General features: G+C 35.4%; 31 protein-coding genes. 17 read left to right on the top strand and 14 right to left on the bottom strand.

Features of this window, described 5'->3' with window-relative positions; translation table 11 throughout:
- Positions 1–517: 517 nt before the first annotated feature.
- A complete protein-coding gene (locus tag F6K54_RS08270) occupies positions 518–2155 on the bottom strand; it encodes a DUF655 domain-containing protein (RefSeq protein WP_293076380.1) in 1638 nt (545 codons plus the stop codon).
- A gap of 324 nt (positions 2156–2479) precedes the next feature.
- On the opposite strand from F6K54_RS08270, the gene F6K54_RS08265 reads away from it, so the two are divergent.
- The 5 genes from F6K54_RS08265 (at position 2480) to F6K54_RS08245 (ending at position 8094) form a co-directional block, all read left to right on the top strand.
- The gene (locus F6K54_RS08265; protein WP_293076378.1) at positions 2480–3802 is read left to right on the top strand and encodes a transposase; all 1323 of its coding nucleotides are present in this window, start codon (positions 2480–2482) and stop codon (positions 3800–3802) included.
- 61 nt (positions 3803–3863) lie between these two features.
- Positions 3864–3998, top strand: a complete 135-nt coding sequence (locus tag F6K54_RS08260) for a hypothetical protein (RefSeq protein WP_293076376.1) — start codon at positions 3864–3866, stop codon at positions 3996–3998.
- A complete protein-coding gene (locus F6K54_RS08255) occupies positions 3968–4288 on the top strand; it encodes a hypothetical protein (RefSeq protein WP_293076374.1) in 321 nt (106 codons plus the stop codon). Before F6K54_RS08260 ends, F6K54_RS08255 begins: the two co-directional genes overlap by 31 nt.
- Positions 4289–5179: 891 nt before the next feature.
- Entirely contained in the window at positions 5180–6364 is a 1185-nt protein-coding gene (locus tag F6K54_RS08250) for a cysteine desulfurase family protein (RefSeq protein WP_293076383.1), read from the top strand.
- A gap of 884 nt (positions 6365–7248) precedes the next feature.
- Entirely contained in the window at positions 7249–8094 is an 846-nt protein-coding gene (locus F6K54_RS08245) for a prohibitin family protein (protein ID WP_293076372.1), read from the top strand.
- A 620-nt stretch (positions 8095–8714) separates the two neighbouring features.
- On the opposite strand, the gene F6K54_RS08240 is transcribed toward F6K54_RS08245, so the two are convergent.
- Positions 8715–10619 (bottom strand): serine/threonine-protein kinase, encoded by a 1905-nt coding sequence (locus F6K54_RS08240; protein ID WP_293076370.1) that lies wholly within the window; start codon positions 10617–10619, stop codon positions 8715–8717.
- 242 nt (positions 10620–10861) lie between these two features.
- The gene (locus F6K54_RS08235; RefSeq protein WP_293076368.1) at positions 10862–11320 is read right to left on the bottom strand and encodes a GatB/YqeY domain-containing protein; all 459 of its coding nucleotides are present in this window, start codon (positions 11318–11320) and stop codon (positions 10862–10864) included.
- A 679-nt stretch (positions 11321–11999) separates the two neighbouring features.
- On the opposite strand from F6K54_RS08235, the gene F6K54_RS08230 reads away from it, so the two are divergent.
- Positions 12000–12992: a ribose-phosphate pyrophosphokinase gene (locus F6K54_RS08230; protein ID WP_293076366.1), complete on the top strand. Its 993-nt coding sequence runs from the start codon at positions 12000–12002 to the stop codon at positions 12990–12992.
- Positions 12993–14509: 1517 nt separating this feature from the next.
- Positions 14510–16327, top strand: coding sequence for a DUF262 domain-containing HNH endonuclease family protein (locus F6K54_RS08225; RefSeq protein WP_293076364.1), 1818 nt, complete (start codon positions 14510–14512; stop codon positions 16325–16327).
- An 862-nt stretch (positions 16328–17189) separates the two neighbouring features.
- On the opposite strand, the gene F6K54_RS08220 is transcribed toward F6K54_RS08225, so the two are convergent.
- The 4 genes from F6K54_RS08220 to F6K54_RS08205 all read right to left on the bottom strand — a co-directional run bounded on the left by F6K54_RS08220 (position 17190) and on the right by F6K54_RS08205 (position 21678).
- On the bottom strand, positions 17190–17744 hold the full coding sequence (locus F6K54_RS08220; RefSeq protein WP_293076362.1) for a methyltransferase domain-containing protein: 555 nt from the start codon (positions 17742–17744) through the stop codon (positions 17190–17192).
- A gap of 127 nt (positions 17745–17871) precedes the next feature.
- The gene (locus F6K54_RS08215) at positions 17872–18477 is read right to left on the bottom strand and encodes a hypothetical protein (protein ID WP_293076360.1); all 606 of its coding nucleotides are present in this window, start codon (positions 18475–18477) and stop codon (positions 17872–17874) included.
- 682 nt (positions 18478–19159) lie between these two features.
- Entirely contained in the window at positions 19160–20221 is a 1062-nt protein-coding gene (locus F6K54_RS08210) for an anthranilate phosphoribosyltransferase family protein (RefSeq protein WP_293076358.1), read from the bottom strand.
- A gap of 461 nt (positions 20222–20682) precedes the next feature.
- Positions 20683–21678 carry a LysR family transcriptional regulator gene (locus F6K54_RS08205; protein ID WP_293076381.1) on the bottom strand — a complete coding sequence of 332 codons (996 nt, stop codon included), beginning with the start codon at positions 21676–21678 and terminating at the stop codon, positions 20683–20685.
- 930 nt (positions 21679–22608) lie between these two features.
- Here F6K54_RS08205 and F6K54_RS08200 point away from each other — a divergent pair.
- The 7 genes from F6K54_RS08200 to F6K54_RS08170 all read left to right on the top strand — a co-directional run bounded on the left by F6K54_RS08200 (position 22609) and on the right by F6K54_RS08170 (position 30342).
- Positions 22609–24468 (top strand): alpha/beta hydrolase, encoded by a 1860-nt coding sequence (locus F6K54_RS08200; RefSeq protein WP_293076356.1) that lies wholly within the window; start codon positions 22609–22611, stop codon positions 24466–24468.
- Between the two features lie 327 nt (positions 24469–24795).
- Positions 24796–25326, top strand: a complete 531-nt coding sequence (locus F6K54_RS08195) for a hypothetical protein (RefSeq protein ID WP_293076354.1) — start codon at positions 24796–24798, stop codon at positions 25324–25326.
- Between the two features lie 135 nt (positions 25327–25461).
- Positions 25462–26172 (top strand): class I SAM-dependent methyltransferase, encoded by a 711-nt coding sequence (locus F6K54_RS08190; protein ID WP_293076352.1) that lies wholly within the window; start codon positions 25462–25464, stop codon positions 26170–26172.
- A 32-nt stretch (positions 26173–26204) separates the two neighbouring features.
- Complete coding sequence (locus F6K54_RS08185) at positions 26205–27152, top strand: hypothetical protein (RefSeq protein ID WP_293076350.1); 948 nt, start codon at positions 26205–26207, stop codon at positions 27150–27152.
- Between the two features lie 293 nt (positions 27153–27445).
- The gene (locus tag F6K54_RS08180; RefSeq protein WP_293076348.1) at positions 27446–28159 is read left to right on the top strand and encodes a class I SAM-dependent methyltransferase; all 714 of its coding nucleotides are present in this window, start codon (positions 27446–27448) and stop codon (positions 28157–28159) included.
- A 265-nt stretch (positions 28160–28424) separates the two neighbouring features.
- Entirely contained in the window at positions 28425–28958 is a 534-nt protein-coding gene (locus F6K54_RS08175) for a hypothetical protein (RefSeq protein ID WP_293076346.1), read from the top strand.
- Between the two features lie 19 nt (positions 28959–28977).
- Entirely contained in the window at positions 28978–30342 is a 1365-nt protein-coding gene (locus tag F6K54_RS08170) for an aspartate aminotransferase family protein (protein WP_293076344.1), read from the top strand.
- Positions 30343–30630: 288 nt separating this feature from the next.
- Here F6K54_RS08170 and F6K54_RS08165 read toward each other — a convergent pair whose 3' ends face one another.
- From F6K54_RS08165 to F6K54_RS08150, 4 genes are all read right to left on the bottom strand, one after another.
- A complete protein-coding gene (locus F6K54_RS08165) occupies positions 30631–31710 on the bottom strand; it encodes a hypothetical protein (RefSeq protein WP_293076342.1) in 1080 nt (359 codons plus the stop codon).
- A gap of 100 nt (positions 31711–31810) precedes the next feature.
- Positions 31811–34084 (bottom strand): CHAT domain-containing protein, encoded by a 2274-nt coding sequence (locus tag F6K54_RS08160; RefSeq protein ID WP_293076340.1) that lies wholly within the window; start codon positions 34082–34084, stop codon positions 31811–31813.
- 374 nt (positions 34085–34458) lie between these two features.
- The gene (locus F6K54_RS08155; protein ID WP_293076338.1) at positions 34459–35499 is read right to left on the bottom strand and encodes a DUF1822 family protein; all 1041 of its coding nucleotides are present in this window, start codon (positions 35497–35499) and stop codon (positions 34459–34461) included.
- Positions 35500–35501: 2 nt separating this feature from the next.
- Positions 35502–36185, bottom strand: coding sequence for a hypothetical protein (locus F6K54_RS08150; RefSeq protein WP_293076337.1), 684 nt, complete (start codon positions 36183–36185; stop codon positions 35502–35504).
- 328 nt (positions 36186–36513) lie between these two features.
- Here F6K54_RS08150 and F6K54_RS08145 point away from each other — a divergent pair, with 328 nt between their 5' ends.
- The gene (locus F6K54_RS08145; protein WP_293076335.1) at positions 36514–36741 is read left to right on the top strand and encodes a hypothetical protein; all 228 of its coding nucleotides are present in this window, start codon (positions 36514–36516) and stop codon (positions 36739–36741) included.
- 222 nt (positions 36742–36963) lie between these two features.
- Here F6K54_RS08145 and F6K54_RS08140 read toward each other — a convergent pair whose 3' ends face one another.
- The gene (locus tag F6K54_RS08140) at positions 36964–38388 is read right to left on the bottom strand and encodes a YdiU family protein (protein ID WP_293076333.1); all 1425 of its coding nucleotides are present in this window, start codon (positions 38386–38388) and stop codon (positions 36964–36966) included.
- Positions 38389–39132: 744 nt separating this feature from the next.
- Between F6K54_RS08140 and F6K54_RS08135 the strand changes: the two genes are divergently transcribed.
- Entirely contained in the window at positions 39133–39270 is a 138-nt protein-coding gene (locus F6K54_RS08135; RefSeq protein ID WP_293076331.1) for a hypothetical protein, read from the top strand.
- Between the two features lie 250 nt (positions 39271–39520).
- On the opposite strand, the gene F6K54_RS08130 is transcribed toward F6K54_RS08135, so the two are convergent.
- Positions 39521–40132: a cupin gene (locus F6K54_RS08130; RefSeq protein ID WP_293076329.1), complete on the bottom strand. Its 612-nt coding sequence runs from the start codon at positions 40130–40132 to the stop codon at positions 39521–39523.
- Positions 40133–41814: 1682 nt separating this feature from the next.
- Positions 41815–43497: an NAD(P)H-quinone oxidoreductase subunit 4 gene (locus F6K54_RS08125; RefSeq protein ID WP_293076327.1), complete on the bottom strand. Its 1683-nt coding sequence runs from the start codon at positions 43495–43497 to the stop codon at positions 41815–41817.
- Positions 43498–43929: 432 nt separating this feature from the next.
- Between F6K54_RS08125 and F6K54_RS08120 the strand changes: the two genes are divergently transcribed.
- Positions 43930–44631 carry a hypothetical protein gene (locus F6K54_RS08120; protein ID WP_293076325.1) on the top strand — a complete coding sequence of 234 codons (702 nt, stop codon included), beginning with the start codon at positions 43930–43932 and terminating at the stop codon, positions 44629–44631.
- The last annotated feature ends 339 nt before the right edge of the window (positions 44632–44970 follow it).

Genomic DNA, 44970 nt, shown 5'->3' with positions numbered 1-44970 from the left:
TAGAATGGTTAAGTTAGGAGGAGTCAGGAGTCAGGAGTCAGGAGTCAGGAGGAGAAAGAATTACAAAGATGAGCATAGTTATGACGATTGAAGAATTTTTTTATGTCCAATTAAACGGATTTGATATTAAAAGTCAAAAGTTAAAAGTTAAAAGTCAAAAGTTAAAAGTCAGATTTTATAGCTCAAAACTTTGATGCTTCAGTAATTTCAGCAAATTATTCGACATCTAAAGTTTGAAACTATTTGTAACATTCTTTTTTCAAATTGGTATAAGAGCAAGTAGTCAGGAGGCCAGATGCTGTGAAACTTTTCTAGTTTTACACCTCATTGGCCAAAATCTATGTAGGGTTTGCTGAAAAAAACAAAGTGTGGGGGGGTTAGGAGTGTGGAAGTGTGGGAAGTGTGGGAAGACAGGGAAAGCAGGAGGAATAATTATTCTTTTATTTACCAGTGCTTTGAGATTAGACCAGTCAGCCATAATTATTAATTATTAATTATTAATTATTAATTGTTGAACTTACCAGGTAACTCGATCGCTTAACTGCTCTAATATTTTAGGTCCAATTCCTGGCACCTGGTCTAGGTCGTCTAAAGATGTAAAAGGTTTATTTTGTCTAGCTTGAATAATCCGCTCTGCTAATTTTGGTCCAATACCAGGTAATGTTTCCAATTCTTTAGCAGTAGCTGTATTGAGATTAATTTTAGTGTTAGTATCTATTGTCGGATTTTGAGTTTCTGTTAATAGATCGCCACATTCTTCTTGTTGTTTCTCTACTTTTTTAATCAACCAGGATGGTACACCCAGAGTAGCTGTTTGATAAAGTCTTTGAAATTCACGGTCAAAATGAGCTGCTACTGTAGAATTTTCAATTATCAATACAGTTTCATCATTGTTTTTATTAGCTGTTTCAGTCCAATTGTGAGAACCAGTTATGACAATGGAATTATCAATAATTCCGAATTTGTGATGCAGGCGATCGCCAGGGGGTAAATTTGGTACTCCTACTGTAAAAATTGGTTTTTCCCAAATCCGATTATTTGCTTCATATTTGCATTTATTAGCCAGAGCAATACCCATCATATCTAACCCTTCACTATAATAACGATAAGCAAAACTCGGATCGATTAAACCTTGAATTAATACTCCTTTTTGAGATTGATTTTCTAGGGTATTAACTAATTGTTGTGATGAAAATACAAAGAGGGATAAATCAATAGATTTTTGTGCTAATTCTAATGTTTGATTAATTAAACCATTGGTACTTTGCTGCCAAGATTTAGTACTAGAAATAGGAGAAAACTTTACTGCCACTTTCGTATCTCCAATAAATATTTGTCTGACAGGTCTAAATGTTTTTTTTATACCAAATGTACTATCTTGTTTTCCACCAGGTCCATCTCCCCACATTAGGTTAAATTCTTCTGTGAATAGTTCAGCTAATTCAGAACTTTCTATTTTTAAAAGATTATTAGCATTTCCTCTACTCATAGATTCTAAAAAATCTCCATGAATACCGCTATTAGTAAAGTTAGCTGAAGTAACAATAGTAGTTTGACCATCCACAACTACAAATTTGTGGTGCATAAGGCCATTACCCTTAGAACCATCGGCAGTATCATCAATCAAGGGAACCCCTGCATTAGTTAACATGACAAGAGCATCACTGCTATTAATTTCATCTTGACTAAGATGACCATCCATGTTATTATCAGCTATCTGAAAAAATTCTTTGTAGCGTTCCTGTTCCCGTTCAGACAGTTGAGTTACTTCAAATTCAGTTAGGCTCCCCCAAGAACGATTGTAGGTGTTTTCAATAATTACTCGTACCTCTATACCTGCTTGATAACGTTCGACCAAAGCTTGAGCAATGGCAGGTAAACGTAACTCTTGAACCGCCACATCTACACTAGAAGTAGCATTAGTAATAGTATCAATGATTATTTGTTCAAGATTATCTCCTAACCTTGTTTGCTGGCGAGTGGACTCAGTATAGGTTGAAGCTTGGGACTGATTAAAATAAACTTCAATTAAGGGGTCTTGTGGTAACTGGGGAAGTTGAGCAACTAACTGCGAATTTATATTCTGACAAGCAGTGAGAATCAGGCCCAGTAGTAAAATATAACCAAAGCGCAGTTTAGTAGAAAAAAATAACACTTCAAGAAAGTTGTAGACTTATAGATGAAAAAGCTGACCACTGAAGAAGGTCGTAGGTTGTAGGTGAAAAAGCTTACGTGCCACCTAAAATGTAATACCTAATCCTGATTCAAGCAGTGGCCTTAATCTTAAATATTTCTATTTTAATTTTAGCTAAACCGTCGAGAAGCCTCACACCATAATTTTAAAGAGGAGCGTGAGATGAATCGGCGGCCAATTGAATAGATTCGATGCCCATTAAATGGGTAAATATCCCAGCAGAAGCTTTCTCTCTGGTTAAAAAACTTGTATATTATATTGCTATAACCCCGGAAATTTTCCACCATGCGCACTGCCTACCAATATAAATTAAGGCCCAATAAAGAACAGTTGGCCACCATAGAAATGTGGTTGGAATTGTTGCGTCGGCAGTACAACTATAGGTTAGGCGAGCGGTTCTCGTGGTGGGACGAAAATCGCTGTCCGGTTAATGCCTGCCCCTTGGTGATGCCAATTCCAAGACTCAGAGATAATCCAGATTATTACTCTCAAAAAAAAGATTTGGTCAATACAAAAGACAAGTTTCCTGACTACAAACTGATTCATTCTCAAGTATTACAGGATTGCATAAAACGAGTAAAACTTGCCTTTGATAGATGGTTGAAAGCAGACAAAAAAGGAACTAGATTAGGGAAACCAAGGTTTAAAGGAAAAGGACGTTATCGTAGTTTTACTTATCCTCAAATCAAACAAAACTGTATTGAAGAAAATAAGATTAATTTACCTAAAATTGGTAAAATAAAGTTGATTCAACATAGACCATTGCCGTCAGGTTTTCAAATCAAAACCGTTACTATTAGCCGTAAAGCTGATGGCTATTATGTCACGCTATCCTTAGAAGATAAATCGGTTCCCTATTTCCCTGATGTCGAACCGACAACAGAAAATACTCTAGGAATCGATATGGGACTGAAGGAATTCTTCGTAACAAGTGAAGGAGAGTCGGTTCCCATTCCTCAATATTATCGTTCATCTCAGAAGCGATTAAAGACTCTACAAAAACGCTTATCCCGTAAAAAGAAAGGTAGCAAAAGATGGTTAAAAGCTATTCTAGCTGTAGCTAAAAAACATAAAAAAGTAGCTGACAAGCGTAAAGATTTTCATTTTAAAACAGCCAATAAATTGTTATCAAAAGCTGAAGTTATCGCCCATGAAAACTTAAATATTAAAGGGCTAGCAAAGACCCGTTTGAGTAAATCAATTAATGATGCTGGATGGGGCCAATTTCTAACTATTTTGACTGTCAAAGCCGGAAATGCTGGACAGAAAACCATAGCAGTGAATCCTCAAAATACCAGCCAAGATTGCTCGAATTGCGGTAAAAAAGTTCCGAAAGAATTAAACATACGAACTCATTCTTGCCCACACTGCGGTATTTTAATAGACCGCGACTTGAATGCAGCAATAAATATAAAAAATAGGGCGACGGGGCATCCCGTCCTTAAAGCACGCGCTTGTCCGATGCAGTGGCAGGACTACGAAACGAGAAGCCCACACTATAGCGAAAGCTTAGTTTGGGAGTATGTCACAACAGGTTTATTTGAATATTGTGTAATAATGGCCGATAATGTAAAATTTAGAGTGGACTATAACCCGACTGAAGTTTAATAAATAGTTTGTGGATTTTTCAATCAGGTCTGGAAAAAACATTGAACAAAGCTCAGAGAACTTGGTAAAAACTAACTTTGCTGTTTTATGCCGAAAAGAAAAAGGACTTTTCCGTGTGGCCATAAAGGATATGGGAGAAAATGCCATCGCTGTGAACAACAGGAGATGGCAAAGCAAAGAGTTGATGAAGAAATAGCGGAAAAGCGAGAAAAAAAGTTAGAGTGGGAAGCTTCTTTCGATGGCGATTTGATAGACTTGAGAGGTTTACCTGATTATGTAGTTGTCAAAGCTAGGGCAATTATTTCTGCATTAAATGATAATCAAAGCTATCGAGAATTTGGAGGTAAACGGCTCCGCCATAATCGTTTCATAGTAAGTATACCTGTTACCCGCAACTATAGAATGATTTGTCAAGATTATGGGAGTTTTGTTATACCACAGAAAGTTATGTCACATGAAGATTATAATGTTTGTAAACCTAAGTAGCTATTCAATCAATTAATAATTAATAATTAATAATTAATAATTAATAATTAATAATTAATAATTAATAATTACTTCTCCTTGAAAAGAAGAGGATTGACGAGACAGGAAAATTTTTTCTTCTCTTGGTATCATGTATATGGCTTCGAGACCTCGCCATCCCTCGACCGCTTTTTTCTCCTTGCTCATGAGAGGCTTTAAACCTTAATTATTCGGTAACTTTTTAGAATTTAACTATTATAAAGTATAGAAATATCTGAGTTACAATAGCCACATTAAAAATAATTCAGGCACATAGCATTCCTATGAGAATTGTGTAGAAAATATCTGGGAATTTACGAAAGATGGACGGGAGTTTGAAAGCCACATCTTTTTAAAGCGTGGATGAAAAACGAACTGGCGATTTTAATTACCTTAAAAATTTGTCATTTTATCTTTTTTAATTTTATCATATTAAAGGAAGTGTTCAACAATTAATTATTAATTATTAATAATTAATTAGGGCTTGCTGATTAAATCTAAAAGCATTGACATATAAAGGCTTTAGCATTTTGGAGGCCTTTAAAAAGTGCAAATTTTTCAGCTCTTTATGCTCAAAAAGTTAGTATTTTAGGCAAGACTATGGCAGAAAAATCATTCTGACAATTGTTACTCCTACCTCCTCTACATTCCCATTTATCCAGTATAGCTGTCTTCCCCTCCCCTCCTGGGAGGGGCTAGGGGTGGGTTGGGAGGGGTTAGGGGTGGGTTGTCTCCTACCCTCACCCATAAGACTTTTTCAGCAGACCCTAATTATTAATTATTGAACTACTTTTTCACTCCTTTATGTCAAAACTTCTGTGACAATATTTTGACTATATTGTATGAAGTTAATGATATAAACGGATAGACATGATGCAAATTTATCTAGACTATAGTGCCACAACACCAACAAGGCCAGAAGCGATCGCTGCTATGCAACAGGCTTTTACCCAACAGTGGGGTAATCCATCTAGCTTACATACATGGGGCCAGAGGTCGGCAACATTAGTCGAGAGGGCAAGAATAAAAGTGGCTAATCTGATCCATACAGTGCCAGAGTCAATTATTTTTACTTCTGGAGGGACTGAAGCTGATAATATGGCAATCATGGGCGTGGCGCATTGCTATGAAAAACCCCAACATATCATTATTTCTAGTGTGGAACATTCTGCGATTTCACAACCAGCAAGAATGTTAGAAAATTGGGGTTGGCAAGTGACAAGATTATCTGTCGATCGCCAAGGAAGAGTAGATCCTCAACAACTACAAGCAGCATTACAACCAAATACAGTTTTAGTATCAATAATTTATGGTCAAAGTGAAGTAGGCACTCTCCAACCTATCGAGGAACTAGGTAATATTTGTCGTTCTCATGGGGTTTTGTTTCATACTGATGCAGTTCAGGTAGTAGGGCGTTTACCAATAAATGTACAAAAACTACCAGTAGATTTATTATCTTTATCGAGTCATAAAATTTATGGTCCTCAAGGTGCGGGTGCGCTCTATATTAGAGAGGGTGTAGAGCTAGTACCAATATTGACTGGTGGTGGCCAGGAATTGAAGTTACGTTCTGGTACTCAGGCCGTAGCAGCGATCGCTGGTTTTGGAGTAGCAGCAGAATTAGCGGATGAGGAAATGACGACAGAAAGATTAAGGTTAATAAGATTGCGCGATCGCTTATTTGAACAGATGGCACAAACTTCTTATGTAATTTCTACTGGGGATCGATGGCACAGACTGCCTCATCATGTTAGTTTCTGCATTGTTCCCCCAGAAGTTGAAAGAGGGGAAATGGAAGATAAAATTACAGGTAAAACTTTGGTGCGACAGTTAAACCTGGCTGGAATTGGTATTAGTGCTGGTTCAGCTTGTCATAGTGGAAAGGTAACTCCAAGTCCAATATTACTCGCAATGGGTTATACAGAAGAAGCTTCTACTAGAGGTATTCGTCTAACATTAGGACGAGAAACAACGGAAGCAGATATTGATTGGACAGCAATGGTACTAAAACAAATTTTGGCAAGATTGATGCCTAGAAAACTTGCTATTGTGAATTAAAAATAAATATAGCATTTCAGGAGTCAGGAGTCAGGAGTCAGGAGTCAGAAGGAAAGAAGGAAAGAAGAAATACAAGGAGAAGAAAGTTTTTTATCGCTAATTAAACGGACATGATATGAAGTATAAATGACAAATAGTTTTGTCTTACTCTCTCTATGTAGGCAAAGAATTAGGATATGTATATTGTGATCGCTTTCTTAAAAGTAAAAGTAGTACAAATTTAAACAAGATTAATTATTCCTAATATGATTTGTTCAATGGGAGTATTTAGGGCTTGCTGATTAAATCTAAAAGCATTGACATATAAAGACAAGTGCCTTTTTTGGGTCAAAAAAAGTGCGCCTGTTTCAGCTCTTCACGCTCAAAAAGTTAGTATTTTAGGCGTATAGTTGGGCAGAACAATCTTGGGACAAAACTTAGCTCCTACCTCCTCTAACTTCCCATTTCTCCTGTCCCCCTCCTGGGAGGGGGAGGGGCGAGGGGTGGGTTGTCTCCTGTCTCCTACCCCTACTAAAAGACTTTTGAGCGCAAACCCTATTTAGTTTTTCATAACTTTTGTTATTTTTAAACTTAGTATTAATGTTAAAAAAATACTATTACTTAAGAGCAAGCACATTAGTCAAAAAAAGTAGTAATTATCTTTTTCTTTTTGGGTTTAATACTCCACCACCTACAGGCTGTTTACAATTCGTTAGGTTTAGAGTCCCGATTCACTTTTTTCTCTTTCCTTTTTCCTCCTTTCTTCTTCCTTTTTCCTTCTTCCTTCTTCTTGATTAAACAAGTCTAAAAATATTATATAATTTGAATGGTAATTTTCAATTTGAACTAAGATTAACAAAGAAAATATACCAATAAATCATAATCTCAGAATTCGGAGAAAAAAATTGAAAAATCAACAACAAAGTTTACAAACAGTAATATTAGCAACCGTGTCATCATTAGTATTGCTAATTGGCTTCAATTCCTTTGTCATTATTAATCCTGGTCAAGCTGGTGTGATTAGTATTTTAGGTAAAGCTAGAGATGGCGCTCTCTTAGAAGGCATTCACTTTAAACCTCCCTTGATTTCTCAAGTTGATATCTATGATGTGACTGTGCAAAAATTTGAAGTTCCAGCCCAAAGTTCTACAAAAGATTTACAACAATTATCAGCAAGTTTTGCAATTAACTTTCGCTTAGACCCTATGTTAGTAGTAAAAATTAGAAGAGAACAAGGAACTTTACAAAATTTAGTTGCCAAAGTAATTGCACCACAAACTCAAGAATCTTTTAAAATTGCTGCAGCGAGAAGAACTGTTGAAGAAGCTATTACTCAAAGGGAAGAATTGAAAGCAGACTTTGATAATGCTTTAGGTTCTCGTTTAGATAAATATGGCATTCTTGTGTTAGATACTAGCGTAATTGATTTAACATTTTCTCCTGAATTTGCTAAAGCAGTTGAAGAGAAGCAAATTGCTGAACAAAAAGCACAACGAGCAGTATATATTGCTGAAGAAGCAGAACAAGAAGCTCAGGCATATATTAACCGTGCAAAGGGTAAAGCAGAAGCTCAAAAATTATTAGCGGAAACACTAAAAGCACAAGGTGGTGAGTTGGTTTTACAAAAAGAAGCTATTGAAGCTTGGAAAGAAGGTGGTTCTCAAATGCCTAAAGTTTTAATTCTGGGAAATGAAAATTCTCAAAGACCTCCTTTTATTTTCAATCTTGATAATTTGGATGAAAATCAATAAATCATCTTGAAGAAGGAAGAGGGAAGAAGGAAGAGGGAAGAAGGCAGAAGGCAGAAGGCCGGAGGCAGAAGGGAAAGTTGCATGGGTATAGTCTTCGACAGGTCACATAGTAATGTCTATGAAGGAAAAATGAATACCTGGCACGGGAGCAAGATGCTCCCACTGCCGTACCTTGTAACAAAAATAATGACAATGCACGATCATTAGAATGCACTACCACCCAAAAACTTGGCGTTGGTGAAGCGCGTGTATGATATTAATCTTAATTATTGAGGAGTCAACCCACCCCTAATATCATGTTCGGTTGAATACTTATAATATCTGTGGATCGAAGGCAGGAGGAAGGAGGCAGCTATGCTGGAGGGAAAGAGCAAGGTTAGAAGGCAGAAGGTTTTTTATAACTGATTATCCGTTAGCGCAGCTCCCCTGGAAGGGGAACATGATATAACCCCTCCCAGGAGGGGAAGTCAGGAGTCAGGAGTCAACCCACCCCTAACCCCTCCCAGGAGGGGAAGAAAGAAGAATAAAGAGGAATATAAGGAGAAAATTTTTTGTTCGCGCTCTTATCCAGACATGATACCATACCTCTTTTCACCAACGCCAAAAACTTTAAATGACAACTATTCAATTAAAATTTGAGAATCGGATGAAGTTTCTTCTGCTGGAGTTGGTGAGGGTGTTATCTCTGTTTCTGGAATCACAATTTGCTTTTTAGGCTTTTTAGAAGGTTTATCAAGTTCTTCAAGTGGGGTTGAAATGGGGAATGATTTTTTTATCTGCTTTTTGGAGGGTTTATTGAGCTGTAGACTAGAAGGTGACTCGGTTGCTTCCGGTTCTTGTGTGGGTGTAGGTGACTCAGTTGCTTCCGGTTCAGAGGTAGGAATAACTTTAGGTATGGGGTCAACTAAATTAATATCTAACTTATAGTCAGTACCAGGTAAACCGGGTAAGGGAGTGAGAGTTATTTTGTAGTCGCCATCATTGGGTAGAGTTCCTTTCCAAATAGATACTTGATCGGAAATTCCATCTACTGGTTCACCATCTACTGCTACTAAACTCATTAAAACTCCTTCTCCTGTAACTAATAAATTCAAATTTTGCCTTTGACTCCCAGAAATTATATAGTCAATACTTTCATTCCCTTTCAAGCGACCTTCAATAGATATAGGTTCCCCTGGGAATACATTCAGACGTTCTTCTGAAGTAATTGATGGAGATGGAATAATGACAGGAGTAGGAGTCTCCGGAATAGGAGTAGAAGTAGGTAGTGGTCTGACTGGTACTTCTGGTTTTGCAGATGGTGCAGGAACAACAGGTGATGGTGATGGCAAAGTAGGTGATGGTGTTGATGTAGTTGTTGGAGATGGGGATGAAGTGGGTATTGGTGATGATGAAGGAGGGGGAAGGGTTGGTACTGGTATAGGATTTATTTTCGTTGGTTGCTGAAGTTGAGGTTCTTGTTGTCTACGCTTGAGGAAAAAATTAACTGCACTCCACGATACTATGCCAGATAAAACTACTAATACTGCTACTAATGCAGGTACAACCCACTTCTGATTATCAAAAAAGCTATCATTGTGATTGGGGTTAAGGTTTTGATTTGGAGTTGCTCCTACTGTTGGTTGTTGGGAAGGGGAAGGATTATTTTGTTCTTGGTTGATGGTAGGTAATTGTTGAGATTTGATATGGGGTAATCTTTCCAAAGCTTGCTCTACTTCAGTGACAGACTGGTAGCGATCGCCTGGTTGATGACTTAACATTCTATTGATCATCTCAGCTAACCCTGGACTAACTGCTACCCACCGTTGCCAATTCCAAGTTAATGTGGTTTGGTCAATTAATTGTTGGGGTTCTTTTCCTGTCAATAGTACAACTACTGTAACTGCCAAAGCATGTAGATCGCTATTTGCTGTTGCTCTTCCCAGTTGAATTTGTTCCCAGGGAGCGTAGCCAAATTTTCCTACATTTGTCAAGGGTGCTACTAAGTGGGAAGATTGAATTTTTGTTGCGAGTTCTTTTACTACTCCGAAATCTATTAATACTGGCATTTGATCGCTTTCTCGCCTAATGATATTGTCGGGAGATATGTCTCGGTGAATGATACCAAAACTGTGAATATGAGCTAAGACGGGTAAAATTTGTTGTAAAAAAGTTAGCACTTCTGCTTCTGAGAACAAACTATTTGTTATTTGACGTTCTTGCAATATGCTGCGATAGGTTTTGCCTTCGATATAATCTTGTAATAGGAATAAACGTTGATTTTCTTCAAAAGTTGCTCGAAATTTGGGAATTTGGGGATGTTGAATTTGATAGAGAATAGCTGCTTCGCGAGAAAATAGTTCTTGAGATTTAGTTACTGGATGGGCATTTGTCTGTAGGGGAATAAATTCTTTGAGAGCGCAACGCTCGTTAAAGCGACCTGTATCTTCTGCTAGGTAGGTACGTCCAAACCCACCTTGACCTAGAATATTAATCAAGCGATAGCGGTTTTGTAAAATAGTTCCTATAGGAATTGGTGGTTGCATAATAATAAATTTATAGAATTGTCTGTAGTCACCTACATCTACAAATTACTTTATTCTTAACAAGAAGGCAGAAGTATGAAGGCAAAGGGCAGAAGGCAATCTGTATGGTACTTCTGGCGACGGTCGGGAGCAAGGGTTTAAATCCCCCACAGCAACTCCGTTCAGTGCCTCCTTTTCAGGAGGGGTCTGAATCCCTTTCTGAGAAGTTCCTTCTGCCTTCTGCCTTCTGCCTTCTGCCTTCTTCAAGAATTAAGCCTAGCCTTAACTGCTTCCTGCACTTTCTTTCCATCGGCCTTACCTTTCAACTGTTGCATGGCCGGACCCATTACCTTACCCATATCTTTCGGAGAATTCGCCCCTACCTGAGCAATAATTTCATCAACAACCCGAACAATATCCTCATCAGACAATTGTTTTGGCAGATATTCTTCAAGAATGGCCAACTCTGCAGCCTCTCCGTCTGCTAGTTCCTGACGACCCGCTTTAGTATATTGCTCTATGGAATCCCGGCGTTGTTTAGCCAATCTGGTTAATATATCCATTTCTTGAGTCTCTGTCAGAGAATCCTTTCCTGCTGCCCTAGCATTGGCTTCCTCTTCTAGAATTACTTTTTTAATACTACGAACTGTTTCCAGACGAACCTTATCTTTGGCCTTCATCGCCGCTTTAATATCCTCTGTAATTCTGTCCTTTAAACTCATCTAAAAATCCTCGATAGTTTGGAAATCCCTCAGCTTTAGCTAGGGGAGGAAAAACGACGCGGTAGCTGAAGCCACCAGTCCCCCTTTCGGGGTGGGGGAATAACCCCCCGAAAACTCCCATTTCTGGGGTAAAGTTAGCCTCGCCAATGTTATCGGTCGGTACTTTCCACGACACACTGTCTTACCCCTCGTCAAACTGTTTAATGCCGTGGTTCTAGAGCCGGGAACTGGCAAGCATTTCCGGGTAGGAATTTTAACTCTTGCCGATAACGTAGTCCTCGTGGGACTTAGGCTGGTCAGCTACCTAAAGCCAGAGGCATGATGCCCCGTCTCTTTAGAGCGGGGTGCTGACAATCTCACTCCGGATACCAATGTCATTTTACAAGCTATATTAATACTCTGTTAAGCTTTTTAGTCAAACACATATTGCTTTTGACTTTGGATATTTGACTTTTGACTTCAGGAGTTACTATTTATCAGAAAAGTAGAATTTACTTAAGATCTTTTACGTTTTCTAAAGACTTCCGTAGTTTTCTTACTAAATATTCAAAATTTGTCTGACTTAATTTAGCAAATATTACTGATATATTACGATCTTTCTATCAATAAAAACACGGAAGGATATTTTTGGTTTGAGATGATAAGATCGCAATGAACAGAGGTGCTGCGAGGGCTTGCCGTGATCCGTGCTACTTTACCAATTCAGGCTCCTGTGCCTGCTACTGCTAACGATCATAATAGATTGAGACTTTTCTCTGGATCTGCTAACGTTCCTTTGGCTACAGAAGTAGCTAGATATCTGGGTTTAGATTTAGGCCCAATGGTGCGTAAACGTTTTGCAGATGGAGAGCTATATGTTCAAATTCAGGAATCAATTCGAGGCTGTGATGTTTATCTAATTCAGCCTAGTTGTCGTCCAGTTAATGACAACTTGATGGAAATGTTAATTATGGTAGATGCTTGTCGTCGTGCTTCTGCCAGACAAGTAACTGCGGTTATTCCTTACTATGGTTATGCTAGAGCAGACCGTAAAACTGCTGGCCGAGAATCAATTACTGCTAAATTAGTGGCCAATTTGATGACTGAGGCTGGTGCTAATCGCATTTTAGCAATGGATTTGCATTCTGCCCAGATTCAGGGTTATTTTGATATTCCGTTCGATCATGTTTATGGTTTACCGGTAATTTTAGATTACCTAGTAAGTAAGAATTTATCTGATATTGTTGTTGTTTCTCCGGATGTGGGTGGGGTGGCTAGAGCTAGAGCTTTTGCGAAAAAGTTAAACGATGCCCCATTAGCAATTATTGATAAGCGTCGCCAAGCTCATAATGTGGCAGAAGTGTTAAATGTGATTGGCGATGTTAAGGGAAAAACTGCTGTATTGGTAGATGACATGATTGATACAGGTGGTACTATTTCCGAAGGGGCGCGACTTTTGCGCGAACAAGGGGCGCGACAAGTTTATGCTTGTGCTACTCATGCAGTATTTTCACCACCAGCAGTTGAACGTCTTTCTAGTGGGGTATTTGAAGAGGTTATTGTTACTAATACTATCCCATTCTTGGAGGAACATTATTTTCCTCAGTTGACTGTTCTTTCGGTGGCAAATTTATTGGGTGAGACTATTTGGCGCATTCACGAGGATACTTCAGTTAGTAGTATGTTTCGTTAAATTTTGCTGCTCTGAGATACTAGCTCGCGCTTTCCTCACTATTTTTGGGAGGGAAGAATTTGGAGAATTTAATATTCACGAAAAATTAATAAAAAGAAAATTTTTGTGAAATTTTGGGAGCTGGATATTTGGAAAGTTAGTCCTTTTTTACTGTTGAGGGTTAGACCCATGAGGGTCTAACTACTTCAGTTAATTATAAGAAAGAAAATTTCATCTTTAGTAAGAAGAGGTAATTAGGGTTTGCTGAAAAAGTCTTTTTTTCAGAGGAGAAGCCAGAATTTCCGTTTGTCATGCTCCGCAAACAGAATCGGTGAATCCAGGAGGAATGGGAATCATAGAAGAGGTAGCCAGAAGAATCTTCCCTTGGTTTTCTACCCTGATCTTGCCCAAAATACGCTCCTAATTGAACTGGAATTACCCAAAAGCAGGTACTTCCTTAAGTACCTGCAAAGGCTGAAACCTTTGCCAGTAAAAACTTTGATATTTAATCAGCAGGCCCTAATTAGGGTTTGCGCTCAAAAGTCTTTTAGTAGGGGTAGGAGACAGGAGACAGGAGACAGGAGAAATGGTTCGGGAGCGAGAAAGTAGGAGTAAGAATTGTAGCTTGATTTTTCTGCCCAGCTATGCGCCTAAAATACTAACTTTTTGAGTGTTTTAGACTGAAAACCAGGTACTTTTTCGACAAAAAAAAGGCTAAAGTCTTTATATGTCAATGCTTTGATATTTAATCAGCAGGCCCTAATTAGGGTTTGCGCTCAAAAGTCTTTTTTAAGCCTACATTCCGCACGACAAAACGTAGTATAAAAAATTAGAATTCAGCAATCCTGCAATCCAGAATTCAGGAGAAAATAATAACGTAGAAATTGAGTATTTATGCTTAATATTTTCCCAAAAATTTGACTCTTAAAAAAGGTTAATGAAGATAATTTATACAGTATAAATACTTAGCAAAGCCATGATTTTTATACTACTTTTAATGTTACGCTCTTGACGTGCGGAATGTGGGTTTAAGGAGTAGGGGACCCACCCCTCGCCCCTCCCCCTCCCAACCCACCCCTAACCCCTCCCAGGAGGGGAGTAGGGGAAAAGGGGAGTAGGGGAGTAGGGGAGAATTTTTTTGCCCGACTATGCGCTAAAAATGCGCTCCTTTTTGAGCATGAAGAGCTGAAAATAATGTACTTTTTCAATGCCTAAAAAGGCTAAAACCTTTATCTGGTAATTATTTGAAATTTAATCAGCAAACCCTAATTATTAATTATTAATTATTAATTATTAATTATTAATTGTTAATTGTTAATTGTTAATTATTAATTGTTGAAGATGTACCTTGCCCTTAGAAAAGGCTATATTACTTTTTCCTTCCTGATTAAAACTATTAAGGTAAGTAGGATGGTGCAAAAAAACAGAAGTATATAACGAAAAGTAAACTTGTCCAAAACTCTCTTCCCTTCTGCCTTCTGCCCTTTGCCTCCTGCCTTTGCATAACGATAATTTTCAACACTGACCTACTTAATTATATGACAACTATCGAATCTCAAGACATGACTCTAGAAAAGTTATTTGATGAGTTTTATGTCATTCCTGATTATCAGCGTGAATATGTTTGGGAGGAAAAAGAAGTAAATGAATTTATTCAAGATATATATGAAGAATTTTCTGAGCAAAATCAAAACTCTTATTCTGAGTATTTTATTGGCAGTATAATTGTTTGTAGTCGTGGAGATAATTTGTATGAAGTAATTGATGGGCAGCAACGGATGACTACTGCTTATTTAGTTCTTTGTGCAATTCGAGATTATCTATTAACTATTAATTCAAATGAACGTATTGAAGCATTAAAAAATAAGATTACTTCTCTATATACAGATGACTTGGGTAATGACCAGTTTAAACATAGGGTAGAACTGCAATATGAAGAAAGTAGGGGAATACTAGAAAGTATTGCTATGCAAACAGATTTAGACCAAATATCTCCTACTCGTTCTGTTAAACATATTCAGAATGCTTATGCTGAAATTAGAAAGTTTCTTTCTCTTAAATTTGCATTAGATGAAGTTGCTATTTCTTATCTCAAAAAATTTTATGCCTATTTTCTCAAAAATGTTAAATTAATTCGCGTAAAAACAGCTAGTGTTGCTCATGCTTTGAAAATCTATTCAACTTTAAATCATCGTGGTTTACCCCTAGATGATATGGATTTACTCAAAAATTTAATTTTTGCTAAAACTAAACAAAAAGACTATGAGAAAATCAAGATAAAATGGAAAAAAATGATAGATTTACTCTATCATTCTCAGGAAAGACCGATGCGTTTTTTGCGCTATTTTATTTTGGCAAGATATGCAGAAGATGGAAATTATATTGCAGAAAAAGAAGTCTATGATTGGTTCCTAAAAAATGAATCTAGATGTGGGTATGATACTGAACCTATTCTATTTGTGAATGATTTACTAGCCTCGACAGAAGCTTATGTAGCATTTTTGTCAGGTAATAATATTGATGGAACAGTAAATCGTTATTTGGCAAATATTCGCTGTCTCAGTGTTAATGTTAGGCAACATTTAATCTTACTTTTAGCTGCCTATAAATTGCCTCAATATTGTTTTATTGAATTATGTCGGCAGGTAGAAAATTTATTATTTGTGGCAATGTTGACTAGCGATCGCAATCAAAAGGCGTTTGATGGCATGATTCTTAAGTGGGCTAGTGAATTACGTCAAATTACATCAACGGAAGAATTTGATAGATTTATTGCTAGCCAAATTATTTCTAGTAAGTTGTTAGTGGCAGATAAATTTGAGAAAGCATTTTCTAAACTTAATAAGTCATCATTTCAGCCTTATCAAATTAAATATATTTTAGCCAAACTAACACAATACATAGATGAAACTGCTTGGGGTAGTGGGGGAGGAATCGATGATTTAGGCAATTATATTTTGAAATTAGATGTAGAACAAATTTTACCAGAATATCCTACTCAAGAAGTAATTTCATCTTTCGATAAACCTCGTGAAATAGAAAGTTATAGTAAACTTTTAGGCAATCTGACTTTGTTAGAAAGTTCGATTAAATCTGCTATTACTAATATGAGTTTTACGGAAAAAAAATTAGGTTATACTAACTCAAGATTTCTGTTGACTAGAACTATTGCTGAAAAAATTTCTGTTGGGAATAACACAACTATTGACTTAGCAGTAAAAGACTTAAAGACCTTTATTAAATGGGATTCCCACGCAATTGAAACTCGACAAGAAATATTGACTCAATTAGCTAAAAAAGTGTGGGATATAGCGCTACGCGCAAGTCAGAAGTCAGAAGTCAGAAGTCAGAAGTAATCCCTGACTGAGTTTGACGATTTACAACATATTTCGGGCCAATGAGGTACAGTGCAAATGATGAAAATATTGTAGTGCGGGCATCTTGCCCGCTTCGGGGCGTACCTTATAGCAACGGGAAGCGCTGTATCAATGTCCTAAGCTATTTGCGTAGTGTTATATCATGTTCCCCTTCCAGGGGAGCTGCGAATTGCGGATAATCAGTTATAAAAAACCTTCTGCCTTCTAACCTTGCTCTTTCCCTTCAGCATAGTTGCCTCCTGCCTCCTGCCTTCGATCCACAGATATTATAAGTATTCAACCGAACATGATATTACAGCGTATTCCACTTTGGTGAGGTACAATCACGCGAGCAAGATGCTCGCACTGATTTGTTGGCCACTGACTCTGTAATTCCCATTTATTCTATGTCCTTTTTCCCCTCCTGGGAGGGGTTAGGGGTGGGTTGTCTTCTACCCCAGCAAAAAGACTTTCCATACGCAAACCCTATTTAGGGTTTGCTGAAAAAGTATTTTTTACAGCGCTTTTCAAATTGATGAACCACATCGCCATAACCAAAACCCTGTAGGGACGTTGCATGCAACGTCCCTACTGTGGTCTACTGAAATGAAAACCGCTGTAAGGAGTAGGGGAGTAGGGGAGAATTTTTTTGCCCAACTCTTCTAAAAATGCTAATTTTTTGAGCATGAAGAGCTGAAAATCATGTACTTTTTCAATACCTAAAAAGGCTAAAACCTTTATCTGGCAATCATTTTAGATTTAATCAGCAAGCCCTAACTAGAATTTAAACCGATAATTAAGCTCCTCTTTTGGTATTCTCATATCGGTCAAATCTTGAGTTAGATCGGCTTCTGTTTACTGATTATTGAACTTGTGCCAAAATCCAAGTAACTATATACCAAGAGTGCTCATTTCTCATTGCTAATTGATATATTGGATTATCTGGATCTTCGGGAATTTTATGACCTCTAAAACCCATGTGAATATAAGGCCATACTTCTTGATTACCCCAACCATTAACTTCAACTATTTTAAGATTGTAGGATTTACTCATTAATGCCAAAGCTTTAGGAGTAAATCTCCAGTAATCATCTAAATTTTTTCCACCATGTATTGGGTTGATAAAGCAAGTTGTATGACATATATATCCTCCTTGTTTAACAACTCGAATACTTTCTTCAAAAGCCTTGTAAGGATTTTCAGCAACATGCTCTAAAACTTGGTCTGAAACACAAAAATCAAAAAAATTATCTTCATAATTTAGATTGCTTAAATTACAGTCTGGATAACTACTGTTATAAACTTCCGCTTGTTTTAAACCTAAAATTCTTGCCAAGTTAGCACTGCCAGATACGGCCAAAGTTTTTTTAGTCTTGTCATCTTCATTAGTCAATAAGTTTTCTAATCTTTTATACATATATAGTCGTGTAACATGATATCTTTTTTTCCTTTCGTGGTGTTAAACATTTTTTTTCAAAATATTACCCGAATAACTGTTAGCAATTTAAGTATGTTTGTAGCTAGAATAAATTATAACATTATTTTCAGAGGGAATAGCTAGTATTAATAATACTAAAAGAATCCAAAAAAGCTTTAGCCTCTGGAAAGTCTAAATTTCCATCTTCAGCAACTACTTGTAAACTATATAATGTTGGTCCGCTAGGGTCAATAAATATTCTTAAAAGTAATCTCAAATTAGGCTTTACTTTCGACTGTAAAATTATTTCTCTACCTGGAAATCCTTGATAATTAATCTTCTTTTCACTAATGATTGTCGAGTTAGAATTAGTTGCTGCTCCATCTCGGGCTCCATTTAATCCTTTTTCAATATTATATTGACTAGAATCGACTGGATATTTGATGCTAGAGACAGAAAAAAATCGTTGTTTTTCTGGATATTGGTAGAAAACTAATAAGGCATTAAGTTTTCCCAAAGAAGTATCAGCAGATAAATTTTCTTCTTCTGGTTGACCAGGAAAAAAAACTGTATAAGAATCATCTTTAGCTGTATATTTATACCAGTTATTAGCAAGATAAATAGTATTAGTATCTGTAAATTCTGATGAATGTTTTAATGGTGGATATATAACTGCTATTGCATTTAAATTTAATGTAAAGGATAGAATTATAATTATACTATAAATTATCACAATTAAGAATGTTTTAATAATATTAAACTGTAAGCCATCGGCAATCAGCTATTGCTTTTAGGTAAGCATTCAGCAGTCAGCCATCAGCTATTAGCTATTGCTTTTAATTTAGGATAAAAGCCTTATTAATTGTCTTACTACAAAATTTGGCTTCCTTACCCTTAAAGTCAGTTGTTAATTTAAACACTGTCCTATATGAGAGAGTCTTGTTGCTGATAGCTGACAGCGAGCTAGCTGAATGCTTACGCTTTTAGTTTACGATCAAAGCTTTAATTAATTATCTTACTACAAAAGTTGGTTCCCTTGTCCTTAAAGTCTATATTAATTTAAACACTTTCCTTAAGGATAGAGTCTTGTTGCGCTCAAGCTTACAGCTAATAGCTCTCATGAGGGGGGTTTAAATGAATATATTAAAGCAGACTTTGATAGTAAATATAAATTCTACCTCAATTAGTAAAGCTTTTATCTCAAACTAAAAGTAATAGCTGAATGCGAGCGCATCCCGCAGGGAAGTGCTGATAGCTGAAGGCTGAATGCTTACTATAAATTTTACCGAACAATTAATAATTAAATAATTCAGCTTTATTAGCCTCCCCTTTCAAGGGGAAAAAAATAAATTTTTTCCTTAAGGATCAATCCTCTCCCTAAAAGGGATAGGTAATTACCCATTATCCATTATCCATTATCCATTAATAAACTGAACTTTCGCTTGAATTTCTCTCAACTTCTCCCCCACTTCACCACTACTTAATAAACTTTCCGCCTTAGATAAGCCTTCGTGAATACTAGAGCAAACTCCACAACGCCACAAATAAAAACCTCCATTCCAAATAGCTGCTGACATTAACTGACTCACCTTACACTGCAAAACTTCTTGCATTTGCTCTACTAACTCCGTAGTTGAACCTAATGATACCTCTTTTCCCCCACAATCATAGTCACTCGGATGCAAAAAGAGACGTTCAAATGTGGCAGAGTTGTTAGATGGCATCGATACCCCAATAATAGCTGTCCGATCGCGAGGTAAGTCACAACTTCCTTCTAACCCCTTAACTGTTGTATAATTTTTCACACCCTGTAATTCCAATGCTCCTCGAAACATACCTTCTGTAGGAGGATGAACATATCCGGCGGCCAGATGAACTTCTCCTGCAAAGGGAACCCAAATTAATTCCATCGTTGCTAGAGGCGGCCGTTTACCAATATCTCGACGATATTCTACTAAAGCATCTGCTTGGGGAAAATGTGTCGGTAGATAAACAAACCCTAAACCAGTCTGTTCAAATACTTGTTGCACCTGTGCCAAGGATAGTTTCCCCCATTCAACCCCTAACCCTTGCCAAATATCAATAAAAGGTACTCCTTCTTTTGTCGGCATCCGCGCTCCACCGTGCATCACAACAAATACTCCTGCTGTTGCTAAAATTAAAGCTGTGAGTGGGGTGACAGGTGTAGTGCGCGATCGCCCATCATAAGGACAACCTAATACTGTCACTGCACCCATCGATGGTTGGCTTTGCAATTTTGGCCCCAATTCGTAATAACTATCTAACATTCCTGCCAACTCATCTCCAGTCGGGCGTTTAATGCGGTGAGCAATTAAAAAAGCGCCGATCTGAACTGGTTTTGCTTCTTTCAACAACATCATCTGCATTGCTACTGCTGCCTCTTGGCGGGTTAAATTTCCCCCTGTATGGGGGCCACTACCAATGGTTCTGAGTAATTCTCGAAAGCGATCGCTCATTTATTTTTTCTCTCCGGTTAATTAGCTATTTATTTTTTGATTCTCGTTTAGTGAGTTTAATACTCCACAGTCACCGTTCAACAATTAATAATTAATAATTAATAATTAACAATTACCTCTCCTTGAAAACGGATAGGATTGATTCAAAAGAAAAATTTTTTCTTTTTTCCCCTTAAAAGGTGAGGTTTTAGACCACAATTTCTCGGCAATGTCAATAGACATAGGCATGAAAATTCAAAATAAAATCAATTATTATCGATAAATTATCAATTATTTTTCCTTTCAGATCCGATGTTTCCTGTTCCCTGTTTTGGAGGAGATGTCTAATAGACATCTCCAATAATAAAAAATAAAATCAATTATCGCACAGAAATTATCAATTCTTTTTCCCTACTCCCTACTCCCTACTCCCTCTTTTGGAGGAGATGTCTAATGCTAAAGTTAAAACTCAAACCATAACTCTAGCATTCTCCTGACTGTTGACTCCTGAATACTAACTCCTTCTTCAATTTCGTAGTTTGATTAATTTGCTGTGGAATTAATTCTTTTACTAGCTTCCAGAAATATTCTATCGGAGGAATTTGTATCCGATCGCTAGTTGTTACTACCACCACCTCACGACTCCAAACGGAATCTTTTATTGATGATACCTTAGAAGTACTCGGAGTTACTCCTATTGTTTTGATCGCAAGGGTGGGGTCGAGTTTAACATCTATTAAAGCGGAACGAGGTAACAGAGCAATTAATTTTCCTTGTCGTACTACTCCTCGGAAGGCATCGAGGGTATTTAGTTCTAATGCTGCATTGAGTTTTGCCCCTAGTCGCTCAAATTGCTCTTTAACTAATCTTTGCATTCCGTAGCCATCTTTGAAGACTACTTGAGGATAGCGAATAAGTTCAATCCAGGGTATTTGTTCGTATTTTGTGAGGGGATGGTTAGCTGCCATTAATACTTCTATCGGTTCAGTATAGAGAATATTGACTACCATTTCTGGACTGCTAGTGAATAAGCGGTTATTCATTACTATTGCTATATCTACTAAACCGTCTTTGAGAACTTTCAAGGTGCGATCGCTTCCTAGAGCAGTTACCCGCAATTTTACTTCTGGATAATGGCGACAAAATCTTTGCAAAACTGAGGGAAGGTAAGCAGCACAAACAGAGTGAATAGCTGCAACACAAAGTTCTGGCTGTTTTCCGGCAAGCATTTCTGCTATTTCTTGGGTAGCATTTTCCCAAGCTTGACAAATTTTCTTAGCGTAAGGCCATAAGCATTCTCCTGCTAGAGTGAGTTTGGCTTGGGTGCTACGGTGGAATAGGGTAGTACCTACTTCAGTTTCTAGAGCTTGCACTTGTCGGCTAACTGTTGATTGAGTGACGTTACATATTCGTGCTGCTTGTTGAAAGCTACCCGTTTCTGCAACATAAAGAAATGCTTGCAACTGCTCTAAACGCATAGAATTTTGATTCAACTACTATTTACCAATCTTCTACCTTAGCAGATGGACTTTTTTCATTTAGTAGACTATGATACAGCTTTTCAAAATTAATTATACGGGTGCATCTCAGTTTTGAAGAAAGCCAAAAATTTATCGCTTTTAGGGAGTAGGGAGTAGGGAGTAGGGAGTAGGGAATAGGGAATAGGGAGTAGGGAATAGGGAGTAGGGAATAGGGAATAGGGAGTAGGGAATAGGGAGTAGGAAAAAAGCATTTTTGTAAATATCAGGACTTACGCAGATTAACCTTAGTCCTGAAAATTTAATTCTGACTCAATTAGTAAAGCTTTTATCTAGGACTAAAAAAAAAGCAATAGCTGATAGCTGACAGCTGAATGCTTACTAATAGGTTTTTCTTTTTCTTGTAGAATAATTATAGTTTTTATTCCTATTATATTATACTAATTAAAAAAAATAATACTTGTGGATATATCTCTCAATTTCTCTCTTCTAATGTAAGCATTCCGCAGGAAATGCTTACCTTCTAATTACTGCATGATAGATGAAAATTAACTAGCTATTAGCCTTTTCTTAGGTCATGCTCCGCAAACAGCATTTAGCGATCAGCTAAAAATCCAAGGGTTTTAATCCCCCATTATACCAATTCCTAAAAATAATGCTATACTTCCCATAGGACTTCAGTTATTAAGTAATAATAATGGTTGAATAATGTTTGTGACGATTATCGGTATTAAACCAAGATATCTTATCTCTTTTTACCCTACTCCCTACTCCCTACTCCCTACTCCCTACTCTCAAGGAGATGTAGCAATAATGCATGAGAAATGGTATTATACACCTTGAGAAGCTGATAGCTGACCGCTGAGGTGCTGACTACTATTTCAAATTTTATGGCACAATATAAAGACTTGAATTCAATAGGAGTTATTGATGGTATTTCATTTATCAACAACAAAATCTATTTCTAAGTATATTTTCAATTTTCTAGGTGCTAATATAGCTGAAGTACAGCAGACAAAAATTAGCAATATTAAACAAAAATTAGTTTTATCAAAAATTTCTAAAAATAACTTTATATTAGTCGCAGGATTAACTATATTATCACCTATTTTTACCACCATTTCTGCCTCTGCTGCTGAAAATCTTATAATTTCTATTCCTGCTCTCGATATTACAGATCCAATCGTAGTTTCTCTGCCACCTTTTCAACTAAAAATACCAATTGAATCCATGGAAAGGTTTGCTAAAGAAGGAGAATTTAGTGAAGAATTTAGCTTTTATTCTGAGGTTCTCACAACAGATGAAACAAAAGAAATACAGACAGTTATAAAAAAACAGAAACAAGAACTAAGAGAACTTTTTCAAGAGCGTTTTGATGTTAATCCTACTATTGTCAACAGATTTATGGAAGAACCAGCAGGACAAGAAATTCTGAAAAGATTAGGTAAAATCCTGAAAACTGGAGAAAATAAAAATGGTAGTCAAGCTCTCCAAACAGCTTTCCAGTTAGCTATTGAAGAACCAGATGGTTTGACTATTATTAATGTGTTGAAAAATTTTCCTGGAGATTTATTAATAGAACTTGAAGAAGGCATCAATTTAACTGAAGAATTAATCAGGAGATTTGTAGAAGAACGCTTGATTGTAGTAGAGCTACAAAATCAAGCTCAAGAAAGAGCGCTTAGTGAGAAGAAAGTTGATTTTAATAATTTTCCAGATTTAAGGCAACCAGGAAATATAAGATGGGAAAAACAATCTATTACTTTTAGAAATCCTAATCGCGACAGCTCTTCTCCAGCAAATATTTATCTGCCCAAAAGTTCTGGAAATAAATTAATTCCTGTGATAGTTATTTCCCATGGTTTAGGTTCAGACGTGAATAGTTTTGCCTATCTTGCCGAACATTTAGTATCTCATGGTTTTGCAGTAATAGTACCAGAACATATTGGTTCAAGTGCAGAAAAACTTGAAAATTTCTTTGCAGGTTTTAGCACACCTGTAGATGGAATGGAATTTATTAATCGCCCACTAGATATTAAATATTTACTTGATGAATTAGAGGCAAAAATAAACTCCGATCCAATTTGGCGAGGTCAGTTAAATTTTAAACAAGTGGGAATAGTCGGTCAATCTTTTGGCGGTTATACTGCTTTAAGTCTTGCAGGTGCTCCCCTAGACTTAGAAGATTTACGAAAAGATTGCCAATCTGAAGATACTAAATTTATCTTTAATTTATCTCTATTATTACAGTGTCAAACCAGTAATTTACCAGCAGAAATAACTAACAATTTACGAGATGAACGTATCACAGCAGCTATTGTAATAAATCCAATTAGTAGTGGTGTATTTGGACCTGAAAAAATTAGTAAAATTGCAATACCCTTGATGATTGTTGCTAGTACTAGAGATATTTTTGCTCCACCTATTCCAGAGCAAGTTTATCCATTCATCAGCTTAACTACTACAGAAAAATATTTAGTTATTAGTGAACCAGCAACTCATTTTTCGTTTATTGCTGTAGAAGAAGAAGAGGAAGTTTCTCTAGAACTACCAATAAAATTAGTTGGTCCCGATCCTAATTTAGCTTATCCTTTTATGCAGGCACTAAATTTAGCATTTTTTCAAGCTTATCTGACCAATCAATCTCAATCTTTACCATATTTAAGTGGGTCTTATCTACAATATATTAATCAACAACCATTTACTTTTAGTATATTAAAGTCTCTCACAGAAGAGGATTTAGAAAAGGCGATCGACAGTTTTTCCAAACGATTTAGTAATACTAATTAAAGAAGTACTCAGCATTATTGCCTTGATAAAAAAAATCCTCTAGCAGCACCATCAAGCTGCGGAATTTAGGTTAAAAAATATTCAAATTGAGCATTAAAACCTGCGGAATATAGTCTGAAGATATTACGGTTAATTAATGTTACTTGGTATAACAGGAATTACGCAGTACCACCATATGCAGGTTATAAGTTTGTCATTATTCAAGATATAACCACTATAATTAGTGCTGCTGCGTAAGTCCTGATAATTTGGTATACTAACAATATTGCATTATAAGGATTTCTAGGAATTACTGACGGGAATAAAATTAATAAGAAGGCAAATTATATGCTGAAAGAAAACAAAAAAGTTGAGTTAAATAAATCAAAAAGAGATTATAAAATAGAAGTCGTCGATAGTGAATTTGTTCTCAATCGTTGGGATGAGATTGACGCAATATTATACAGAGTATTTGCAGATTCAGAGTTTAATGATAACTTTGTCAGAACTCGTCCAGCAGAACATACTTTAAAAAATCTTAGGGAACCTTATCAAGAAAGTATAAAGCATATTATTGCACTAGATTTAGATAACAATATTCTGGGAGCTTTTTTTGTTATTCCTGCTTATAAACCAGAAGGGAAAGAAGATTGCGATCTAGGTTGGATGTTTACTATTGAATTACACCCAAGATTCCGCCATGAGGTTCTGAATTCGATTGTTGATCAAGTTCATCAAGTAACTAAAAATGCTGGTTTTGCTAGAATAATTACAGAAATGGGGACAGAAACAGGGGCAAAGTTTTTATCTAAAAAACATGGTTATATTCATACTCCAACTCTGGAAAAGTCTAATAGATGGACTAAGGAGCTAAATTAATTTACAGTAGTTTTCGAGTTGATGAAGTATAAAGTTTTGGAACTTTAGGGAACTTAGTACAAAAGGTAATGACTATCTTAAAAAATGCTGTAAATTAGCAAAAAATATAATTTTTTCATAGGATAAATTAAACAAATGAACGATCAATACCAAGAACTTGCTAAATTTTATGATAAGTTTGTCCAACAAAATAGAAACTATTGTGAAATTGCTACCGAACTTGCTCAAATCATAGGGGAAGGTAGAGATTTATTGGATATAGGAATAGGTACTGGTTTAATAGTAGAAAATTTACTGCAAATTGAACCTGCTTACAAAATAACTGGAATTGATACCAGTGAACCTTTATTAGAAGAAGCTCAAAAAAGATTAGGACAAAAAGTTGATTTATATTGTCAAAGTGTTTCTGAATTAGATATTGGTAAAAAATTTGATGTTGCTTATTCTCGTGGTGGTGCTTGGACTTTTGTTAATTATGAATCGGAAACAATGCTCGCTAGTCACATTTTTAGTTCTGCGGAAATACAGAAAAGCTTTGATTGTGTTGCTAAACATCTTCAACCAGGAGGTCTACTAATAATTAGTTGTTCTAATGCTTATGGAGATAACTTAGTAGAATTGGATAATGGTATTGTTCATAAAAGAATTGCCACTACTGAATTAATTGATGATGAACGTTATGCTATTCTTGATTATCTTTTTTATCAAAATGAAAAGTTATTAACTCAACAAACACTAAAACTTAAATTACTGAGTCATAAAACCTGTACAATGATGTTAGAAAAGGCAGGGTTTATAGAAAGAGATATCAACCCAGGAAAATATTACACCTACTTCAAAATTTAAGCACAATATTTTCATAATCACTAAAAAATACCATGAAAATTGGCTATATTAAACCCAGTTTCCCGAACGAAAAAAGAGTCGGTTTATTACCGCAACATTTATATTACTGTAGTCCAGAGGATGAACGCAGATTTGAAAAAGGTTATGGGGAAAGTTTAGATATTCCTGATGCAGCTTATGGAGAAGGTGCTGGTTATTCTCGCGAAAGTCTATTTGCTTGGGCTGATGTAATTTACTGCATTAAAGTTCCCCAACCCCAAGATTATCAATATTTTAGAGAGAATCAAACTCTTGTAGGTTGGATTCATCCCTTTGGTGCATCAGGAGGGCATTTTCGAGAATACTGTGCTGAACCGAAAAATCTGCGACTATTTGATATTGGGAATGACATCTCTATCCGTATTACTCAAGGAAAAACAGAAACTCTGAATACTCCAAGAGATTTTTTAAAAGAAAATCACATATTCGCAGGTTATGCCTCAATGATGCAAGCCATTATGTTGCGAGGTGGAATTACCCAGAACGATCGAGTAGCAGTATTTGGCTCAGGAAATGTGGCTTATGGCGTCTTGAAATATTTGGCTCCTAAAGGAATTGAACCTATATTGCGTCGCCGGAGTAATGTCGATCTAATGCAACAAGAATTTAAAGATTATGATATTTTTATCAATACAGTGGAAATTGCTCAAGGAGATGCACCCATTGTTACTTTTGAAATGCTTGATACCATGAAATCTACAGGTTGGATTATTGATGCAGCAGCAGATACTGGCAGAGCAATTCAAGGTACTCGTGCAACAAAAATAGGAAATCCTATCTATCAAGATGATCGAGGTCATACTTTTTATGTAGTTGACAATTCTCCTTCTCTGCTGTATAGAGAAAGCAGTACAGGGATTAGCGAAGGTTATGCCAAACATTTTTGGAGCAGATCTATGAGTTATTGGTACAGTGATTCCTGTAAAGCAACAAGTAATTGAATTAAGAAAACAATAGATATATAATAAATCCAGTTGTTTCTACCGTAAGCATTCAGCTATTAGCTGTAAAAGCAGAGAGTTTTATTAATATAGACTTTAAAGCCAGCTTTTAGGCGTAGTATAAATTATAATTCAATTTAGTAAAGCTTTTATCTAAAACTAAAAACAATAGCTGATGGCTGATAGCTGACGGCTGAATGCTTACTATCAGCAACCCATTGTGATTGTTGAAGGTTTGATGCAATATGTTTTTGATGAAACAGGTAAATATTATTTAGATACTTTTGCAGGAAATGAACGATCAATATCAAGGACTTGCTAAATTTTACGATCAGTGTGTTTCACAATATAGAAACTATGATGAAATTGCTACTGAACTTGCTCAAGTTATAGGGAAAGCTAGAGATTTATTGGATATCGGAATAGGCACTGGTTTAATAGTAGAAAATTTACTGGAAATTGAACCTAAATATAAAATAACTGGAATTGATACCAGTGAACCTTTATTAGAAGAAGCTCGACAAAGATTAGGAGGAAAAGTTGATTTATATTGTCAAAGTGTTTCTGAATTAGATGTTGGTAAAAAATTCGATGTTGCTTACTCTCGTGGTGGTGCTTGGACGTTTCTTAATACTGAATCCGAAATAATGCTCGGTAGTCATATTTTTAGTTCTGAAGATATACAGAAAAGCTTTAATTGTGTTGCTAAACATCTTCAACCAGGAGGTTTACTAATAATTAGTTGTTCCAATGCTTATGGAAATAGTTTAGTAGAATTGGATAATGGTATTGTTCATAAAAAAATTGCCACTACTGAATTAATTGAAAATGAATATTATGCTCTTCTCAATTATCTTTTTTATCAAAATGAAAAGTTATTAGCGCAAGAAACAGTAAAACTTAAATTACTCAGTTATCAAACTTGTAAGATGATGTTAGAAAAAGCTGGGTTTATCGAAAAAGATATTAAGGCAGGAAAATATTATACCTACTTAAAAACTACTTAAAAATTTGGCGTTGCTGAAATGTAATGGTAAGTAGCTGAAGGTAAGATTGAAAAACTTATGTTTTGCGTTGATACTTAATCTAAAAATCATTACCATTCAGCAACGCCAAAAATTTCAGCACAATATTTTCAGAATATCTAACAAAATACTTAGCTTAGTGTGTCAATATTATTTCGGTGATAAATTTCAGTTTTGAAGTATTCTTTTCCAAGAAAGTAGTTACCAAGTTTTTTGCACCATTAATTACTAAAAGGAAAAACTAATTATGTTAGAGACAAATGATAATAAAGCGCAGTTAAACAAATCAAAAAGAGATTACAAAATAGAAGTTGTCGATAGTGAATTTGTCCTCAACCGTTGGGATGAGATTAAAAAAATTTTAGAATCAGTATTTAGAGATTCCCAGTTTAATGGAGATTCTCAATATGGCGACAAATATTCAAGGAATCGTCCAGTCAATCATACTTGGAAGAATATTACTGAACCCGAGCAAGAAGGTTTAAAGCATATTATCGCTCTGGATTTAGATAATAATATTCTGGGAGCATTTTTTGTGGTTCCGTGTTCTAATCCAGGTGGAGTTATTTATTATCCAAAAGCCGAACGGAAAACAGAAAATGGACAAGAATATTTAGATATTAATATATCCTTTGAGAAAAATGGTGAAATAGTCGATCGGCAAAATCTCAAACTTTTTCTGATGGATTATGATTCTAGTCAAGAAATGTTTGCTGAAGCAGGATTTGAATTTCTTAATACATCTCCTGATGGTGAATACTATATGTATACAAAAAAATAAAATCAAAGCCAATGTTTAGATGATTAATAATCAAATGCTTTCTGAAGATAGACTATCAATTCCACCCTATAATTATCAACCTACTCCATATATTGGTATTTCAAAGCAAAAAGTAATTGAATTAAGAAAACAATACATAAATCCAGTTGTTGCTACCTACTATAAACAACCAATTATGATTGTTGAAGGTTCGATGCAATACGTTTTTGATGAGACAGGGAAACGTTATTTAGATGCCTTTGCAGGAATAGCAACAATTAATGTTGGTCATTGTCATCCTCATGTTGTTAAAGCTGTACAAGAACAATCAGCAAAATTGCAACATTTAACCACACTTTATCTACATCCAACAATTGCTGAATATAGCAAAATGTTAGTAGATAAAATGCCAGATGATTTATCAATGGTTTATTTTGTTAATTCTGGTTCAGAAGCTAATGATTTAGCAATGCTAATGGCGAGGGTTTATACTGAAAATTTTGAGATAATTACCCTGCGCAATGGATATCATGGTATGGGTGGTAATACTATGGGATTAACATCTCAAAGCAGTTGGAAATATTATCCTCCTCATAATTTTGGGATTCATCATGCTTTAAATGCTGATGTTTATAGAGGTCCTTGGAATAATAATGAAAATAATGTTGCTGATAAATATGCTGATGAAATTCAGAATATTATTCAATATGCAACCTGTGGAAAAATTGCTGCTTTTTTTGCTGAATCTATTCAAGGAATGGGGGGAGTAATAGTTTATCCAGATGGTTATTTAAAGAAAGTATCTGATTATGTTCATCAGGCAAAAGGATTATTAATTATTGATGAAATTCAAACTGGTTTTTGTCGAACTGGTAAAGGTTTTTGGGGTTTTGAACTTCAGGATGTTAAACCTGATATTGTCACTTTAGCTAAAGGTATTGGAAATGGATTACCTCTTGCTGCGGTTGTAACAACACCTGAAATTGCTCAAGCATTTACTCAAAAAATGCACTTTAATACATTTGCTGGAAATCCTGTTTCTTGTGCAGCAGGTAAAGCAGTTTTAGAGACAATTGAAAGGGAAAATTTACAGCAAAATTGTTCTATTGTTGGAGATTATTTACTCAAAGGTCTTAATAATTTACAAGAAAAATATGAGTGTATTGGGGATGTTCGTGGTTGTGGATTAATGGTTGGTATTGACTTAGTTAAAAATCGGGAAACAAAAGAACCAAATTCTGAACTTACATCCCAAATTCACGAAGTATCAAAAGATTTAGGATTAATTATTGGAAAAGGTGGTTTATATCGTAATATTTTACGGATTAAACCACCTCTTTGTATTACAAAAGCAGATGTAGATTTTATTATTCAAGTTTTGGATTTTGCTTTGAGTTCTGATTAAGGGAACAGGGAATAGGGAACCCACCCCTCGCCCCTCCCAGGAGGGGAATAATTGAAAATTTATGGATAAGAATTGATTTTATTTTTAATTTCCATCAGGAGTCTAATGAATAATTACTTTCTAAGAGCTTATAGCTGATAGCTGACCGCTGAATGCTATTTCAAAGGAGAGACTTTAAACCTTAATTATTCGGGGAGAGGAAGTCAAATTGTCATTTTTTTTGTTACCAGAACAGTGGGAGCATCTTGCTCCCGCGCCACACATCTCTTGTTCTTTTAGACTATAGTTTTACTCCAAATTACTTGTAGTTTTTAACCACTGAGAAAAATAATAAACTAGACTAGGAACCCAAAAAACTATCCAAATAGTCAAGTTACTATTTAAGCCAAAAAGATCGTTGATACTCTGAGAGAAAAATAGACCAATTATTGTTAAAATTATGAAGGTTGCTATGATTAAGCCTATTCTTTTTAAATCTTGGTTGTTTTCATAAGTTTTCCAACATAGAAAGGTGAGATAAATAGGATATATTAAGAAGGCAAAAGCATCAAAATGACCAATTGCGTTACTAGAACCAAAAATTAGGTTGAGAGTGTTTAAATTATAATAATAACGGAGAGGTATCCAAGTCATAAAAATCACAAATTCAAGGGTTAAAAGATTGATATACTTGTCAAAATTTCGGACTTCCCATTTGGAGTAAATAACAAGAAGAATACAAGATATGATACTAACAGTTGTCATAATCAAGAAAGATAATAGATAAAATACTCTACTAATGGAGAAGAAATTCTTGTGGTTTTCCCATGTAGAATAAGATAAGCTTTTTTTCATTAATGTGTAGTAACCTTGCTTCTGGTCTTGATTAAGAGTATCTTTTTGTTGTCTAAATTTAATGATAGCTTCTTCAATCGTTGATTTCTGAATAGTTAATTTATTTCCTCTAATTACTTCATTAATATCAACGATAATCTCAGGAGTTTTTTTGATTTGTACAATTGTTCCTTGGGGAGGATCATTAATAGTAGATTCTGCTTGATTATTTAACTCCAATAGGAGCATATTATCAGAAGTACCTTCTATATATGTCAAGAAAATAGAAGTTAATATACTTAGCAATAGATATTGAATAAACTTCTTTTTTTCTATTATTAAATTGATAGCTTGATTGAAACTAATCAGCACAATTCCAAAGGCTAATACAGAAAACAGAATCAAGTGAGGGTAAAGTTTAAAATAAAGTAACCATCGACTATTATCACGAAATTCTAAGCCAATACTTAAGGGTAAACAAATAACAGTTATTATAAATGCAGTTATCGTTAAAGCTTGTTGTAAATCTAGGAAATAAATATTTTTTTTATTCATAATTTTTCATATTTTTATTAATTCAAACCAAACCTTAAATATAGTTAAATTTTAAAAAAAAATTCTAATAAATCATCTTTGAAAAAACAACTTTGTGGATTTATTTTGATGATTTATAGTTAGAAAATATATAAATAGACAACCCAGTAAATATGACAAAAATAATCCACGTTCTCGGATCGACAGTATTTAAGCCAAAAATTCGACTAAGTAACTCTGTTTGCGCTCCTAATATAAAATTGGATACAATGAGAACTAGCGTGATAATGATAAGTATCCAATTTTTATTCTGTTGTCGTATAATTCTGTAAACAGTTGATAAAAATAACATAGAGAGAGCAATAGGAGCACATGGATCTAATGGTTGCAACCCTTGAAGGTTGTTATAGTTAAAAATTAGATTTTTAGGTTCGTTGATATAATAAAGTCTAAAAGGTATCCAAAAGAAAATCATAGCTTGAGAAAAAACTAGATTTTCAAAGTATTTAACTTGATTAAAAAATTTTCTTGGATCTTGAACTTGTACCCAAAGAATAAAGAGTATTAAAATGGTAAAAACTATTAGCCAGAAAGTGTAAGCGTAAAACCAGTGACTGATAGAAAGCCAATTTTTTCTTCCTTTCCAAGTCATTTTGTAACCTAATCCAAGATACATTAAGTTATGAAAACCAATGGCTTGTGATTGAGTAATTTTGTTGGTGTCTTTCAACTTCAGATAATTAAATAGAGCTTCTTCAAGGATGGGTTGACTAATTATGATATTGTCTCCATTGATAATATGGTTGATGTCAACAATTTCTGAAGGTATTTCTTTAATGCTATTGAGTTTATTTTGAATAGCTGGGACTCCAATAATTTCTGATTCAGCAGACGGACTTAATTCAAAAAGTAGTATATTAGGTGATGTAACTTCTACATGAAGAAATATGATGGAGATAAATAATGCTATGGGTATTCCCCACTTAAATTGATTGATTTTTTTATTAATTATTTGACCGAAGCATTTGTAAACACTCCAGATAGCTGCCCAAAGAAAACAGATAGGATATATAATCAGATGTGGGTATAATTTGGCATACTGCAAAAATGTTTCAAAGCCAAATTCATAAATAATACTAAGAGGTAAACCAAGTACACCTAAAATTACACCAATAATAATGGGAATTCGTAATTTAAGAGGTAATTGATACTCAGATAAAAAACTTTTCCATGTCGGCAAAGGAATAGCAGGATTTACTACAATTAAAGGAAGAGAATGTCCTCCCGGATATTGATCGGGGTTATTGTATTTTTTTTCTAACTCTTTTCTTGTTTTTCTTACGGCAACAGAAAAAGGTAGATCATGACAGAAAAATTCCAGAAAATTTTCCAGAAAATGTATCGCCATTTCGTCAGGTATTGATTCCTTCATTACGATACTTTGGGGTAAGCGTAATTCAGCAAGTTTATTGGCAATACCTAACCCGTCACAAGAGTTAAAAATAGCCAAATATAATCCCTTATCAATAGCAAACTTTAACTCATTTTCTATATCATCTATGGTGATACCTCTTTCATCATTATTATTTAGATATAAGACCCCTTGACCATTTTCATTAGTTTCACTATGACCTGAATAAAAGATAATATTCCAGCCTTTTTTTTCTTTTAACCTAGCTCTTAATTTTTCTAGAGTAGGTTGCTCTAAAAATTCAAGCTTTGCACCATGTTTCCTCACTTCATTGAGTAATTTTGAGTCTTGATCGAGATTAATATTATCGTTAGCTCCTAAGATAACTAAGATGCGAACTTGGGTATTTTGTTTATTTTCCCACCCTTCCGGTCGTTCATATTCTGACGGACTAATAGCAATTTCTGCTTCAGAATACTCTCTAAAAATCTTCCATTCTAGCCAAGGAAGTTGTTTTAATAAATCGTTATTAGTTTGGATAGTAACAAAAACTTCTCCCGATCTATCAAGGTTTTTAATTAAAAAATAACTAATTTCTGACCAGTTTTCTGACTGAAGCCAATTGTTTAATTCAGTAATCAAATTTTGATAAGATTCCGAACAATTGAGAGGAGTATTTTCTTTATAGTAATCAACATCATAGCTCATTCCATCATCATCATCATCTTCATCAAATACTTGTGATAAATCTTCTTTAATTGCCGTTTTACTATCCCTTTGGGATAAAGGGTATATATTTAGAAAAAATGTATTTTTCCATTTCGTAAGTAATGATTCAAGACTTTCAGGAACTGAATCAACAAGAGATCGTATCTTTGATGGATTATTCTCATTATAAATCGATACTCCTACGCTCAACGATTCCAGTTCACCAGTGGTTTTATTTATCTGTTCAACTAGATCTATGTCAATTTTTTGCGCCATAAATGACTAATTATTCATAATTATTATTTGGTTTTTAAGTAAGGATAATATCATGTATTTATATATACAGCAAATTCCTGGCATAAGAAGTACAGACATTAACAATTAAATGTTCCCAGTGCGGGCATCTTGCCCGCTATGGGTATACCTTACTAAACTGGAATCCACTCTAAAAATCGGGGTTGCACATTATGGAATGATACTGCAAAAAATTGCTTTAGACTTTGACTAAAAAAAACCATTAATTAATCATTCTAGCAATTCTCAAACCCAAAATCCTGTTCATCAAAAATCTAAAATCATTTGTCACTGTGCAACGCCTAAAAATCAGGTATTTTTGTAAATATTAACTAATGAATTTGACAATCTATAGTTTAAGCAACTGGTTGAATACTCGGAAAAGTTTCAGTTTTACTTTTACCCTTTAGAGTGATTTGAACCTGATATAATTTTCCTTTTTCTCTATTACCTTCAAGTTTTTCCAGCCATGTAGTTAGAGATTTGTTAATATTAAGAGGAATAATAAGCTGATTACCTCCTGTTTTAGCTGTAGTTGAGTTGATAACTTTACCAGAGGGTTTTAGTAACGTTAATTCTAAACCAGAGGGTAAGCTTTTTGTAGTTTCTCCACAAGGAAGTAGTTGAAAATAGAGCTTCATTTCTTCATTTTCTCTGCCTTGTTTAATCTCAATGATTAGAGCAAATCTTTGATTATCTAATTCAATTATCTTCCCTCTTTTTAATGGCATAAAAGGAGCAGAAGATTGCTCTTGTTTAGATAGCTGATTAGCATTTCCTCTTCCTCTTCGCCCACTAGAAACTAATATCTTTTTAGGCTCAACCCAATCATCATCTAAAAGTTTTTCCAGGCGTTCCCGATAAGAATTAATTTGGTTAATTTGTTCATCATACAAAACTGTTAATAAATCTTCCAAAGGTTTTAACTCTTCTAAATTAATTTCATCCCTATTTTCATCTAGTTCAACGCTGGAGAAAAAGCCTAATAATTCTGCTTCTTGTAAGTCATTATCAAACTTGACAAAAACATAACCTATTCTGTCTTCTTTCACCTCCTCCGGCAAAACAACCACTTCTTGCTCCGGTAACACAGGACGACACTCCAGATAAACTTCTAAATTAGGAATAAATAAATCTGCCACATCAGAAAAAGCACGTTCGATAGGATTCCACGTGCCCGTTAACTCCACATCAGTTTCTATCTGTACAATATTCAGAAAATTACGCACCGCACACACAGACAAAGTGTTTAAATAAACTTTTGCTCTTTTGTTTGGACTTATTTGTTCAGCAGCAAACTCTTCAGCATGATTATGAGCATCTCTAGTAATAGGTACTTTATGATTATGAGCATCTCTAGTAATAGGTACTTTAATGCCAAAAGTTTCATGTGTCATAATTATTCCTCCTCTAAAGATTTGCGAATTTTTTTATATTGGCGATGAAACCAATTGCGAAGTTGATATTCAGGTGGGATGTCAAATTCTGCTTTAATTTGTTTCCATGTATTTTTTTTAGACAAACGTTGAGCAATTTTTCCAATAGTGCATTCAGGATAATTAGGGGGATGATCTGGAAACGCGCACAACTTTTTGAGTTTTTGTTCTAATTTTTGATGTTCTTCTTCCTGAATAGCTTGCTCCATCGGATCTGCTTCTAACGATGATAGTAAATCCCCCAGAGTATTTTTGTGCTCGCGATCGCCATTCAAAAGAACATCAAGAGATCGTGTCTGTAGTTTTGGTTTTTTCCATAACTCCTTTTCTCTATATTTTAGACGCAGCTTTTGATTAACCCATGTCACCAAACTACTTTGTAAAGATTCCGATTGCTCCTGTGGCTCAAAGTCAGAAGCAATTTGCTGATAAACCTTTACCCAAGTGTCTTGTAAGATCATCCCAAAATCTAGATGCTTCGATCGCGTCAACCCTTTTAATCCTTGGATTTTTTTCAACAGAGGAATAAAAGCTCTCCCACGTCTATCCTCCGGTTGCCGACAAAAGTTTTCGATCAACTCATATAGCTCTCGATCTTCACTGCTACCATTGCAAACAGCACGAATTTTGGCCAAATAGTTATCCATAACTCGTCTTAGTCAATAAATATTTTACCGCCATTATATTAGGCATCTTAAGTTCAAGGCATTTTTGAGTCATCAATCATTAGATTAACTAGACGTACTCCTTATGGTTTGACATGATTTTTAATTAGGCATCATTAAGATTCCTGTATTTCTTTCAAGGTTTTAGATGCGATTGTTGCAGGTTTTTAAATTATTTTTTCTTATTTTGAATCACTTTGTGGTTAAGTTAAACTTATAAATATAGCTATTACCCTTTCAGTTGCAACAAAACCTATTTTTCCACTGAGGGAATACTCATAGATAGCTAGCAAGATTTGGAGAATTAATTATGAGAAAAGAAGTTCAATCACTACTGATCGCCCTAAAATGGCTAAATAGAAATAAAGAGTGGATTTTTAGTGGTGCAGGAGTTGCGATAATTGCTGCCATTATTCCATTTATGTTGCAAATAAACCCATCTAAAGTAGCGGGTGGAGAGATTTGTATCCCACCACCACCGCCACCAGATTTAGAGTGTGCGATTAAAGTCAGCAAAAATTTGTCAAACAAAAAGTAACACAGGACTGACGCATAACTAACACTTATGGTAGGGGTTAACGCCGTTAACTCCTACAAATTTAGTGAATCTGCTAAGAAGACAAATTGATATTATTAGGACTTATATCATGTCCGGATAATAAGTTATAAAAAAAACTTTCTCCCTTCTAACCTTTTCTTTCCTTCTGCCTTCCCCTCCTGGGAGGGGGAGGGGCGAGGGGTGGGTTGCCTTCTGCCTTCTTTAATCACATATTTGCTTCAATAAATCATAAAATGGCTGCCAATTATCCTCTACTGTAATGGGTTCCCATACTGATTCAATAATAGGTCGAATTAAACTTTGTTGAGGATTATATTGTTTCAACCTTTCCACCATTGCTTTTAACTCATCATTAGAATAAGTTTGTAATAAATGATAATAATATTGTCGCCATGGCTCAATTAATTCTGATTGTTCAAAATCAGCCAAAATTTGATTAACATCATCACGCCAATGTGGAGAAAATTGTTTTCTCAATCCTAAAAAGAAATCGTGATAACCAACCTGAGAATCTTCAAGCATTTTAATAGTTAGCTGAAGTAACTTTTCCCCATCTGTTTCAGGCAACTGCTCAAACCCTAACCTATTAATCATTAATTTCCGATATTCAAGCAGATAAAAATCATCAAATTCATCTAAACTTGCCCTCATATTTCCTCGGTCAATAACTGCAGCTAATGCTTCTTGAAGTAAGTGTAAATTTGACTTACAAACTAACGGTTGATGACTGTAACGATAAAGACCAGAATAATCAAAATAAGCTGCTGTAAACTTAGGGTCATAAGTGGGAATAAAAGCATAAGGACCATAATCAAAACTTTCCCCAGTAATTGACATATTATCAGTATTTAATACACCATGACAAAATCCCGCAGCCATCCATTGAGCCACTAATTTTGCAACTCTTTTTACTAATTCTGAGTAGAATAAAAAATAGCGGTTAGCGAAGCTATCCGTTTCGGAATTACTCTGTTCTTTTAATTCAGAATAATAATAATCAATTACATGATCTAATAGCTTTTTAGTTAAGTCGGGACGTTTGAAAAAATGCAACCTTTCAAAAGTACCAAACCGGATATGAGAACTACTAAAACGTACCATCACCGACGAACGAGTAGGAGAAGGTTCATCTCCACGCCATAACCCTTCCCCAGTTTCAATCAAACTAAAACATCGAGAAGTGTTAACCCCATGACGATGTAACATTTCGGCTGCTAATACCTCCCTGACTCCGCCTTTGAGAGTTAGTCTGCCATCCGCACTGCGAGAATAAGGTGTTCTACCAGAACCCTTTGTGCCAAAATCATATAATTCACCATTTACCCCACGCACTTGCCCATAAAGAAAACCCCTACCATCTCCCAAGTAAGGATTATATTCACCAAATTGATAACCGTGATAACGTAGAGCTAAAAAAGGTCCGACACAATGAAATTTACCAAAAGCTTCAATAAAATGCTCATCCTTAACATCTTCAGGAGTTAGCCCTATTTTAGGCAGCAATTTATCATTACGAAACCGCAAAATATGTTGGGGAAATTCAGCAGCAGGTACTTCATCATAATAGTCACCACCTAAAGTCTGGATGGCAGATTCATAGTTGAGCGAAAGGAGAGGATTAGACATTATTTTCTAAGTCAAAAGTTTATAAGTCAAAGGTTATAATTCAAAAGTCAAAAGTCAAAAGTCAAAAGTTATAAGTTATAAGTTATAAGTTACAGCAAATTCCAAGTATATTAAGTACAGATACTAATATTAAATCTTCCCAGTCCGAGCATCTTGCTCGCGAGGAAGCATCTTGCTCGCGTGATTGTACCTCACCAAAGTGGAATACGCTGTATAACTTAATAAGTCAAAAGTAGAATTTTATCGGCTTAAAACTTTTTTTTCGTCATTGCGAACCACAGGGTTTGCACAGCATTCCGGAATGGAAAGCAATCTCACTCAAATTCTAATTTTTTGCACCTCATTTGTTAAGTCCTGTATTTTGTTTATTGGTAAGCATTCAGCTAGCTCGCTGTCAGCTATCAGCTCTCATGAAAGGGTTTAAATGAATATAGACTGTTTTAGCCGACTTTGGTAGTAAGTGTAAATTCTGCCTCAATTACTAAAGCTTTTATCTAAAACTCAAAGGTATCCGCTCAATAAATGGGGGCGGACTACCAGTTTAGGAAGGATTTTACGTCATTTGAGGCAAGTCAATTACATATTTACCCTGGATTATTGAGCGGTTACACTAAAAGCAATAGCTGAACGCTGAAGTGCTGACGGCTGAATGCTTACGTTTATTGCTTTTCAATATATTAACTTCTGCTCAAATTTATAATCTATTTATTATAGTTAAAGTTTTACAAATATGATTATATTACTATGAAAGAAATGACAAAATTGGAAGAAGGCTATCTTATCAGGAATTTTAATCTCTATATTGTTAAAGATACTGCAATAGTTGATAATTTGCTAGAAATTATTACCAAAATATATTTTCCGGTAGTCCTACAACCTTAATATTATTGATTGAAACAGGGATAAATTACCTAATTATGTTAGCTGTTATTACCTCAGCTCCAATTAAAAGAAATAAAAGAAAGAGGATGTATTTAGGTTTCTTTCCTATTCACAGTTTTTTCCACTCCAGCTCTCCCCATCTCCCCATTTCCCCATCTCCCCTCTCCGCGTCCCCGTGTCACCGCGTCTCCGTGTCAAATCTTAAAAGCTCTCCCCATCTCCCCATCTCCCTTCTTCCTTATTTCCTTGTTCAAAACTTCTTAGCTGTTTGTGCAACTGGGTCAAATTCAAACCTTTCAGAAGATTTTGTTTCACCATAAATATTAAAAGTAAATGTAGGCTCATCTCCGATTACTTCTATATTATGAATAGCATTAGAAGTGAAACTAATTAAATCTCCTGGTTGTAATATTTTTTCTCCGACTCTTTCAATTTTATATTTATTTTCTGGGTCAGGATTACGTTTCCAAAAAGTATTTTTTTCCTGGCCTTTTAATACTGCTACTATTCCCCAGGTACCATGATTATGAATTGTTGAAATTGTGCCTGGCATGAATTTTACTGTTTGTACTGTTAAGGGAAATCCTAACTCATCATATAATAAAATAACGGAAGTTCCTGTTTTTTCGCAAAGTTCTGGTTCTTGAGTTTGCAGCCAATATGAATTAGTAATAAATTGTCTAACTAAAAGTCGAATTTTCTGTAGAGAACTCGCTTCATCTATGGCATCTTTTAGAGTATCTTCTAGTTCTGTTAAGAATCTATACAGCCGATAATTTTCTCTTAATAATTTCCATTCATTTACAGTTTCACAAGGTTGACATTGACCATCTTCAGTCAAAAACCAATCTCGATTTTTCATATTGTTTCTCCTCTGGTATTGCTGATGCTTTAGTTAACTATAAGTTGTGAGAATTTAGTAAAAATACTTATATATTATATAGCTACAGTTAATACTAGAATTGTAAGAAAATATGAAATTTTATCTAGTGGGTTGAATTGTAGGTTTTTATAAGAAAAATTGATATTTTACTGTGATAGATTTTACAAACTTTCTAAATAAATTGTTTAAATTTATAACAGGCGATCGCGAACTATTACCGAATCATTAATAATGAATAATGAATAATTAATAATGAATAATTAAGAGTTGATAGTTAATAGTTATTCATTCAACAATTCAGGTTTAAAGCCTCCACTTTTAAGGGGATAAAATAAAAAAAAATCCTTTTAGTCAATCCTCTACTTTTAAGAAGAGGTAATTATTAATTGTTAATTGTTAATTGTTAATTGCTGAAACATCTCCAATAATAAAAAATAAAATTAATTCTCGTACATAAATCATTAATTATTTCCGCTTACCGAAATATTGTGGTTTAAAGCCTCCCTTTTTAAGGGGATAATAAATAAAAAATTTCCTTTAAGTCAATCATTTTCTTTTCCAGGAGAGGTAATTCTAAATTCTAAATTCTTAATTCTAAATTCTTGAATTCCTACTTCCTACTCTCTCTTTTCTGAAGATGTCTATTAGTAGATGCACTATAGGGAAAATTTCAACCCTTGCTAAAAATTTTTGAGTGAGGAGAATTTTAATGCAATTTTAATTCACCTATCTCTTGTTTGTCTTCATAAATATATTGGCGAGCCCATACTATTAGATTCGCATTGCAATGGGGGCAAATAAGTGTTTGACTACTGTCTACCCACTCATAATCTTTATCTGTTGGTGGCAACATGAAAGGAAAAGATAGGGAAGGCAGTTTAAATTTATTTTTGCAGTTTGGGCATTTTCTTGTAGTTACTTTATTTTTTTTATTTTTTTTTACTCATTTTATTTTTTTCAATGCTTTTACCAAAATTTTACCATTTCTCAAAAATAGTACTATACATCAATTTATGAATCCATGAATTGTAGGAGCAAACGGCCTTTTATAGCAGAAGGAAGAAGGAGGAATTCATTAATTGATAATGGATAATTACCTCTCCCTAATATCATGTTCGGATAATCAGTTATAAAAAAACTTTATCCCTTTTAACCCTTTCTTCCCTTCTGCCTTCCCCTCCTGGGAGGGGTTAGGGGTGGGTTGCCTTCTGCCTTCGGACCTCCAAAGTGTAAGTATTCAACCGAACATGGTATAATACCATTTCTCAAAAACTTTTCTACATTTATGGCAGAAAAATCACTCTGACAATTTTTCCGACTACCTCCTCTATAATTCTCCGTTCCTCCTGTCTCCTACTCCAGCAAAAAGACTTTCCATACGCAAACCCTAATATTAATTATTCGGTAAGAAGTAAGAAGGAAGAATCTTGTATTGTCTGAGTTTTAAGCTTTTGATCTGTCCTAAGCTTTGGTTCGACTGCTATAGCAAAGTCCTGGTAGGTGTTTGACAATTAGTGCGAGCATCTTGCTCGCGTCATAAATCATTTTGCAAAAAATTTTGACAAAAAAATAGTAGGGATATTGTATACAACATCCCTACCGTAAAGCAACTAAAATTAATATTTTAAAGCCAAGCTAAAAGCTAATTACCGATCGCTATATTATTTGAAGACACCGGAAATTGACAATACTTCAGACTCAGGCATCTTGGGGAATAATGGTCCTTTTGCAAAGAGTTGAGGATTAGCTTTAGCAAAAGTGTATGATTGACGAACCTGACTATTTACTGCTACTGTTTTCGCATCGTACATCCGAGTTGCCATTTTAGGATATAAACCAATACCAATAATCAAAACCAAGAAACAAGCAGCGATCGCTACTTCTCGTGGCCTTGCATCAGTATAGACAGCATTAGCAGGTAACACACAATTAGTACCGTAACAAACTGCTTCATCTAAAACTTCATTTTCATAAGGAGTATCTTTGAGGATACAAGCAGGTGCTTTACCAGTGCTATAGAACATCTGACGCAACATCGAAAGCAGATAAATAGGTGTCAAAATCAAACCAACTGCTGCGAGGAAAACTGTTACAGTCCGGAAAGTCGAACTATAAACATCGCTGCTAGTTACTCCAACAAATACCATTAGCTCGCTAGCAAACCCACTCATTCCAGGAAGTGCTAAAGATGCCATGGCACTAATAGTAAATAGAGCAAATACTTTTGGCATAACTTGACCAAGACCACCCATTTCGTCCAACTTCAGAGTGTGGAGGCGATCGTAAGTTATACCCGCGAGGAAGAATAATACCGCAGCAATTAAACCGTGGGAAATCATCTGTAGTAAAGCACCGCTCACACCCAAGTCAGTGAAGGAAGCAATACCTAACAAAACAAACCCCATGTGAGCAACAGATGAATAAGCCAAACGGCGCTTCATATTAGACTGGCCGAAAGAGTTCAACCCGCCATAAACAATATTAACGACACCGAGAATTGCTAGTACCGGAGCAAAGTAAACATGAGCATCAGAGAGCATTTCTAAGTTGAGGCGAATTAATCCATATCCACCCATTTTGAGCAATACACCTGCCAGAACCATTGATACAGGTGAAGAAGCTTCGCCGTGAGCATCAGGTAGCCATGTATGTAGAGGGAAAATAGCAAGCTTCACTCCAAAAGCGATTAATAATCCTGCGTAAAGTAGAAGCTCTAGGGTTAGTGGATAATCTCTCAAACCTAGTTCCACCATATCGAAGGTAATATTGCCGCCACCGTATAAGGCCATTCCCAAGGCTGCCACCAGAATAAATATAGAAGCTGCTGCTGTGTAGAGTAAGAATTTTGTTGCAGCATAACGACGTTTTTGGCCACCCCAGATGGAAATTAGCAGATAGACAGGAACTAGCTCTAATTCCCACATAATGAACAGTAGCATTAGGTCTTGGGCTACGAATACTCCTATCTGAGCGGAGTACAGCACCAGCATTAGAAAATAAAAAAGACGTGGTTTGTAGTCTACTTGCCACGCCGAAAATATTGAGAGTGTTGTCACTAGGCCAGCTAGTAGTACCAGTGGCATAGATAAACCGTCTACTGATACTGCCCAACTTAGACCTATCTGAGGGAGCCAGTCATATTTTTCTACGAGTTGAAAAGCTGAGTCGCTGGCATTGTAGTTATTCCAGAAGGCGTAGCACATCAGTGCAAAATCAGTAATTCCTACACCAAGGGCATACCATCTCATGGTTTTTCCGTTCTTATCAGGGATGACGGGAATGAGTAGGGCTGCCAGAAGTGGCAATAGGATTATGGTGGTCAGCCAGGGAAATTGAGTTGCCATAACAGTGAGAACAAATACTTACCTTTGTTTTTTTCCATGTTACTAAACTTTGTAAACGTTTGTAAACAAATATTGAAAAAAATATGAATTTTTATATCTAAAGCTTAACATAAGTTAAACTTATAAACGGTTATTCAAGGCTTGTTTGTGATATAGAATCCATTTGGTATCTTGATAAATATCAAGTTTTTTTAGCTAGGAGTCAGGAGACAGGAGACAGGATACAGGAGTTAAGAGGGAAAAGGGAAGAGGGAAGAGGGAAGAGGTAAGAGGGAAGATGTGGGGAGAGATAATACAAAAAAATCAACACTCCTTCAGATGATTTTTCCTCAAAATTGATGCGCGAAAAGACTTGACTACCATAATTATATAGATCTCAAATGGGTTCTATAGAACACTTACTCATACAATACAAGCTGAATAATAATTTTGATGTCAGGATTTTCTACTAAAAAGATATTATGGATCGCATTATTTGTGGATTTTGTGGCGATCGCTGCTGTTATTTTCCGAGCAATACTATTGGATAAAGGACCATATCGATATTTTGATGAGGGTTCTTTGATTAATTGGTTATCGGGTGTTCAATTATTAATCATTGCTGGAATTAACTGGAAAATTTATCGTTTAAGAATTGGGAGAAAAGAGGTATCTCAGCCTGGAAAGAATTATCAAAGACTTTGGCAGTTTTTGACTTTTGGTTTTGTGTTCTGCGCTTTGGATGAACTAATTCAAATCCATGAGAGGTTAGATAAATTTATTCATTGGATATTTCAAATTCAGGAAACTGCTTTGACTGATAGTATTGACGATTTAATTATTGTGATTTACGGGATTATTGGTTTGTTGGTAATTTATTATTTTCGTCAGGAGTTTTATCAGTATCGAGAGGCTTTTAGTTATTTTAAAATTGCTTTGATTTTAGCTTGTTGTTCCATTGCACTTGATTTTTTCACCCAAGGTCAAGAAATATCAAACTTGTTAACTGAAACTCAAGAAATGCAAAGGGAATGGCTCAGGAGTATTGAGGAAATATTTAAGATTTTTGCTGAAGTATTTTTGATTACTACTTTTTATAAATGTTTGAGAATTGCTCAAAGAATAAAATTTATAGCGCTACGCGCTAGGGAATAGGGAACAGGGAACAGGGAATAGGGAACAGGGAACTGTAAAAGGGTTTTAGGATTGAAAAATGTCCGTGCCCAATTCTTGTAGTGCTATAAAACTTAATAGTAGATATAGCATTTCTCATAAAGATGAACTACATTTACGATCCCCCTAAATCCCCCTTAAAAAGGGGGACTTTGAAAGCTCCCCCCTTTTCAAGGGGGGCGGGGGGGGATCTCATATCATGTTCGGTTGAATACTTACACTTTGGAGGAAGGAAGGCAGAAGGCAACCCACCCCTAACCCCTCCCAGGAGGGGAAGGCAGAAGGGAAGAAAGAGTTCAAAGGGATAAAGTTTTTTTATAA

It is taken from the genome of Okeania sp. SIO3B5 (assembly GCF_010692555.1).
GTDB lineage: Bacteria > Cyanobacteriota > Cyanobacteriia > Cyanobacteriales > Microcoleaceae > Okeania.
Note: the sequence above shows the minus strand (reverse complement) of the source record. Positions and strands in the feature narration are given on the sequence as shown.

Bases quoted from the DNA above. Each gene is read 5' to 3' on its own strand.
- F6K54_RS08155 (WP_293076338.1), bottom strand. From the start codon at position 35,499: ATGACACATGAAACTTTTGGCATTAAAGTACCTATTACTAGAGATGCT.
- F6K54_RS08200 (WP_293076356.1), top strand. From the start codon at position 22,609: ATGGTATTTCATTTATCAACAACAAAATCTATTTCTAAGTATATTTTC.
- F6K54_RS08235 (WP_293076368.1), bottom strand. From the start codon at position 11,320: ATGAGTTTAAAGGACAGAATTACAGAGGATATTAAAGCGGCGATGAAG.
- F6K54_RS08185 (WP_293076350.1), top strand. From the start codon at position 26,205: ATGAAAATTGGCTATATTAAACCCAGTTTCCCGAACGAAAAAAGAGTC.
- F6K54_RS08210 (WP_293076358.1), bottom strand. From the start codon at position 20,221: ATGAGCGATCGCTTTCGAGAATTACTCAGAACCATTGGTAGTGGCCCC.
- F6K54_RS08120 (WP_293076325.1), top strand. From the start codon at position 43,930: ATGTCAGGATTTTCTACTAAAAAGATATTATGGATCGCATTATTTGTG.
- F6K54_RS08225 (WP_293076364.1), top strand. From the start codon at position 14,510: ATGACAACTATCGAATCTCAAGACATGACTCTAGAAAAGTTATTTGAT.
- F6K54_RS08140 (WP_293076333.1), bottom strand. From the start codon at position 38,388: ATGTCTAATCCTCTCCTTTCGCTCAACTATGAATCTGCCATCCAGACT.
- F6K54_RS08220 (WP_293076362.1), bottom strand. From the start codon at position 17,744: ATGTATAAAAGATTAGAAAACTTATTGACTAATGAAGATGACAAGACT.
- F6K54_RS08125 (WP_293076327.1), bottom strand. From the start codon at position 43,497: ATGGCAACTCAATTTCCCTGGCTGACCACCATAATCCTATTGCCACTT.
- F6K54_RS08190 (WP_293076352.1), top strand. From the start codon at position 25,462: ATGAACGATCAATACCAAGAACTTGCTAAATTTTATGATAAGTTTGTC.
- F6K54_RS08250 (WP_293076383.1), top strand. From the start codon at position 5,180: ATGCAAATTTATCTAGACTATAGTGCCACAACACCAACAAGGCCAGAA.
- F6K54_RS08165 (WP_293076342.1), bottom strand. From the start codon at position 31,710: ATGAATAAAAAAAATATTTATTTCCTAGATTTACAACAAGCTTTAACG.
- F6K54_RS08265 (WP_293076378.1), top strand. From the start codon at position 2,480: ATGCGCACTGCCTACCAATATAAATTAAGGCCCAATAAAGAACAGTTG.
- F6K54_RS08160 (WP_293076340.1), bottom strand. From the start codon at position 34,084: ATGGCGCAAAAAATTGACATAGATCTAGTTGAACAGATAAATAAAACC.
- F6K54_RS08180 (WP_293076348.1), top strand. From the start codon at position 27,446: ATGAACGATCAATATCAAGGACTTGCTAAATTTTACGATCAGTGTGTT.
- F6K54_RS08145 (WP_293076335.1), top strand. From the start codon at position 36,514: ATGAGAAAAGAAGTTCAATCACTACTGATCGCCCTAAAATGGCTAAAT.
- F6K54_RS08130 (WP_293076329.1), bottom strand. From the start codon at position 40,132: ATGAAAAATCGAGATTGGTTTTTGACTGAAGATGGTCAATGTCAACCT.
- F6K54_RS08255 (WP_293076374.1), top strand. From the start codon at position 3,968: ATGGCAAAGCAAAGAGTTGATGAAGAAATAGCGGAAAAGCGAGAAAAA.
- F6K54_RS08195 (WP_293076354.1), top strand. From the start codon at position 24,796: ATGCTGAAAGAAAACAAAAAAGTTGAGTTAAATAAATCAAAAAGAGAT.
- F6K54_RS08205 (WP_293076381.1), bottom strand. From the start codon at position 21,678: ATGCGTTTAGAGCAGTTGCAAGCATTTCTTTATGTTGCAGAAACGGGT.
- F6K54_RS08240 (WP_293076370.1), bottom strand. From the start codon at position 10,619: ATGCAACCACCAATTCCTATAGGAACTATTTTACAAAACCGCTATCGC.
- F6K54_RS08150 (WP_293076337.1), bottom strand. From the start codon at position 36,185: ATGGATAACTATTTGGCCAAAATTCGTGCTGTTTGCAATGGTAGCAGT.
- F6K54_RS08175 (WP_293076346.1), top strand. From the start codon at position 28,425: ATGTTAGAGACAAATGATAATAAAGCGCAGTTAAACAAATCAAAAAGA.
- F6K54_RS08170 (WP_293076344.1), top strand. From the start codon at position 28,978: ATGATTAATAATCAAATGCTTTCTGAAGATAGACTATCAATTCCACCC.
- F6K54_RS08135 (WP_293076331.1), top strand. From the start codon at position 39,133: ATGAAAGAAATGACAAAATTGGAAGAAGGCTATCTTATCAGGAATTTT.